This window comes from Aquimarina aquimarini, assembly GCF_900299535.1.
GTDB lineage: Bacteria > Bacteroidota > Bacteroidia > Flavobacteriales > Flavobacteriaceae > Aquimarina > Aquimarina aquimarini.
In genome coordinates this window covers 1-57,671 of sequence record NZ_OMKE01000016.1, presented here as the reverse complement: position 1 = coordinate 57,671, position 57,671 = coordinate 1, and the positions used below count along the sequence as shown (strand labels likewise).

39 protein-coding genes and 1 pseudogene (1 of these 40 running past the window's edge) are annotated in these 57,671 nt (G+C 33.2%); 27 read left to right on the top strand and 13 right to left on the bottom strand.

Translation table 11 applies throughout. The features are described 5' to 3' along the window. The 8 genes from DG508_RS09325 to DG508_RS09290 all read left to right on the top strand — a co-directional run. Nucleotides 1-1,374 carry the end of an alpha-2-macroglobulin family protein gene (locus tag DG508_RS09325; protein WP_108867882.1) on the top strand. 4,155 nt of this gene lie to the left of the window's left edge, so only the last 1,374 of its 5,529 coding nucleotides appear in the window; its start codon lies beyond the left edge, outside the window; the stop codon is at nt 1,372-1,374. 416 nt (nt 1,375-1,790) lie between these two features. Then, nucleotides 1,791-2,303, top strand: coding sequence for a hypothetical protein (locus DG508_RS09320; protein ID WP_108867881.1), 513 nt, complete (start codon nt 1,791-1,793; stop codon nt 2,301-2,303). 27 nt (nt 2,304-2,330) lie between these two features. Next, nucleotides 2,331-3,557 carry a DUF4272 domain-containing protein gene (locus DG508_RS09315; RefSeq protein WP_199912771.1) on the top strand — a complete coding sequence of 409 codons (1,227 nt, stop codon included), beginning with the start codon at nt 2,331-2,333 and terminating at the stop codon, nt 3,555-3,557. A gap of 17 nt (nt 3,558-3,574) precedes the next feature. Then, the gene (locus DG508_RS09310; protein ID WP_108867880.1) at nt 3,575-3,865 is read left to right on the top strand and encodes an antibiotic biosynthesis monooxygenase family protein; all 291 of its coding nucleotides are present in this window, start codon (nt 3,575-3,577) and stop codon (nt 3,863-3,865) included. A gap of 122 nt (nt 3,866-3,987) precedes the next feature. Beyond that, nucleotides 3,988-4,758 (top strand): 5'-nucleotidase C-terminal domain-containing protein, encoded by a 771-nt coding sequence (locus DG508_RS09305; protein ID WP_108867879.1) that lies wholly within the window; start codon nt 3,988-3,990, stop codon nt 4,756-4,758. Then, nucleotides 4,748-5,665, top strand: a complete 918-nt coding sequence (locus tag DG508_RS09300) for a bifunctional metallophosphatase/5'-nucleotidase (protein ID WP_108867878.1) — start codon at nt 4,748-4,750, stop codon at nt 5,663-5,665. Before DG508_RS09305 ends, DG508_RS09300 begins: the two co-directional genes overlap by 11 nt. Before the next feature lie 53 nt (nt 5,666-5,718). Beyond that, on the top strand, nt 5,719-8,070 hold the full coding sequence (gene pbpC / locus DG508_RS09295; protein ID WP_199912770.1) for a penicillin-binding protein 1C: 2,352 nt from the start codon (nt 5,719-5,721) through the stop codon (nt 8,068-8,070). Nucleotides 8,071-8,224: 154 nt separating this feature from the next. Beyond that, nucleotides 8,225-10,531: a GEVED domain-containing protein gene (locus DG508_RS09290; RefSeq protein WP_108867877.1), complete on the top strand. Its 2,307-nt coding sequence runs from the start codon at nt 8,225-8,227 to the stop codon at nt 10,529-10,531. 102 nt (nt 10,532-10,633) lie between these two features. Here DG508_RS09290 and DG508_RS09285 read toward each other — a convergent pair whose 3' ends face one another. Continuing rightward, on the bottom strand, nt 10,634-12,355 hold the full coding sequence (locus tag DG508_RS09285; protein WP_108867876.1) for a CHASE domain-containing sensor histidine kinase: 1,722 nt from the start codon (nt 12,353-12,355) through the stop codon (nt 10,634-10,636). A gap of 342 nt (nt 12,356-12,697) precedes the next feature. On the opposite strand from DG508_RS09285, the gene DG508_RS09280 reads away from it, so the two are divergent. Both DG508_RS09280 and DG508_RS09275 read left to right on the top strand, forming a co-directional pair. Beyond that, nucleotides 12,698-14,143 (top strand): PAS domain-containing sensor histidine kinase, encoded by a 1,446-nt coding sequence (locus tag DG508_RS09280; RefSeq protein WP_108867875.1) that lies wholly within the window; start codon nt 12,698-12,700, stop codon nt 14,141-14,143. Further along, complete coding sequence (locus tag DG508_RS09275; RefSeq protein WP_108867874.1) at nt 14,140-14,541, top strand: response regulator; 402 nt, start codon at nt 14,140-14,142, stop codon at nt 14,539-14,541. Before DG508_RS09280 ends, DG508_RS09275 begins: the two co-directional genes overlap by 4 nt. Nucleotides 14,542-14,611: 70 nt before the next feature. Here the strand turns inward: DG508_RS09275 and DG508_RS09270 are convergent, their stop codons facing one another. Both DG508_RS09270 and DG508_RS09265 read right to left on the bottom strand, forming a co-directional pair. Continuing rightward, the gene (locus DG508_RS09270) at nt 14,612-15,517 is read right to left on the bottom strand and encodes a hypothetical protein (RefSeq protein WP_108867873.1); all 906 of its coding nucleotides are present in this window, start codon (nt 15,515-15,517) and stop codon (nt 14,612-14,614) included. A 140-nt stretch (nt 15,518-15,657) separates the two neighbouring features. Next, nucleotides 15,658-16,125: a CYTH domain-containing protein gene (locus DG508_RS09265; RefSeq protein WP_108867872.1), complete on the bottom strand. Its 468-nt coding sequence runs from the start codon at nt 16,123-16,125 to the stop codon at nt 15,658-15,660. A 118-nt stretch (nt 16,126-16,243) separates the two neighbouring features. Here DG508_RS09265 and dinB point away from each other — a divergent pair, with 118 nt between their 5' ends. Then, on the top strand, nt 16,244-17,350 hold the full coding sequence (gene dinB / locus DG508_RS09260; protein ID WP_108867871.1) for a DNA polymerase IV: 1,107 nt from the start codon (nt 16,244-16,246) through the stop codon (nt 17,348-17,350). Between the two features lie 32 nt (nt 17,351-17,382). Here dinB and DG508_RS09255 read toward each other — a convergent pair whose 3' ends face one another. Then, nucleotides 17,383-18,528 carry a methionine aminotransferase gene (locus tag DG508_RS09255; protein WP_108867870.1) on the bottom strand — a complete coding sequence of 382 codons (1,146 nt, stop codon included), beginning with the start codon at nt 18,526-18,528 and terminating at the stop codon, nt 17,383-17,385. 208 nt (nt 18,529-18,736) lie between these two features. Between DG508_RS09255 and DG508_RS09250 the strand changes: the two genes are divergently transcribed. The 3 genes from DG508_RS09250 (at nt 18,737) to DG508_RS09240 (ending at nt 22,254) form a co-directional block, all read left to right on the top strand. Further along, entirely contained in the window at nt 18,737-19,396 is a 660-nt protein-coding gene (locus DG508_RS09250) for a succinate dehydrogenase cytochrome b subunit (protein ID WP_108867869.1), read from the top strand. A gap of 13 nt (nt 19,397-19,409) precedes the next feature. After that, nucleotides 19,410-21,425 carry a fumarate reductase/succinate dehydrogenase flavoprotein subunit gene (locus DG508_RS09245; protein ID WP_108867868.1) on the top strand — a complete coding sequence of 672 codons (2,016 nt, stop codon included), beginning with the start codon at nt 19,410-19,412 and terminating at the stop codon, nt 21,423-21,425. 82 nt (nt 21,426-21,507) lie between these two features. Beyond that, nucleotides 21,508-22,254 (top strand): succinate dehydrogenase/fumarate reductase iron-sulfur subunit, encoded by a 747-nt coding sequence (locus DG508_RS09240; RefSeq protein ID WP_103865922.1) that lies wholly within the window; start codon nt 21,508-21,510, stop codon nt 22,252-22,254. Between the two features lie 250 nt (nt 22,255-22,504). Here the strand turns inward: DG508_RS09240 and DG508_RS09235 are convergent, their stop codons facing one another. Next, on the bottom strand, nt 22,505-24,961 hold the full coding sequence (locus tag DG508_RS09235) for an immunoglobulin-like domain-containing protein (protein ID WP_108867867.1): 2,457 nt from the start codon (nt 24,959-24,961) through the stop codon (nt 22,505-22,507). A gap of 314 nt (nt 24,962-25,275) precedes the next feature. Further along, nucleotides 25,276-27,639 (bottom strand): M28 family peptidase, encoded by a 2,364-nt coding sequence (locus DG508_RS09230; protein ID WP_108867866.1) that lies wholly within the window; start codon nt 27,637-27,639, stop codon nt 25,276-25,278. A gap of 232 nt (nt 27,640-27,871) precedes the next feature. Here DG508_RS09230 and DG508_RS09225 point away from each other — a divergent pair, with 232 nt between their 5' ends. After that, entirely contained in the window at nt 27,872-28,342 is a 471-nt protein-coding gene (locus DG508_RS09225) for a CBS domain-containing protein (RefSeq protein WP_103866524.1), read from the top strand. Between the two features lie 112 nt (nt 28,343-28,454). Here DG508_RS09225 and DG508_RS09220 read toward each other — a convergent pair whose 3' ends face one another. From DG508_RS09220 to DG508_RS09195, 6 genes are all read right to left on the bottom strand, one after another. Next, nucleotides 28,455-28,802: a hypothetical protein gene (locus DG508_RS09220; RefSeq protein WP_103866525.1), complete on the bottom strand. Its 348-nt coding sequence runs from the start codon at nt 28,800-28,802 to the stop codon at nt 28,455-28,457. Nucleotides 28,803-29,021: 219 nt separating this feature from the next. Further along, nucleotides 29,022-29,924 carry a histone deacetylase family protein gene (locus tag DG508_RS09215; protein WP_103866526.1) on the bottom strand — a complete coding sequence of 301 codons (903 nt, stop codon included), beginning with the start codon at nt 29,922-29,924 and terminating at the stop codon, nt 29,022-29,024. A gap of 5 nt (nt 29,925-29,929) precedes the next feature. Beyond that, the gene (locus tag DG508_RS09210) at nt 29,930-31,417 is read right to left on the bottom strand and encodes a hypothetical protein (protein WP_108867865.1); all 1,488 of its coding nucleotides are present in this window, start codon (nt 31,415-31,417) and stop codon (nt 29,930-29,932) included. A gap of 74 nt (nt 31,418-31,491) precedes the next feature. Then, entirely contained in the window at nt 31,492-33,558 is a 2,067-nt protein-coding gene (metG, locus tag DG508_RS09205; RefSeq protein ID WP_108867864.1) for a methionine--tRNA ligase, read from the bottom strand. Between the two features lie 102 nt (nt 33,559-33,660). After that, nucleotides 33,661-35,277 carry a DUF1501 domain-containing protein gene (locus DG508_RS09200; RefSeq protein ID WP_108867863.1) on the bottom strand — a complete coding sequence of 539 codons (1,617 nt, stop codon included), beginning with the start codon at nt 35,275-35,277 and terminating at the stop codon, nt 33,661-33,663. 6 nt (nt 35,278-35,283) lie between these two features. After that, the gene (locus DG508_RS09195) at nt 35,284-36,774 is read right to left on the bottom strand and encodes a DUF1800 domain-containing protein (RefSeq protein WP_108867862.1); all 1,491 of its coding nucleotides are present in this window, start codon (nt 36,772-36,774) and stop codon (nt 35,284-35,286) included. Nucleotides 36,775-36,983: 209 nt separating this feature from the next. Between DG508_RS09195 and DG508_RS09190 the strand changes: the two genes are divergently transcribed. The 3 genes from DG508_RS09190 to tssD all read left to right on the top strand — a co-directional run bounded on the left by DG508_RS09190 (nt 36,984) and on the right by tssD (nt 38,902). Next, the gene (locus tag DG508_RS09190) at nt 36,984-37,880 is read left to right on the top strand and encodes a S66 peptidase family protein (protein ID WP_108867861.1); all 897 of its coding nucleotides are present in this window, start codon (nt 36,984-36,986) and stop codon (nt 37,878-37,880) included. A gap of 2 nt (nt 37,881-37,882) precedes the next feature. Beyond that, the gene (locus tag DG508_RS09185; protein ID WP_103866532.1) at nt 37,883-38,242 is read left to right on the top strand and encodes a YraN family protein; all 360 of its coding nucleotides are present in this window, start codon (nt 37,883-37,885) and stop codon (nt 38,240-38,242) included. A gap of 252 nt (nt 38,243-38,494) precedes the next feature. Further along, entirely contained in the window at nt 38,495-38,902 is a 408-nt protein-coding gene (tssD, locus tag DG508_RS09180; protein WP_103866533.1) for a type VI secretion system tube protein TssD, read from the top strand. A 97-nt stretch (nt 38,903-38,999) separates the two neighbouring features. On the opposite strand, the gene mfd is transcribed toward tssD, so the two are convergent. After that, nucleotides 39,000-42,356: a transcription-repair coupling factor gene (gene mfd, locus DG508_RS09175; protein WP_108867860.1), complete on the bottom strand. Its 3,357-nt coding sequence runs from the start codon at nt 42,354-42,356 to the stop codon at nt 39,000-39,002. 523 nt (nt 42,357-42,879) lie between these two features. Here mfd and DG508_RS09170 point away from each other — a divergent pair. The 9 genes and pseudogenes from DG508_RS09170 to DG508_RS09130 all read left to right on the top strand — a co-directional run bounded on the left by DG508_RS09170 (nt 42,880) and on the right by DG508_RS09130 (nt 57,451). Continuing rightward, nucleotides 42,880-43,956, top strand: coding sequence for a LamG domain-containing protein (locus tag DG508_RS09170; protein ID WP_159090780.1), 1,077 nt, complete (start codon nt 42,880-42,882; stop codon nt 43,954-43,956). A 94-nt stretch (nt 43,957-44,050) separates the two neighbouring features. Then, nucleotides 44,051-44,587, top strand: coding sequence for an OmpH/Skp family outer membrane protein (locus DG508_RS09165; protein ID WP_108867858.1), 537 nt, complete (start codon nt 44,051-44,053; stop codon nt 44,585-44,587). A gap of 87 nt (nt 44,588-44,674) precedes the next feature. Next, nucleotides 44,675-45,283, top strand: a complete 609-nt coding sequence (locus DG508_RS09160) for a hypothetical protein (protein WP_234418205.1) — start codon at nt 44,675-44,677, stop codon at nt 45,281-45,283. A 127-nt stretch (nt 45,284-45,410) separates the two neighbouring features. Beyond that, nucleotides 45,411-51,128: a hypothetical protein gene (locus DG508_RS09155; protein WP_159090779.1), complete on the top strand. Its 5,718-nt coding sequence runs from the start codon at nt 45,411-45,413 to the stop codon at nt 51,126-51,128. A gap of 33 nt (nt 51,129-51,161) precedes the next feature. Next, the gene (locus DG508_RS09150) at nt 51,162-55,676 is read left to right on the top strand and encodes an RHS repeat-associated core domain-containing protein (protein WP_159090778.1); all 4,515 of its coding nucleotides are present in this window, start codon (nt 51,162-51,164) and stop codon (nt 55,674-55,676) included. A 3-nt stretch (nt 55,677-55,679) separates the two neighbouring features. Next, entirely contained in the window at nt 55,680-56,294 is a 615-nt protein-coding gene (locus tag DG508_RS09145) for a hypothetical protein (RefSeq protein WP_108867855.1), read from the top strand. A 209-nt stretch (nt 56,295-56,503) separates the two neighbouring features. Then, nucleotides 56,504-56,715 (top strand): annotated as a pseudogene (locus DG508_RS21310) (transposase); the annotation flags it as partial. A gap of 188 nt (nt 56,716-56,903) precedes the next feature. Next, a complete protein-coding gene (locus DG508_RS09135; RefSeq protein WP_108867854.1) occupies nt 56,904-57,140 on the top strand; it encodes a hypothetical protein in 237 nt (78 codons plus the stop codon). Then, nucleotides 57,128-57,451 (top strand): type II toxin-antitoxin system RelE/ParE family toxin, encoded by a 324-nt coding sequence (locus DG508_RS09130; RefSeq protein WP_108867853.1) that lies wholly within the window; start codon nt 57,128-57,130, stop codon nt 57,449-57,451. Before DG508_RS09135 ends, DG508_RS09130 begins: the two co-directional genes overlap by 13 nt. Nucleotides 57,452-57,671: the final 220 nt, after the last annotated feature.

The window sequence follows — 57,671 nt, the reverse complement described above, 5'->3', positions numbered from 1 at the left end:
ATGAATTTTGAAAGTAGATTAAGCTATTTGATTCGATACCCACATGGGTGTGTAGAGCAGACAACCTCTGCAGCGTTCCCACAGTTATATCTAGGAGAGGTTTTTAATCTTTCATCAGAAAAAAAACAACATATTCAGAAAAATATAGAAGCGGCGATCTCTAGGCTTAAACGCTTTGTTCAGTCCAATGGAGGGATGTCGTATTGGCCTGGATATAGTAATTCTGATGATTGGGGAACCACCTATGCAGGTCATTTCTTGCTTGAGGCAAATAAATTAGGATATATATTACCAATTGGTTTCAAAAGTAGTTGGATTAACTATCAACAGCAACAAGCTAAAAGGTGGAGAAAAGGAGGTAATGATCTAGCACAGGCATATCGATTATACACATTAGCTCTTGCAGGTAGTCCTGATTTATCATCTATGAATAGATTGCGCGAGACAACAGGATTGTCTAATGATGCCAAGTTAAGATTGGCTGCAGGGTATGCATTGGTTGGTCAATCAACAGCAGCAAATCAATTAATGAGTACTGCTAATATTGATTTTGAATCTAAAAAGAACGATCATCACACGTATGGATCTACCAACCGTAATCGAGCAATGGCACTAGAAACATTGGTTGCGTTGGATCAAAAATCCAAAGCACAAGGGGTCGCCGTAGAATTAGCAAAAGAACTATCATCCAAAAATTGGATGAGCACGCAAACAACTTCGTATGCATTATTAGCGATGGCTAAATATGCAAGTTATGTAGGAGGTAAAGGAATACATGTAAACTATGTTTTGAACGGGAAATCAAATGCTACAAATACATCAAAAACATTAGCAATTACTGGAGATATAGCCGTTTTAAAAGAAAATAAATTAGTGCTTCAGAATAACAAAGACAACACCATATTTGTACAAATAGCTACCAGTGGTATTTTGCCTGTAGGTAAGGAGAAAGTGATTCAGAATAAGTTTAAAGTAATTGTAGATTATAAAAATAGAGAAGGTAAAATTATCAATCCAGTACAGTTAGCACAAGGCACAGATTTTGTAGCAGAAGTTACCATTACCAATACTACAGGGTCTAAGGTCAAAAATATTGCTTTAACCGAGATTTTTCCATCAGGGTGGGAGATAGTGAATACCCGATTTACTGATTTTGGATCATTTAGAGCTAATAATGTAACGCATACAGATATACGAGATGACCGAGTGAATTTTTATTATAACCTGAAACCTCACCAAAGTAAAACAATGACAGTATTATTGAATGCTTCATATTTAGGTAAATATTATTTACCAGGGATCCAGTGCGAAGCCATGTATGATAATAGCTATTTGGTAAGGAGTAGTGGAAAATGGGTTGAGGTAGTTAAATAAGAATATCTAAACGATGTATTTGTTATAGATTTAGGTATTCACCTAAATTTATGATGAATATATCGATGATTTCAAAAACAATAATTAGAGAATTATTGTTTTATGATTTACCTGTCTCGTTTTTATCAAAAAAAGAGAAATAGAATAGGTCATAATAACGATTGAGGTTTCTGAAAAAAAACTGAAATTCTGATAATAAATGTTTAGGAAAATGTGTTGTATAAAGAGTGAGCCTTAATAGGAGTGTATAAGTTGTGATCACATCAAGAAATAATTGACTGCTTTGTATATATGATAACATAAATGCTTATGGACTTACATTAGATTATTCTACATTTATAATGCCTAAGAATTATTCAACTTAAAATTAAGCTAAAAAGTAATCTGGCTTATTAAAACAAGAAATAGTAATTGTTATGAAAAAAATACTGTTTAAAGTTTCGAGTTTATTAGTACTGATATTATATTCTTTTCAATCTATTGCATGTGATTGTCAGTGTAATGGAGATTGCTCGTTTAGTACTGTTTCAGGAGGAGGGTTTGTGGCCTTGGTAAAAGTTATAGAGTACTCACAATTTTTAGAATATGAAGAAGGTGGAGAAATAGTAAAAATGCCACTAGCTATAAAAGTGGAAGTTATCAAGAAATATAAAGGCAAAGATACACGTAAAATCATTCAAATTTGGGGAGATGATGGGATGTTATGTCGACCGTATATTGCTTATTTTAAAATAGGGAAACACTATTTGATCGCTCCAAATAGAATTTCGTATGACTCAGATAATGGAAAAGTAAATGATTATGACTTTTTTGCTTGCGAAACAGGTTTTTTGGATGTTGATATGCAAAAAAGGATAGTTTATGGAGAGTATTCTAAAAAAATAAATAAGATAACACTAGATGAAGTAGAGGCTGCTCTAAGCAAATAAAATTCTACTATCTGTAAGAGTAAATAAATGGAAAATTACTGTACTATATACTCACATGAAGTATATTTTGATGCAATAACCTCAGAAATACAAAAAATATTTCCCAAAGGAAAAATAACTGTATCAGATAAAGAAGAGCGTAAAATACTACATATATCTATCAAAGAGGGGCTTTTTAAACCTAAAAAAGAATTTCAAATCTCTTATAGAGAAAGAATGAAGCCTTCTTATCAAATCTTAGAGATAGATTCTCCATTGACTCAAAACTTATCAGGGATGTTAGGGTATGTGAGTTCTTTTCCAGAAGCTAATACCAAAATAAAAGAATTATTACTTCAAAAAATACAAACATTAAATAGTGAGTTGGCTATAATATCATTGGGGAATTTAAATGATGAACTAACGATATTGACTCAAAATATCTGTCAATCATATGAGGGATTGATATTCTCTCAACCAAAAACTAATATTAGTAAATCAGAGGTACAGCATTTTTTAGATAAAGACCTAAATCTCATATTGGATATAAACGGAAATTCTGAAATTGATCATTTGGAGGTGAAAATCAATTCGATATATTTTGATAGAGATCAAACTAAAATTACAGAAGACCAGAAAAAAAGGAAGGTAGATAATGAAGCTATTTTAGAAGTTAGTAATATTAAAATAAATAAAAATCTACCAGTTGTTGAATCTGAGGAAGATACCTCAATTCGTTCCCCCAAAGAGATAGCCGAGAGAGTTACATTACTGGCGGTAACCAATATGGTGGCTTTTGGTAATATAAGTGGAGAAGAGGCTTTAGAGTATCTTGATAGGTATACGCTATTAGAAAAAGCAACACCCAAAGAATTAGATTTTTTAAAGAATCCTACTGATGATGCAAAGAGTTATGAAACATGGAAATGTGAATGTATTTGGGTATTGATGTGGGCATTAGCAATTATAGAAAATCTTGGGTTTCCAGATCATTTGGCAGATTTAAACAAAATTCCATCAGAAAAATATCCAATAGGTGAAGGTAAGGACCCTAATTTGTTTATAAACGCTATAAATACATCAAGGTCAAAGCAAGAAATATTAGACGCCAATGATTTGTACTATAGATTGGATTGGGCATGTGTAGATGCTAGAATAAAAGGAGAAGAAATAAAAGAGGTGAACCCTGGAATAGTTTACGAAAGACATTATGCTTTAAACTGGCTTATTAATTATATGAATCAGGATTGGGATAATGTTTCTTGTGATACTTAAATAAAGAAAATAAAGAAATGATCCTAGAACAAGCAGTATTGTATATCAAAGAAGGAGAGTCAGAAGCATTTGAACAAGCTTTTGCAAAAGCTCAAGAAATCATTTGCGCTGCAAAAGGGTATATTAAACACGATATGTTGAAGTGTCAAGAAGAAGAAAATAAATACCTGCTTTTGGTAACATGGGAAACGATAGAGGATCATGAAATTGGTTTTAGAACGTCTGAAGCATATCAGCAATGGAAAAAATTATTACATCATTTTTATAATCCTTTTCCAATAGTGGAACATTATATATCAGTTCTGTAATTAATAAATAATTTGAACTGAATAAACGATTTAAAAGAATTCCTGTTCTAGTAGGTTTTTTAACCTAATCATAAACCGATATATTGTTTTTTTTAGTACCATTGTTCAAACGTTAAAAAGTAATGAATAGTAAATTTTTTATATCTGTATTAAGTGTTTTACTTATAGGAAGTAGTTATTCCTGTAAGCAGGAATCAATTTCTGTAAGTAAGATTTCAACAATTCAAAAAAAAATAGATTCTACAATAGTAGAAGACAAAGCTATAGATTCATTCATAAAGCCTTTTAGAACTCACCTTAATAAAACATTAGATGCCACACTTTGTGTAGCTATTGCTGATTTTACCAAAAATGATAACCCATTAGAAAGCACATTGGGTAATCTGATGGCAGATATTTCTTTGAAACAAACAAAACCTGTTTTTGAAAAAAAGTATACTAAAGAAATAGATTTTGTTTTGTTAAATTACGGTGGTATGCGAGCACCTATACTCAAAGGACCAGTAACAGCCAGAACTGCTTATCAAGTGATGCCTTTTGAAAATGAGTTAGTAGTTGCAGAGTTGTCCTATGAAAAAGTAAAAGAATTGACAGCATATTTGGCATATGCACAAAGAGCTCACCCCATTGCAAACTTGAAACTAAGTATTGTAAAAGCTTCAAAAGAAGCAATAGAAGTAAAAATTAATGATCAACCCTTGCAAGAAGATAAAACATACCTTGTGCTTACCACAGATTATTTACAACAAGGAGGAGACAGGATGGATTTTTTTAAAAACCCTATTCAATTATATAAAACAAACTATAAGCTTAGAAATGCACTGATTGATTACTTCAAATCAGTAGACACATTACAAGTAGAACTGGATAAAAGAATGAAGTATGCAGAATAGAAGAGTATTTATACAGCAAATAGCATCAGCAACCGCTTTTGCTGGATTGGGTGGATTGAGTGTAACATCATGCATGACACCAAAACCCAAGAAAATCACGGTGCTACATACCAATGATGTGCATAGTCAAATAGATCCGTTGCCCAATAATCATTACAAATACCCAGGACTAGGAGGTTTTGCACGAAGAGCTTCTATTATAGAGCAAGTGCGACAAGAAAATCCAAATACTATATTACTAGATGCAGGAGATATTTTTCAAGGAACGCCTTATTTCAATTACTTTGGTGGAGAAATAGAATTTAAGCTTATGTCAAAACTTAATTATGACTTAGCAACAATAGGGAATCATGACTTTGATAATGGGATCGATGGATTATTGAGTCAGTTACCCAATGCTACTTTTGATTTTGTGTCTGCTAATTATGATTTTAAAAATACAGTATTAGAAGGTTTGGTAAAACCCTATAAAATTTTAATTAAAGAAGGTGTAAAAATTGGGGTTTTTGGATTAGGAATTAAATTAGATGGGTTAGTGAGTAAGAATTTGTATAAAGAAACTCAATACTCAGACCCTATAGAGATGGCTCAAGAAATGAGTAAAGTGTTGAAAGAGGAGGAACAATGTGATCTTGTTATTTGTCTATCTCATATCGGATATGATTACAAAAATTCCCCTAATAATGTTTCAGACCTTAATTTGGCAAAAAGCACAAAAAATATTGATTTAATAATAGGAGGGCATACTCATACCTTGCTTCCTAAACCTGTTATTGTAGATAATTTAGTAGGAGAAAAAGTAGTAATCAATCAGTGTGGAAAAAGTGGAGTATATATGGGACAGATTGATTTTTATTTCGATGCTTCAGGTAATAAAATAATAGAAGGTAAATCTATTGCAGTTTAGTCTAAATTGCTTGTGGATCAAAAATTAAAATGTCTTATAAATCATAGTCACTATTGTTTCAAAATGTCAAACACTATATTCAAGCTCATCCAAAACGTTTTGTAGTTTTTGGCATACTATTAATTTGGTATTATTTTTCTTTGCCAACCCCATTATTTGAAACTCCTACTGCTACCGTCATAGAAACGAGACAAGGAGAGTTGTTGGGAGCTAAAATAGCAATCGATGGGCAGTGGCGTTTTCCTGAGACAGACAGTGTTCCTGAAAAATTTAAGCAATGTATTATCGCTTTTGAAGATCAACAGTTTTTTCGTCATTTTGGCTTTAATCCAGTTGCAATGAGTCAGGCTGTTATCCAAAATATTAAAGCAGGAAAAGTAGTAAGAGGAGGAAGTACTATAACCCAACAGGTCATTCGTTTGGCGCGAAAAGGAAAAAAAAGAACTTATATAGAAAAGTTTAAAGAATTAATTCTTGCCACACGCTTAGAATTTGGTACTTCTAAAACAGATATTCTAAAATTGTATGCTTCTCATGCTCCGTTTGGAGGAAATGTAGTAGGAATCGATATGGCTGCATGGCGGTACTTTGGATTACCTACACATCAATTATCTTGGGCAGAAAGTGCAACACTGGCAGTGTTACCCAATGCCCCATCGCTTATCTATCCAGGAAAGAATCAACTTAGATTACGTCAAAAAAGAAATAGGTTATTACAGACACTCTTACAAGAAAAAGTAATTGATTCTCTTACTTATGAATTGTCAATAAGCGAGACTCTACCCGAAAAGCCATTTCCTTTACCACAAGTAGCTCCTCATATGCTGGATCGATTAGCAAAAGATCATGGTAGTAAGAGGATACAAACAACCATCAACCCAATACTACAAAAACAAGTAAATAGAGTAGTCAAAAAGCATCATGAACTTTTGAGACAAAATGAAGTGCATAACATGGCGGTTTTGGTGTTGGATATTGATAGCCGAGAAGTAATAAGCTATGTAGGGAATACTCCAACAGATAACACTCACCAAAAAGATGTGGATATAATACAGGCAGCACGAAGTACAGGAAGTACATTAAAGCCATTGTTATATGCAGCTATGATGGATAAAGGAGAACTATTGCCAGAACAACTGGTTTCAGATATTCCTACAGTCATTTCTGGATATAGTCCTAAAAATTTTGATGAAGGATATAGTGGTGCAGTACCAGCAAATAGAGCATTGGCCCGATCCTTAAACATTCCAGCTGTTCGGTTATTACAGCAGTATGGATTACATCGTTTTAGGGATGAAATGAATGCGTTTCAAATCAAAGATTTAAAATATGGAGCTGATCATTATGGATTATCATTAATTGTGGGTGGAGCAGAAGGTAGTCTTTGGGATTTGTGTAAAACATATGCAGGTTTTGCAGGAACATTAAATCACTATCAGAGTACTTCTAGTGAGTACTATACCCAAGAATTTGTAAGCCCTATCATGGTTGCTGGACAGAAAGTGAGTTTTGGTAAAAAGGTAAAGCAAAAACCTGTATTTGGAGCAGGAAGTATATGGTTAACTTTTGAGGCAATGAAAAAAGTAAATAGGCCAGAAGGTGACGAAGCTTGGGAGTTTTATGATTCTTCTAGAGAAATTGCATGGAAAACTGGGACCAGTTATGGAAACAGAGATGCTTGGGCTATAGGAGCAAGCCAGAAATATGTAGTAGGTGTTTGGATAGGAAATGCAGATGGAGAAGGGCGCTCAGAACTCACAGGGCTTAATTCGGCAGCACCAGTGCTATTTGATGTATTTAACTTATTGCCAAATTCAAAATGGTTTCCTGTTCCTTATGATGATCTTGTAGAAGTCAACATTTGCGCTCAAAGTGGTTTTTTGGCAGGAAATAATTGCCCAATAAAACAGATGTATGTACCTGTTTCTGCTGTAAAAACAAACCCTTGTCCGTATCATCAATTAATTCATCTCGATGCTACAAGACAATATCGTGTTAATTCTTCTTGTGAACCTGTAGCCAATATTATTCACGAATCGTGGTTTGTATTACCACCATTGCAGGAGTATTTTTTTAAGACAAATAATACCAATTACAGATCGTTGCCACCCTATCGATTAGATTGTAATAAGGAATCTCAGGAATCGATGGATTTTATCTTTCCAAAAGCAAATAGCAGTGTTTATTTACCCAAAGGATTTGATGGTAAAACCAATGAGATCATCCTTAAAATAGCACATACAAATCCTGAAACTCGTGTGTTTTGGTATATCGATGACCAATTTGTAGGAACTACAAAACAATTTCATGAAATGCCAGTATCTCCAAAACCTGGAATACATGTGATCACGATATTGGATGAAAAAGGGAACGAAAAGAAAAGAAGAATAGAAATTAAAATTTGAATAAGCTTTTCGTATAAATGAAAAGTTAAAGTATAGCAATCTTGTGTTAAAAAGCAGATATTGTTTATATCCTCTGTGAATGTCTTATTATCTTAGAAATAATATTTACAAACTAACTTCTTTATTTTAAACTTAACTCTTTAAACCAAAAACAATGAAGAATATAACTTTATTGCTTGTCATAGTAATATGCTCAAGTATTAGTGGCTATTCACAAATAGGCCAGGGCGGTGAGCCTTCATTCTCAAGTCAAACTGTTTCAAAATCCGATCAATTTCCTGTTGTTACGTTACCTAAATTAGATATGGCCAAAATACGTAAAGAAGATGAACAGGAATCAGGAAAAGATGTGCCTATGCGTTTTGCATATCCACATAAAACAAACCTGAATACAAAAAATTCTGGTAGATGGTATACAAGCCCAAATGGAGATAAATATTGGTTGATAGCAATCGAATCTAAAGGCGCACTATCACTCAATCTTACATTTTCTGATTTTGAGATTCCTCAAGGTGCTAAACTATTTGTATATAATAGTGATAAATCAGATGTTAGAGGAGCGTTTACAGCAGCTAATAACAAAAGCTCAAAACGATTAGGATTAGCTCCTGTAAGAGGAGATAAAATAATTTTAGAATATTTTCAGCCAGCGAGTGTTAAAAAAACACCTAGTTTGACTATTTCAACCGTTGCTCATGATTATAAAGGAGTCATGCGTATGGCAAAAGATTTTGGTAGCTCGGGATCTTGTAATAATAATGTTGTATGCGCAGAAGGAGATCCTTGGAGAGATCAAATAAGATCTGTTGCATTAATAATTTTAGGTAATGGGACTAGATGGTGCTCAGGATCATTGATTAATAACGCATCAAATGATGGCACTCCTTACTTTCTTACAGCAAACCATTGTACTTCTGGTCAAAATGTAACAAATTGGGTATTTGTTTTTAATTATGAATCCCCTGGTTGTACTACCAGTTCAGATGGATCTACAAGTCAATCAGTGTCAGGCTCTCAAATGATGAATAGTGGCCCAAATTCTGACTATGCATTATTAAAATTGTCTTCTACACCACCATCAACTTATAATGTATATTATTCAGGATGGGATGCCACAGGAGATATTCCAACCAAAACAACAGGAATTCATCATCCAGCAGGAGATGTGAAAAAAATATCATTTGATAATAACCCTTCTTCTGCTACTGCATATTTAGGAGGAGCAGGAACTACGCATTGGGAAGTTACAGATTGGGATGATGGTACTACAGAAGGAGGATCTTCTGGTTCTGCACTTTTTGATCAAAATAAAAGAATTGTAGGTCAGCTACATGGTGGTTATGCCGCATGTGGAAATAATTCAGGAGATTGGTACGGTAGATTATCAGTAAGTTATCCTAATATCTGCCAATGGCTTGCTCCTGGATGTGCTACAAAAATAGTAGATGGATATAATCCTGGGAACGGTGGTGGAGATACACAGGCTCCTTCTGCTCCTTCTGGGTTAAGCGCATCCAATATAACCAGTACTTCTGTGTCATTATCTTGGAATGCATCTACAGATAATACAGGAGTAACAGGGTATGATATATATCAAGGCAATACCGTAGTGACTACTGTTACAGGAACATCTGCTGCTATAGGAGGGTTAACAGCTAATACCTCATATCAATTTAAAGTAAAAGCAAAGGATGCGGCAGGAAATAACTCTGGATTTAGTAATACAGTTAATGTGACTACCACAGATGGAGGAGTAACAAATTATTGCGCAGCCAATGGTAATAATACATCAGATGAATATATAGGTAGAGTTCAGTTAGGTACTTTGGATAAAACTTCAGCAGCAGGAAGTGGCGGGTATAGTGATTTTACTGCCGAAGCTACAGCCTTATCCAAAGGAAGTGCGCATACCATTACTGTAACACCTACTTGGACAGGAAGAAAATATAGAGAAGCCTATGGAGTATGGATAGATTACAATCAAAATGGTGATTTTACTGATGCAGGAGAGAAAGTCTGGACACAATCAGCAACACAAAGTGCTACAGTAAGCGGTAGTTTTACAGTACCTGCTACTGCAGTAGATGGCAGTACAAGAATGAGGGTTATTTTGAGATATAGAAATGCACCTTCTGCTTGTGGATCCTTTAATTATGGAGAGGTAGAAGATTATACAGTTATCATTGGTGGGGCTGCAAGAAACAATGCAACATTCGCTACAAAGAAGAATAATGTGACGATATACCCTAATCCAGTTACTGGCAATGTATTAAATATATCATTCAATACACAATCAGAAGAAGTATCTTATTCTGTGTTAGATGTATTAGGAAAAACTATTATGAGGGTTAGTGGTAAGATGAAATCCACAATCGACGTTAGTACTCTGAAAAAAGGAGTTTACTTCTTGAAGTTTACTGATGGAAATATTCAAAATACAAAACGCTTTATAAAACAATAATTTTTACAGAAGTTAGTGTGTAAATATTCAAAATATAATCAGACTTCTTGTGTGATCAAGAAGTCTGATTTTTTATTCAAACTTTTCAGAAATAAATAGATACTAGATACGAATTTTGAATTTTGTTCCTTTGCCAGGAGTACTTTCTACTTGAACCTTGGCATTATTCATATCTAAAAACTCTTTAGTAATCATTAAACCTATTCCTGTACTACTTTCTCCTACAGTACCTTCTTTTTTATGTGTCTTACTATATTCAAAGAGTTTTTTTAATTCAATAGAGTCCATTCCAACCCCAGTATCTTCAATTTCTATAATATGTTTCTTTTTTGATTGATCTAATTTTATTCGGATTTCCCCTCCTTTTCGAGTATATTTTATCGCATTAGAGACAATATTCCTCAAACTAGCCAAGATCATATTTTTATCAGCATGAATATACGTATCCTTAGTGTTATACTTTACAGAGAAATTTAAATTTTTTAGAGTTATAATAGGTTGAAAATACTCAGTAATATTATCAAACAATTCAGTAATACTAAACAATGATTTCTCAGGCTTTAATGCTAGTAAATCATTTTTAGACCAGCTGATGAGGTTTTCCAACGTGAGATGGATAGAATTTGTGTTTTGTTCCAGAGATTTAATGATTTCTTTTAATTCTGTTTTACTATACCCCTCATAATCCTCTAATATTAGTTTTAAAAGAACATCAATACTTCCAATTCCTCCTCTTACATCATGAGATATTAAAGACAAGAATTTTGATTTCATGGCATTAAGTTGTGTAAGTTGTGTATTTCTTTTGAAAAAAGAATAAAAGAGTAACACAAATAAAGATGTAAAGATTATTCCTGTAATCAAAATAATTAAAGGATGAGATGTCCTTTCCTTTTGTATATACATGTTTGTAGAATGGGCCTTCAATATCCATTTTTTACCCCATAAAGCGGGTAAATTAAATTGATGAGTGTAGCCATTATGAGTATTTGTTTTTGTTGATTGATAGGTAAACAAAGTATCATTAGGAGTTTCACTATTTTGATTAATTAATTGTATTAGAATTTCTTGAGAAATATTGGTGTTGTTAGCAGCTTCAAATATTTTCGAAAATTTAAAAACACCAATAACGAATCCTTTAAGATTTTTTGGGCTAAAGGTGGTATTGTGTTCGTTTTCGTGAAAAATAGGAAGGAAAGCTAAACATCCTTCAGGGTTTATTTTTTCTTGAACTAACTTTATATTCCCACTGATAAGGGGTTTACCTTGTAATTGAGAAGATTTTAATGTGCGATATCGTTCTTTTTCTGAAGCTAAATCAAAACCAAAAGCATCTTTGTTCTCTATAAAAGGGTCAATATAATATACAGGAAAATATTCATCCCTTATGGCTGCATTTACCAAGTCATTAGAATTGTTTTTTTCTGTAAATTTAAAATTTGGAAATCGCTGTTGGTGCTTTTTTTCATAATCAAATCTCATTTCTGGTTTTACCCAAGGAACCCATTCTAAAGCTAGAAAGCTACTATTTCTTTTACGTATAGATTGTGACTCTGTGATGAATTTTTGATAAGAAGGCTCTTCGTTTAATTTAAATAGAGAAGATAATGTGTATAAAGACTCTAGGTTTAATTCAAATTCTCTATGTAGGGAGGCAGCAAATTGATCTACCTCATTCTTGAACTTGATTTCAATTTTTTTGGATTCAAGAATATAATATGACCTTGCAATAATGATTGATAAGATTAGCCCTATTATCCATATAATTGGAATAAAATATTTTGAATGAATCAAGGATTTTAAAAAATGCTGTTTTCTTTTCATAAACTTAGGGGCTGAATAAGTTAATGAATGTAAGATAAACAAAAGATTTTTTCATGAGATAGAAAACTTGTATAATTCAGGATCATAAATAGGAATAATTTAAAGGTAGTGATAATTATATGTATTTTGAATAAGAAGAGGTTTGTTTTTTCTTCATTTATTATTGATTTCTAGTTGTTTATGTTGTGTTATTATGGTAACTTTAATACAAGGATTGTATTGTTTATGATTCTTAGTATTTTGAATGTACTACCCAGATAAACCTATTTTTAATGTTTGTGGATTAAAAAAAATAGCTATTTAAAAAAGTTATTAGATCGTTTCACTACTAATTTTAATCTCATGAAAACAAGTTCTGTATACATAAAAAAGAGTGTACTAAACAATGATCTTATTACAATTATAAATGATAAGGGATATTTTGTTGAATCAAATCCTCAATGGTCTGTTTTATTGGGGTATGACAAAAAAGAACTTCTTACGATCCCTTATTTAACGTTGGTATATTATGAAGATAGAAGTAAAACAAAACATGCAATAGAAAGTCGACTGCAAATGGCAAACCCTAGGCCGTTTAAAAGTAGAATGGTTAGTAAATTAGGAGATGTTATTTGGTTTGAGTGGATCATAACCAAAATAGGAAGTACAAATGAGTTTTTACTCATTGCCAAGGATATTACTAAACAAAAATCAAAAAAATCTTCTATAGAAGAGGATTTAATAGCCTTAAAACTTAAAAACAGACAATTAGAGGATTTGTTTAATCTAAGCCAGGATTTAATTACAATTTCTAACCCTGAGGGGTATTTTACAAAGCTGAATCCGCAATGGAGTAAAACTATGGGGTATACAGAAAAAGAATTGATGGAGAAACCATATCTATTTTTTGTACACCCTGATGATCAGCAAAACACAGTGGCAGAGGCAGCCAAACAATTTGATGGGACCACAATATTTAATTTTAGAAATCGGTATATAACCAAAAAAGGAGAAACGATCTGGTTGGATTGGAATGCTACGGCATTAGATCATACAGGAGAAGTGTTTGGGATTGCTAGAAATATTACCAGTGCAATAAAACAAGAGCAAAAGATAGAAGCAACATTACAAGAATTAATAGCAAAAAATAAGCAGTTAGAGGATTATGCATACATAACCTCTCATAATCTTAGATCACCAGTAGCTAATATCTTTATGCTGACCAAGTTTTTAGAAGAAAGTAGACTTACCGAAGAACAAATAGGATACACTAACATGATCAAGAATTCTGCCGAATTGTTAAATAAAACTATGAAAGATTTGATCAATGTAGTGCAAATTAATCAAGCTACAGATATGACTATTCAGGACATATCTCTATTGGAAACATGTGAAGAAACAAAAAGACAATTAAGTGCAAAGATTATGGAAACCCAAGCAAAGATCCATACTGATTTTAAAATTGATACAATCTCTTATTCCTATGCTTATCTCAGAAGCATTTTTCTTAACCTGATTTCAAATTCTTTAAAATATTGTGCCCCACAAAGAAAACCAGTAATTTATATTTCTTCAAAAAAGATAGATAAAGGAGTTCAATTAATTTTTGAGGATAATGGATTAGGAATTGATTTAAAAAAATATAAACAAAAAGTTTTTGGATTCAGAAAAACCTTTCATACCAATACTAGTGCCAAAGGGCTTGGGCTTTTTATAATCAAATCCCAGATAGAAGCATTAAAAGGAACCATAGATATTGATAGTGAGCCAAATAAAGGAACCAGATTTACCATAAATATTATATTATGATTAAAGGTAAGCATATTTTATGCCTAATAGATGATGATAATATTCATCAATTTATTATAAAAAAAATTGTAAATAAACTCAGTCCTAATCAAGAATTATTAGTGTTCTCTAATGGAGAAGAAGGAATTAATTTTATGAAATCTAGAATTGGGAAAATTGAGAAATTACCTGACTTGATCTTATTAGACATTAATATGCCTGTTATGGATGGATGGGAGTTTCTAGAAGAGTTTGTTACGATCACTCCAGATATAAAAAAGGAAATTATTATTTACATTTTATCTTCTTCAGATAATCCTACAGACAAAGAAAAGGCTAAGAAGTTTGATTTAATTTCAGGATATATTATTAAGCCAATCAATGAGAATCAATTAGAATCACTATTAGAAAGTGTTTGAAATTACCCCCATCATTTTGATATGCTTGATGGGGAAGAAAATCTTTATTATTGAAAATGTTTAAAACACTTCATTGATTAGTATACACTAATCCAAATGAAAAAGAAGAATGTTTATTATAGTTTCTGCCATCTAGAGTAGCTCCATAACTAGCAGAAATACCAATATTATTTTTGTAGATAGGGATATAGAAAACGAAAGACAAATCTGTGAAATCTACTTCTGTTTCAGGTAAAATCGCAGCTCCACCTGCATTTCCAAATTCAGGAGTGCCAATATCATATCCAGAAAAAGAGTTTTGTATATCGAGCTGGGCATGTAAATAAAAGAACTTATTGTAATATCCAATTTTGGTATTGTATACAACGGCATTTGGGATATCAAAATCAGTACTGCTTCGTAGACTATACCCTAATTGAAACTCACTAAATATATGAAACGGAGTTTTGTATTGAAATATAGCAGACCCTGTAATAGCTGTAGCCTCATTACCAATAGAGAGAACTCCTGCACCATCATAATTTCCGGTAGGAAAAGTAACCCCTGAGGCCAGACCTAGATTAATCCTTGAAGAATTATCAAATTCCTTTTCCAAAACTTTAGCTTTTATAAAAATCCCTAAATCCTGAACTCCATCAGTTTGTGCAGTTTGTAAAACGGGGTCAAGTACACCTTCTTTACTTTCGATACTGATATAGGGTAAAGTAAGGGTGGTTGATAACCAGTTTGTAATAGCATATTGTCCATATATAGAAATGATAGAAGAGGTGATTTCTCCTAATCCAGCAGGATTTCCTTCAGATAAAGTAGTACCTCTATAAAATTGATCATAACTCTTGTAGCTGTAGCTGGAAGCAAGTGTAAAAGAGTCTTTTTGAGGATAAAATCCATCCACTGGAATCTGAGAGAAGGAAGTTAAAAAAGAGCAAACAAAGAGTAATATCCCTAGAAGGGATTTTTTTGAGTTGTGTGACATTGTGTAAAACTTTTGGTTAACAATAGATGCTTAGACGTATTGATAATGAAAACCTTACGAGTAATTTTTTTCTTTTTCTTAAAAGGGGGGTATTAGAAGATTTTTGCGACAGTTATACAGAAGAGGTTGGTACTAAGGATTTACCATGTAGTATAAGGAGTGTTGCTTAATTGAGAATTATAATATTTAGTGTCACCTGTAACCTCTGCTCCTAGCCAATCAGGTTTCAAGAAGATTTCATCTTCATCCTGTAGTTCGATTTCGGCAATGATAAGACCTTGGTTTTCTCCATGAAATTCATCAACTTCATATATGTGTTTTTCAGAAACTATTTCATATCGAGTTTTTTCTATGACCCCTTTTTTACATAAAAGTAAAAGTTCTTCAGCCTCTGCTATATCAATTTCTTTTTCCCATTCATATCTAGAAGTTCCAGAAACATTACTAATTCCTTTTATGGTGATAAAAGCATTTTGCCCTTTTATTCGAATACGAACAGTTCGTTGAGGGTCTGTATTGAGAAATCCCTGTGTGATACGAGTGTTTTTTTGAGCAACGTTTTTAAAATCTTTAGAGTTTACAAGGAATTTACGCTCTATTTCAATCATGAACTAGGTAGTTTTTGTAATATAAATTTGTAATACAAAAATCAAAGATAATAGGAATTTATACTATTATGAATAGAGACTGAATAAAATAACATTCTAAATCCTTTATTTTTGTAAAGTGGAAGAGTTGGATGTACATAGAAAAATTATTCATGTAGATATGGATGCTTTTTATGCCTCTGTAGAGCAAATGGATAATCCTGAACTTAAAGGAAAACCATTGGCTGTAGGAGGAGGAGGGAAACGTGGTGTTGTAAGTGCTGCAAGTTATGAAGCTAGAGTTTTTGGTGTGCGATCCGCTATGCCAGGAGTAAAAGCAAGAAGACTTTGCGCTGATCTTATTTTTGTTAAGCCGCGATACGATAGATATAAAGAGATATCAATTCAAATTAGAAAGATATTCTTTGATTATACAGATTTGGTAGAACCATTATCTCTTGATGAAGCTTATTTGGATGTTACAGAAAACAAAAAGGGAAATCCCAGCGCGACACTTATTGCAGAAGAAATTAGGAAACGTATTTTTGATGAAGTAGGATTAACCGCTTCTGCAGGGATATCGATCAATAAATTTATAGCCAAAGTTGCCAGTGATTATAATAAACCTAATGGACAAAAAACAGTAGATCCTGAAGAGGTTATTGGCTTTTTGGAAGATCTGGATGTGAAAAAGTTCTATGGGGTAGGTAAAGTTACTCAAGCCAAGATGTATGAAATGGGAATCTATACAGGAAAAGATTTAAAAACAAAATCAGAAGAATTCTTGACTCAATATTTTGGTAAATCAGGAGGGCATTATTATCGTATTGTAAGAGGGGTACACTTGAGCCAAGTAAAACCAAATAGAGAAAGGAAATCATTAGCAGCAGAACGTACTTTTAGTGAAAACATTGCCTCAGAAATTTATATGCTAGAACGATTAGAAGGTATTGCAGAAGAACTTCAAAAACGTTTGAAAATAAGTAAAGTATCAGGCAGAACAGTAACATTGAAAATTAGATACAGTGATTTCACCTTACAAACCAGGAGTAAAACATTACCTTATTTTGTAAACGATGCTACTATTTTGTTGGAGACCGCAAAAGAATTACTCTATCAAGAAAAAATGAAAAACTCGGTACGTTTATTAGGGATTTCACTTTCTAATCTCAATACAGCACGAGAAAAACAAAAACAAAAACAGAAACAAGAGATAGAGATCATCCAATTGAGATTTGATTTCTAAAACAAAAGAATTGTTTTGTCCTTGTAAACTTGCTATATGTTACAAAGAATCTCTGCCGCTCTTTTTAGTGTATCTTCTGTTTTTGCAAAACAAAAGCGAAGCACTTTATCATCTCTATTATTGTGATTAAAAACAGATACAGGGATAGCAGCAACTTTGTGTTCTTTTGTCAATCTTTCGGCAAAATCAATATCGTTTTCTTTTGTAATAGATGAATAATTTAGTAATTGAAAATAGGTTCCAGATGCTGGAGTAAAACTAAAACGGGAATTTGCTATTAATGATAGAAAGAAATCTCGCTTTTTCTGATAAAAATTAGATAAATAAAGATAGTTGTCAGGAGTCTTTAGATAGGTGGCTAGTGCATGTTGAATGGGATTGTTACCAGAAAACACATTAAATTGATGTACTTTTCTGAATTCTGTCATCAATTCTTTTGGAGCAAGGCAATACCCCGTTTTCCAACCAGTAGTATGAAAAGTTTTTCCAAAAGAAGCAGTGATAAAAGCGCGTTCAGCCAATCCATTATATAATGCAGCACTTTGGTGTGATTGGCCTTCAAAAATAATATGTTCATATACCTCATCACTTAATAAAATGATATCTGTATCTTTTAATAATTTTTCTAAGCGTAACATATCTTCTTTTGATAGGACACTACCACTAGGATTATGAGGAGTGTTGATGATAATCATTTTGGTTTTAGAAGAAATCTTAGAAGCAACCTCTTCCCAATTTACGCTATAAGTAGATGAAGATAATTGTATAGGAATTACCGTTCCTCCAAACAATGAGATAGAAGGTTCATAAGAATCATAAGCAGGTTTAAAAATAATCACCTCATCTCCTGAAGAGATAAATGTAGCGATTATTGTAAAGATAGCTTGTGTAGCACCAGAGGTGATTGTAACTTCTGTTTCTGGGTGATAACTACGATTATATAATGTATTGTTTTTTTCTGCAATAATTTCTCTTAGCGGTAAAAATCCAGGCATAGGAGCATATTGATTATGCCCTTCTTGCATCGCTTTTGTAACGAGATTGATGAGTTCTGAACTGGCATCAAAATTTGGAAAACCTTGAGAGAGATTAATAGCATTATAATGAGAGGCCATTTGACTCATTACTGTAAAAATAGTGGTAGAAACTTCTGGAAGTTTGGAATTGATATTTTGCATAAGGTAAAATTAATATAAATGTAAAAAAAAGCTTTGTTTTTTGATGAAACTTAATTGTCGATTTCAAACGTTTTAGTAAAGAATTAAGAACAAAACCCTTTTCTTTTTTATATTCATTATAAATAGCAGAACAAACCCAAGTTAAAGCTTGGCTAAAACAGTGGTGAGTCCTATTTTTGTTTTCCAATTAACTAAACATTTTTATATAATGGGTGGATTGATAAAATCTTCAATAGCGAGAAAAGTAGCCATGGCACTTTCAGGCCTTTTCTTGGTTTTCTTCTTATTACAACACTTTACCATTAACTTTACTGCGGTTTTTAGCCCAGATATATTTAATGAACTTTCTCATTTTATGGGAACAAATCCGTTAGTTCAATTTGCACTGCAACCAGTATTGATTTTTGGAGTGGTTTTTCATTTTGTGATGGGTTTTGTATTAGAAATTAAAAACAGAAATGCCAGAGCAATCAAGTATGCAAAATATAATGGAGGAGCAAATTCTTCTTGGATGTCTAGAAATATGATTTATTCTGGATTGGTAGTTCTAGCTTTCTTAGGATTGCATTTTTATGATTTTTGGGTTCCAGAGATAGTACATAAATATATAGAATTCGCACCAGAAGATCCTACTCGATATTATACAGAATTACTACATAAATTTGAAAGCCCTGTACGTACAGGATTATATGTGCTTTCATTTGTATTTTTGGCGTTGCATTTGTGGCATGGATTTGCATCTTCATTTCAATCCGTAGGATTTAATAATAAATACTCGTCTGCGGCAACCAAATTTGCTAAGGTTTTTGCAATAGGAGTACCGCTAGGATTTGTTATTGTTGCTGTAGTACTTCATTTTACTCATTAAAAACACCACTAATATGTCAATTTTAGATTCTAAAATACCTGAAGGTCCACTGGCAGATAAGTGGACAAAACATAAAAACACAATTAATCTGGTTAATCCAGCCAACAAAAGAAATATAGATGTTATTGTTGTTGGTACAGGATTAGCAGGAGGAAGTGCAGCTGCTACTTTGGCTGAACTTGGATATAATGTAAAAACATTTTGTTACTCTGATTCTCCACGACGTGCGCATTCGATTGCAGCGCAAGGGGGAATAAACGCAGCAAAAAATTATCAAGGAGATGGAGATTCTAACTACCGATTATTTTATGATACGGTAAAAGGAGGAGATTACAGATCTCGTGAAGCAAATGTACATAGATTAGCAGAAGTCTCAGGAAATATAATTGATCAATGTGTTGCACAAGGTGTTCCTTTTGCAAGAGAATATGGTGGATTATTAGATAACCGTTCTTTTGGTGGGGTGTTGGTATCTCGTACATTTTATGCAAAAGGACAAACAGGTCAGCAATTATTATTAGGGGCATATTCTGCTATGAATCGACAGATTAATAGAGGAAAAATACAACCTTTTAATCGTCATGAAATGCTAGACTTGGTAAAAGTTGATGGCAAAGCAAGAGGAATTATTGCTCGTGACCTAGTTACAGGAAAAATAGAACGTCATTCTGCACATGCAGTAGTGCTTGCTTCAGGAGGATATGGTAATGTGTTCTTTTTGAGTACTAATGCAATGGGAAGTAATGTGATGGCAGCATGGAGAGCGCACCGAAGAGGAGCCTTTTTTGCAAACCCATGTTACACTCAAATTCACCCTACTTGTATCCCTGTTTCGGGAGATCATCAGTCAAAATTAACATTGATGTCAGAGTCATTGCGTAATGATGGTCGTATATGGGTGCCTAAAAGAATAGAAGATGCAGAAGCAATACGAGCAGGAAAATTAAAGCCTACTCAATTATCAGAAGAAGAAAGAGATTATTATCTAGAACGTCGTTATCCTGCATTTGGTAATTTAGTACCTCGAGATGTTGCTTCTAGAGCGGCAAAAGAACGTTGTGATGCTGGTTTTGGAGTGAATAAAACGGGAGAAGCTGTATATTTAGATTTCGCATCAGCAATCCAACGATACGGAAAAGAAAAAGCATTGACTTCTGGTATTCATGATCCTTCACCAGATAAAATTACCGCATTAGGAGAAGAGGTTATCGAAAGTAAATATGGAAACCTATTTCAGATGTATGAAAAAATTGTGGATGAAAATCCATATGTTACTCCAATGATGATATATCCTGCAGTACATTATACAATGGGAGGTCTTTGGGTTGATTATAATTTACAAACAACTGTTCCTGGGTGTTATGCTGCTGGAGAAGCCAATTTCTCTGATCATGGAGCCAATAGACTTGGAGCCTCGGCATTGATGCAAGGATTAGCAGATGGGTATTTTGTGTTACCGTATACTATAGGAGATTATTTATCTCATGATATCCGTACTGGTAAAATTCCTACTGATACTCCAGAGTTTGATCAGGCCGAAAAAGAGGTAAAAGATCGTATAGATAAATTAATGAATGGGTCAGGTCAACATTCTGTAGATTATTACCATAAGAAATTAGGTAAGATTATGTGGAATAAGTGTGGAATGTCTCGTAATGAAAAAGATCTGAAAGAAGCTATTGAAGAAATAGCTGTGTTGAGAGAAGATTTCTGGAAAAATGTAAAGGTTCCTGGATCAAAAGAAGGTATGAATCCTGAGTTAGAAAAAGCAGGAAGAGTAGCAGATTTTCTTGAATTAGGAGAGTTGTTTGCCAAAGATGCATTACATCGTAATGAATCGTGTGGAGGACATTTTAGAGAAGAATCAGTAGAACAGTCAGGAGAACAAAAAGGAGAGGCTCTTAGAGATGATAAAAACTTTAAGTATGTAGCTGCGTGGGAATACAAAGGTGAGCCTAAAGATGCCGAATTACATAAAGAAGATTTAATCTTCGATAATATTGAATTAAAAACACGTAGTTATAAATAGTTGATGGTTGATAGTTGTTAGTTTATATAAACTGAATTGTTTTAAACTAACAGCAAACAACTGATAACCAAAAGCTAAAAATATGAATCTTACATTAAAAATATGGCGTCAGAGTGATGCTAATTCTAAGGGAAAACTAGTAGATTATAATATTTCTGGAGTGGAAGGTGATATGTCTTTTTTAGAAATGTTAGACGTGTTAAACGAAGATTTGGTCAATAAAGGAGAAGAACCTGTAGTATTTGATCATGACTGTAGAGAAGGAATATGTGGGGCATGTTCATTACAAATTAATGGAGAGCCTCATGGGCCAGATCGTTTGGTTACTACATGTCAGTTACATATGCGTAAGTTTAATGATGGAGATACAATATATATAGAGCCATTTAGAGCAAAAGCATTTCCTGTAATCAAAGATTTGATGGTAGACCGTGCATCTTTTGATCGCATACAGCAATCAGGAGGGTATATTTCTGTAAATACTTCTGGAAATACACAAGATGCCAACGCTATTCCTATTCGTAAAGAGGATGCAGATGATGCTATGGATGCTGCAACATGTATTGGTTGTGGAGCTTGTGTAGCAGCTTGTAAAAATGCTTCGGCTATGTTGTTTACTTCAGCCAAGGTTTCTCAATTTGCATTATTACCTCAAGGACAGGTAGAAGCTACAGAACGTGTAATGGCAATGGTAAACCAAATGGACGAAGAAGGTTTTGGTAACTGTACCAATACAGGAGCTTGTGAGATTGAATGTCCTAAAGGAATATCATTAGAAAACATAGCACGAATGAATCGTGAATATATGAAAGCAAGTATGAAAGGATAAGGTATTCTTTTATAAAATAAGCATATAAAAAAGTCATTCTGGATTTTATCAGAATGACTTTTTTTTATACCCTGTTTTCTAAGGATTGTAACTTCATTTAAAAACAAAAAGAGACCTGAATATGAATCACTGATCTCTCTTTTTATTCAGAAGCCTGATTTCTTATTTCGAACAAAACCAGTTATACTTTTAATTTACTGTAAAAGAGAGTTTTATTGCGGTAAATTCAAGGTGTAAATGGTATAAATACTTAAAATTTCATGAGTTTAGTTTTGAAAGTGCCATTACTGTCAGGATTACTGATTTTTACTACATAAACACCATCAGAAAGACCTTCAAGATTTACTTGGTATTCTCTTGTGTTAGGAGATAGTTCTTTTATTTTTTTACCAGTAAGGTCGTATATTTTTAAATCTTGAATATCCTCCTTAGATACAATGTCCATTATATTGGTTTCAGGGTCATAAGTAATAAGGTAAAATGGAGTAGTGTCTGGCGGGATAGTAGTAGATTGGCTAACTACGGTAACAGTTCTTGTTACTTCTAATGCAATATTACCATAATTATCTGTAGCATTATATGTAATAGTATAGGTTCCTATAGCGTCTGTAAAATTAGAGCTATCTATTGTTACCTGGCTACCATCATCAGCTGTAGCTCCAAGCTCTGTGTATCCAGACCCTTGTTGAATGATTTGAGGATTATCTCCTATTAGTGTAATTATAGGGGCGGTAGTTGCTGGATCTACAACATTAATAGTTCTTGTTACCTCTAATGCTACATTGCCCGAGTTATCTGTAGCATTATATGTAATAGTATAGGTTCCTATAGCGTCTGTAAAATTAGAGCTATCTATAAGTACTTGGCTACCATCATCAGTTGTAGCTCCAAGCTCTGTGTACCCAGATCCTTGTTGAATAATTTGAGGATTGTTACCTAATAATGTAATTATAGGAGGAGTAGTATCATCAGGAGACGCTGTTCTAGGCCCATAATGAGGAAGAGGTCTCCCGTATTCATGTGCTCCAATATCAGGAGAACCATCTGTTACAAAACGATCGTTAAGGTTTGGGATATTTTCTCCTCGATTTATTAATGGGCTGGATGCAGAAAGCGTAAAATCATAACTACCTAATGCTATCCCGTCTGTATAGGCAGATGGAAAACTAATATTGGTAATAGCGGTAGTATGATCAAACTGTAACCCATTCATTTCTTGCCCAGAACCTGTTTGTAGATCAGTAATTTGATTATACTTAACATTGTTCCATTTAAACCAAGGTTGTCCAGATGTCCCATTTCTTAGAGAAGAATAAGCGTTGTAATCCCAATCATCTATTAATGAGTTTGAAGGAATAGTGTATTCTTCAAAAATATAATGGCTTGAGATTAATATGTTATTTCTTAAAATAGTATTGTGCCATCCTGATGGAGAAGATGTCCCTCTTCCTGTTTTGATTGCAGAATTATGTACTATGATGAGGCCAGCAGATTTTCTGTTCATCTTATAAGTAGAAGTTTCCATATTGTTAAATTCATTTCTATAAACATAACAAGGGCCACCAAAAACAGGAGCAATACTTACCCCCATTCGACCATTAGATCCTTTGTTGCTCCATATACGCGTATTAGCAATAGTTCCATCTACTTCTATAATGTCATCTCCTATGTAAGAAATATCATTGTTATGAATATCTAATGCATAAGATTTTTTATAAGGAGGGCCATCTGTAGATACCCCATCTCCAAAATTTTGTATCAAATTGTATCGTACTACATTTCTATTTCCTCGAATGTCAATACATCTTTCTGAAGGAATAGATCCATTTGGAACGGGCCAAGCTGTTCTCCCATAGAAATAGTTGTCAGAGATTGTTTGATCGTGCTCAAGGCCGTTTTCACGACGATTTAGATAACCATAATCAACATCCTGAAAAGTACAATGCCTTACCGTTACATATTGTGTGTTTTGAGCATCAACTCCCCATTTTCCATTCTGAATTTTTATATTCTCAATAATTATATGTTGTATAGCTCCGTTATAAGTTCCTAAAGTGATGATCCCTGAAGTTGTATTAGCTCCGTCAATAACGACATTATCTGCTAGATTTGCTGTAAAAACTATAGGCAAGGCTTCTGTTCCAGAGGTAGCCAGAGAAAAACTACTATACGTTCCTGAACCAAGAAGAAAGACAGATCCAGGAGAAGCATTGTTTGCAGCTTCTTGTAATCCTTTATAAGGATTTGCAGATGTACCAGTACCGCCACCAGTACCAGGGGTTACATAATAAATAGTTCCTGTATAAGTATCTGTAACCTCTGCTTTTGTGGTAACTGTTATATTTTCGGTTTTTCCGCCACCATCTGGGTCTGTAATAGAGAGTCTAATATCATAACTAGTATTAGGGGTAAGTCCCACAATAGATCCAGCATGATGATTAAGACCAAGTAAGCTACCGTCTATGTTACTATTAGGGTTTGCTCTCATAGTACGATAGGTTGGCAGGTAAGTAGATGAACTAGAGGCTTTATACTCAATTGTCAGTTTACTATCCATGTCATTGTCGCCAGTTATTGACCATACGATCCCTATGTTTTCATAGGTGCTTTCTGCACTTATCGTTTGAGGAGTTACATTGTTTTGAGCATATGCGCTGGATAACATAAAGCCATTTAATAAAATTGATAAAAAAAATAATTTATTCATGATTGGAGGTTATTTTTTTAATGAAGTTATAATACAAAAATGATAGGGGATATCGTTGTTTTTGTATTATGTTGGTTTTTAGGTTTATACCAGTTTTGCTTACACTTTATACTTACTATGGCATAAATAAGTTTCAATAGTATGCATAAAATGCATTTTTAATTATAGTTGGGTAATAAGGTTTCTTGAATATTAATAACTCTGATTTGAGCATGTTATTTTATTTGTAAAAAGAAAATTCTTCTTTTTTACAAGTTTTAAAAACATATAATTTTTTAATCTATTTTTTGTCAGTTATTTAGGGTTGTGATGAGTTATTTATCAAGAGTTTTTGTAGTGTCTATTTTCTTTTCTTGATATTCCTCTATCTCAATGGTTTTTTTGATAATGACTGCATCATTTACTATAAAAGGTTTGGGAATCATATTTTTTTCTCTTGAGGGTATAGAGAAATGTTCATTGGTTAATAAGTCATATGAGGATTCGTATAACATGAATTTTGGTAACGAATCTTTATGAAATTTCATATGTAATTCCAATGGTTGATTTTTGTTAGGAAAATAAGTGAGTAAGTTTTGATCCCATCTTTTTGTAAATGCATTGTATGTATTACCATCATAATATTCAAAATTTTGTGCCTCTTCATTATTTGCTTTTAGAGAATTGAAATTAAATAATGTATTGGTATATAGGTCTAATCTTTGAATGTCCCTTTGGGGAGAGATGCATAATTCTAGGTATCTTTGATTACCAATAATAGTGTCTTTATTTAAATCAATTTTTGGAGATTCTATGTTTTTGATTGGTGCCTGGTTTGCATATATAAAGGGTTTTTGATATTTACTCTTTAAAGTATTCGCATTATAGGCTTCTGCAATATTTTCTTTTGGGATGATGTAGTTTTTGCTCCAAGAATCAAGAGTAGTGTCATAGGTTGCCCATACTGCTTTGTTTTGATCTTTGTCTAATATGTATACAAGACTGTTGGGTTTTGGTCGTTTTGTAGTGAAATCAGATTTTATATGAGCAGCAATAATAAAAACGATACTCAATAAAAGACAGATGTTTCCTAATAATTTTTTTCTATTGTAAAACCCAAATACAGGAATAAGCATTCCGAATAATAAAACAGATAATACTGAAGAAACAAAAAGAATTTTTAAGCCTAATGCTACTGGAAAAGAAGCAATAAAGGGAGATAAGATGTAAATTGCTGGAAATGATAAAAGAACCATTAAAATGGCATTAGGTTTTTTCTGCCGTATAAGAACAAATAAAGATATCAATCCAAATAACACTATAATTATAAAATAGCTAGCGCCTTTTAGATAGATAGCAGCCATGGTGCAAATAATTAGCCAGATAAATAATGGTGCAATAAGTAGATTCGCTTGGTTTTTACTTTTGCCAAATTTACCATACACTTTAAAACAAATGGCAATCGACATTAAAACAAAAACAAGAATGTATTGATATCCGTTATATGTAAATCCATGCTGTATTTCTTGATAGTGTGGATAAATAATGTTGAGTAATTGCCATCCTCCAAAGGTTAACGCACCAGCTAGTAATAAACATAATAGAAAAGCAGTGAATCCCATTAAAATTTCTTTAAAATCAATTCGGTATAAAAATTTACCATAGAGAATCAAGGCTATAAATAAAAAGATTCCAATAAAAAGTAAAGTGTATATCCAACCAAAAGGATATTTGACAAGATCAAAAGCAGGAGTATTGAAATAAATAAAATCTTGATTAGACTTAAGATTGCTAATGTCTTTTTCAGAGAAGTAAGAAAGTAATGGCATCAGATAACTCCCTTGATGTTGTAATGTGTTTAGATCTAGATTTTGCCACGTATCGTTAGCGGTATGATAGTCAAAATGATCATCTATAAAAGCAAAATTAAAACCGTCCTTATCGCCTTTTTCTCTAAAAACGGTAAGATCAGTATCGTTGGGTAACATTTTGTAAATACTATAAGCAAGAGAGTTGGTGACAGGGTATTTTACATTAGCCTTAGAGAATTCATCAATCATTTTCCCGTTTTTACCATTGGTCTCGATAAGCATATAAGAATTCCCACCACTTCCTCTTGCTTCAAAATTAAGAACAAGCCCAGTGTTTTCGGCCCAAGAATGTTTATTTACAAAAAGCTCGGCTCCATTTAGACCCAATTCTTCTCCATCAGTAATGCAAATGATAATATCGTTTTTTGGTATTTTATTGGTTGCTAGATATGCTCTTATTCCTTCAAGAATTGTTGCTACTCCACTACCAGCATCACTAGCTCCATATGATGAATGGGGTGAACTATCATAGTGAGACATTAATACCAAAGATTTTGTGTTATTGCTTCCTTTGATTCTGGCGATAATATTTTGAGGATGGCTTATGGTTCCATTTTTAGAAATAGAAACACCTGTTTGAATTTCTGGATGTAAACCTAATTGTTGTAATTCATTTTTAATATAAGTTTTTACTTCTTCATGTGCAGAACTGCCAAGGTAATGAGATTCTTTAGAAATATTTTTTACATGCTCTAGAGCACGAAGCGTAGAGAATTCTTGTTTTGATGTTTTAAGGTCAGTTATTAATTGAGGTTTGCTGCTGTAAAAAGTATAAGCCAGTGAACAAATAATAAGAACAAATGAAAGTAGTGAGGGAAACTTTTGCATGTGTATATTGATTTATGATAAAGGTAAGAAATAAGCTACAGTTATTTCTTTATCCACAAAGTATATTGATGTAATCGATTTGATCTAGACATTCGATTGGCCAGATAAATTTGCTGAAAAGTGGGTGTTTTTTATAAAAAAAGTGCAGTACTATGAGTGCTCAAAGTAAAAGAGTTTTTGAATAAGTTGTTGAAAATCACTATATTTAATATTCACTAAATTGCTATTTATTATGGGAATAATCAGTTTTCAAGGAGCTCGCTCCAAGACAAAGAAGTCAGATGAGACATTGATAAAAGTTTCGGATTATATGACAAGAGACCTCATCACATTTAGTCCTGATCAATCGGTTATGGAAGTTGTTGAGTCATTAATAAAACATAAAATATCGGGAGGACCAGTGGTCGATGAGAATAATCAACTTTTAGGAATTATTTCTGAGGGAGATTGTCTCAAGCAATTAAATGAAAGCAGATATTATAATATGCCAATTGATGATGCTAAGGTCGAAAAATTTATGGTTAAAGATGTAGAGACTATAGATGGGAATTTGAATATTTTTGATGCTGCAAATAAATTTTTAGAAACCAAAAGAAGACGTTTTCCTATCTTGGAAGACGGGAAACTTGTTGGGCAAATCAGTCAGAAGGATGTAATGAAAGCAGCATTGCAGTTAAATAGCCAAAATTGGAGAGATCGGTAATCTTAATTTTGATATAGAAAAAGAATAGATATATGGTTATAATAGTTACTCATTATTTTCCTATAGATTTTTACGCATTCAACCTAGTTTTGTCACCTGCGAGAACATTTATTTAGTTTCGTGTTACCAAGGCATAGAGGTCATTTTCTAAGGGTAAATACCCTTGGTCATATACAAAATAATAGGTGTTTTCTGTTTTGGTTACATAAATACTGGTAAAATACTGAAAATTGAACCCTCTTTCTAATAGCTTTTTTTTAGAGATTTTAGTTTTGCCTTTTGGGTTTAATTCTTCGAGGATGCGATAATTTTTACGTAATAAATTATTAATATTTCTTACTAGATTTTTACTATCCTTGTTAAGCTGGTTATTGTGTGTATTACGGCAATAATCACTACAGAATTTTTTATCTGCTCGCCCAATAATTTTATCTCCACATACAGGACAATCTTTTTGCATATATTATGGTATAATTTAGAGACCGAATATACAATAAATATGTATTTACAAATGATTAAATCAGAATGTAAAAGAGAATTTTATTATAAAATGACCCTAGTTATATGTTTGATTATAAGAGGTTACTGGTCTTGTTTTTTAATATGTGATATAATTTGCTGTCGAAAACAATGTCAACTTACGTAGGTTTTGTTACATGAAACTCGGGCTAATAATGTTTTAGAAATAAATTTCTTGAGCAATTCTATAGGTGTTTGCGTGTGCTTCGATAATAGTTTTAATATTAGGAGAATAGCCGCCGCCCATAGAACACATTATGGGAATGTCGAGATTTTTACAGGTTTGAATAACAAATCTATCTCGTTCTGCACAACCTGATACGGTACATGCAAGTTTGCCTAATTTGTCGGTAGATAGTATGTCTACACCACTTAGATAGTAAATAAAATCAGGTTTTTGTTCTTCAATAAGTAGGGGTAAGGTTTTTTTTAGGATAGCAAGATACTCCTTGTCATTGGTTTGATCAGGAAGCTCGATGTCTAAATCAGATGTTTCTTTTTTAAAAGGATAGTTGTTTGCGCCATGCATAGAGAACGTAAATACACTTTGGTCATTCCTGAAAATTTCTGCAGTACCATTTCCTTGGTGTACATCAAGGTCAACGATTAGTACTTTTTTCACCATATTTTGATGTTGAAGATATCGTGCGCCAATAGCTTGGTCATTAAGTAGGCAAAAAGCTTCTCCTCGATTGGTATATGCATGGTGAGTGCCGCCAGCAATATTCATAGCAATACCATAACGTAATGCATATTTAGATGCTTTTATAGTGCCATCAGCAATAATTACTTCGCGATCAATAAGTTGTTTTGAGATGGGTAGCCCTATTTTTCTAGAAGCTTTTGAGTCTAGAGATAATGTGCAAAGGTTTTCAAAATAAGTTGCAGAATGAATTGCCAGAATAGCTTTGGGATCTGGAATGGTAGGCTTAAAAAAATTCTCTTCTTTGCATGTTCCCTCATGAAGTAGTTGTTTGGGCAATAATTCGTATTTAATCATCGGAAATCGATGCCCTTCAGGAACAGGATATGTATAGATTGGATGATACGCTATTTTAAGCATGATTTTTAATCTTCAAAACGATACAGTTTATACATTTTATCTGTTTTATCAAAAAAACCATAATGAATCTTATGGTTATGTAAGAAAATATTGATTGCAGAAGGTTTTTTCAAGGTGTCTTCAAACTCATTTACTTTATCATAAATATTTTTAGGAATATCTCCTTGCAGATGTTCAAAATCATGATCAAAAAGACAGTTAATGTAGGTCGATTTGTTTGACCTATACCCATTATATCCATAAAATGTTGGGTTAAAATTTATAGAGATAGCATTAAGATTGCCTACAGTGCCAATAGCTCCAAAACCACTTCCAAAGCCTGGGGCAAAATTTCCGCCGCCAGAATAAATTTCTTTTGTTCCTCCTAAGATAATATTGTATTGGTCATTTACTTTATAAGTTGAGATTCCTAAATTAGAATTTGATATTTTTCGCAGGTATTTTCCTGTTTTTTCCATTTCTCTAACTCGATCGTTATTAGAAAAACTAAAAAATGAAGTGCCTCCCTCTTGTATTATAGGTGAGTTTTTGAACGTAATGGAGTCTTCTTTTTTGATTGCATATTCCTTTATTGTGTTGTTTGAAATTATATCAGAAATAGTGAATTTCATTTTTTGACTTGAGCTAGCGATCTGAAAAATTTTATTGTCATAGATATAAGAATTACTTCCTGTGAAACCTTTTTCTGTTTTTGATGGTTTGTCAAAAACTTTGTAAGTGAAAAGAAAAGTGTCTAAATCTATAATGCATAATTTGGTTTCTTTTTTGTCATAGTCAAAACTGAATATCAATTGGTTTTCTAGTAGGTATAATTTAGTCAACTTAGACGTTGTCTCGATTACATTTGGGTTTCTGGATTCTATTTTTTCAACACTGATCGTAAACCCATCAGAATCTGATGTTAATAAATAATGCGCATTGATCGTATGGTACTGATCACTTGGGTTTTGATATTCTACTTGCTTTAATGAGATTACTTTTTTTTGAGGTTGATACTTATTATCGAATGTATAAATGTTGAGTTCTGAAGAATTTTTTGAGATTGTGATTAGGTGTATTTTGTTTTTGTAATTAACACTTTCTACATATTTCTCTCCTTTTATTTTAAAATCTAAAAAAACATTGGTAGAAGATTTTGTGTCAAAATTAAATGTTTGTATACCAAATTTTGTATTTCTAGAATTAGCAAAAAAGATAGCGTATGTATTATTATTTACAGAATACCCTAGAATAGATCTATATTTAGAAGGAAGTGTTTTGGTGGTTATCGTTGATTTTTGAAGATATTTAGAATTCAATAAATAGGAGTAAAACTTTTTGTTCTCTTCTAATAAAAGCATGAGGTCTCCATTTTCCTGATTAGGGATGGAATAAGACTCTTTGTCGGATTGGCATTTATTTGCGAAAACTTTGGGTAGTTCTAATACTTTTTCTTGACAAAAGGGTTTAAAAATCGTAAAGAGGAGGAGGTAAAAAACAGTCTTTTTTTTCATGATTCAAATTTGTGGAATTCAAAAAATAAACCCCAAATGCTTATAGAAACGTTTGGGGTTGTTGCTTTGTCTTTTTAACTAATGACGGCTCCTGGATTTACATTGCCCTCATCGGGATTAAGGAAAACTAATTTGCCGTGAGGAGTTTCGGTCATTAAAATCATCCCTTCACTCTCTACACCTCTTAATTTTCTAGGAGCTAGATTAACAAGTACTGTTACTTTCTTACCTATAATTTCTTCTGGAGAAAAATGCTCTGCAATACCAGAAACAATGGTTCTAGTATCAAGACCTGTATCTACTTTAAGAACTAAGAGCTTTTTGGCTTTAGGCATTTTTTCTGCTTCAATGATTGTACCAACTCGTATGTCCATTTTGGTAAAATCCTCAAATGTTGCACTGTCTTTTTGAGGAGTTACAGTTTTGTTTTCTGCTTCATTTGCTTTTTTTGTAGCTTCTAGTTTATCCAATTGTTTTTGTATTTCTGTATCTTCTATTTTTGAGAATAAAAGTTCTGCTTTTCCTATTTTATGATTTGCAGGAAGTAATATGTCTCTGCTATTAATTTCGTTCCATGTAGTTTCCAAGTCAAGTGTAGAATGACAAAGAATAGATTTGAGCTTAGTACTAGTAAATGGTAAAAAGGGTTCAGATAAAGTTGCTAGTGCAGAAGCAATTTGTAATGCAACATACATAATAGTTTTGGTGCGTTCTTCATCTGTTTTGATCAATTTCCATGGTTCTTCATCTGCGAGGTATTTATTTCCTAGACGGGCAACATTAAGTAATTCTTGACTTGCTTCTCTGAATCTGTAACGATCTATCGAGCTAGAGATAACAGCTGGGTATGCTTTTAGTTCAGCCAAAGTTTGTTTGTCAACATCAGAGAAAGTACTTGGTTTTGGTACTACACCATCATAGTATTTATTGGTCAAAACAACAACCCTGTTTATAAAATTACCAAATATTGCAACCAACTCATTATTATTACGTGCCTGAAAATCTTTCCAAGTAAAATCATTATCCTTGGTTTCTGGGGCATTAGCTGTCAATGCATAGCGCAATACATCTTGCTGATTAGGAAAATCTTCTAAATACTCATGTAGCCAAACAGCCCAGTTTTTTGAGGTAGATAGTTTATTACCCTCTAGGTTTAAAAACTCATTTGCAGGAACATTTTCAGGAAGTATGTAGCTTCCTTCTGCTTTTAGCATGCTTGGAAAAATAATACAGTGAAATACAATATTATCTTTACCAATAAAATGAACAAGTTTGGTGTTCTTATCTTTCCAATATGGTTCCCAATCTTTTCCTTCTCTTTCAGCCCATTCTTTTGTAGAAGAAATATATCCAATAGGAGCATCAAACCATACATATAACACTTTTCCTTCTGCACCATCAACAGGTACAGGAATCCCCCAGTCTAAGTCACGAGTTACAGCACGAGGGCGTAAACCGTCGTCAATCCAGGATTTTATTTGGCCATATACATTTGTTTTCCAATCTTTTTTATGCCCTTCTAGAACCCATTCTTTTAAAAAATCTTCATATTGATCAAGAGGTAAAAACCAATGTTTGGTTTGTTTTAATATAGGTTCTGCGCCCGAAATTGTAGATTTTGGGTTGATAAGGTCTGTGGCATTAAGCGAGCTACCGCATTTTTCACATTGATCACCATATGCTTCCTCATGGTTACATTTTGGGCATGTACCTATAACAAATCGATCTGCCAAAAACTGATCAGCCTCAGGGTCGTATAATTGTTCTGATGTTTCTTCTATAAACTTACCATCATCATATAATTTTTTGAAAAAAACAGATGCTGTTTCATGATGAATAGGAGCAGAGGTTCTTGAGTAGTTGTCAAATGAAATTCCAAAATCACCAAAAGATTTTTTGATAATTGTGTGGTATTTATCAATGATGACTTGAGGAGAAACACCTTCTTTCTTTGCACGCATTGGGATCGCAGCACCATGCTCATCACTACCGCAAATAAAAGCTACATCATTTCCAGTAATTCTAAGGTAGCGTGAATAAATATCGGCGGGAACGTAAACCCCCGCGAGATGACCTATATGTATAGGCCCATTTGTGTATGGTAAAGCTGCTGTAATTGTATATCTTCCCTCTGTGCTCATAATGCTTAAAAATAAGGCACAAAGGTAATAAAAACACTTACAAAATATAACCACTGAATCCTTCAATTATTTGAGATGGTTTGAGTGGTTATATTTAATAATTTATGAGATTAAAATAGATTTGCTGTAATTCCCGTTATTAGTTTGAATTTGATAGACATATGGCCCTGTGCTTAATCGGGTATTGGCAGATTGTTTTACATCAATGATATGTTCACCTTCCATCAATAATTCATTTCTAAGCGTCGCAACCTTTTGTCCAATTACATTATACAGAGCAATATCCACATGGGTAGTCTCAGGATTTGCAATATTGATATAGGTTTGGCTGTCTCTATAAGTAACTATATGAGAGATTCCTGAGCCATCATTTGGGATGTTAGAATTAGTTCCAGAGCAATTAAAACCTAAATCCAGAGATTCAAAAGAACTTCCTAAAAGAACTCTGCCTACAGTGTTTTCATCGATGCATAACCAGTCCTTCATAACTGTTGCATATACTTGTCTGAAATCGGTAGTGTTAAATACATTCCCGCCTCGAGTCAGATTGGATAAATCTGGGTGCTCTCCTGCAAAACCATTTCCATTAAGGCCAGATCCAAAAAACATTGTTGGAGCGGCAGTACCATGATCTGTACCCAAAGATCCATTTTCTTTAAATCGTCTTCCAAATTCAGACATGGTCATGGTTAATACCTTGTCATCCCATCCAGCACTAGTAAGGTCTTTGTAAAAGGTGCTTATTGCTTCTGAGAATGAATTAAGAAGCTCTTGATGTCTTTGTATTTGATTACTATGGGTGTCAAACCCTCCTAGAGTTACCAAATATACTTTGGTTCCTAATCCTCCTTTGATTAATCTAGAGATAATGCTTAATTGTCTGCCTAAGCTATCATCAAGATAACCACTAAAATCTGTAGGGCCAGATCTTTCATAAGCAGCACTTATAGCATCAGCATATGTAAAAGTTGTGTTGGTAACTTCTCGTAAATGTTTTACTTTGTCATCATAAGTACATTCGCCTAATCCATCTAGGTTGTATGAGGTACCATTTTCTGCAATTTGTAATAATCTGTTTGGGTGAGAAACAGCAAAAGAGAAATCATTTTCTGGACCTTTAAAAATTAGGTTTCCAATACTTCCAATTTGGATCGATGGGGGGCTTGCTGGTGGGTTAAAAATATAATCGGGATAAATCTCCTGAAAATACCTTCCCATAAATCCAGTTCTATCTTCTTCAACCAAATTAGTATTTGCATAAATGTCAGATCCTTTAAAATGAGATAAAGAAGAATTCTCATATCCTACCCCATGTACAACTCTCATTTGGCCATCACCCCAAACGCTTTCTAGCTTATTCATAGGTTTAGGCATAGCGTAATCATCACTAAGGTTTATGAATTCACTTGGGGGGATTTTAATAAGAGGTCTCGCATTGGCATATATATCATAATCATATACAGGGATAATTGTATTGAATCCATCATTACCCCCTTGTAGCCTAACAAGAATTAAAATATTATCATTTTCTGATTGACTCAATGCGATTGATAGTGGCGAGGGTTTTGATACAGATAAAGGGGTGTTTGCTAGCATCATAGAGCCTCCTCCTACAAGGCCTAATGCATGTAGAAAAGATCTTCTGTTCCATTTGATATGATCTTCTGTATTACAAGATCCTTCTTTTTTTATATTTTTAGAGTGATTTTTCTCGCTCATAATTTCTTATTTAAGTTGGAATTCAGGGATTTCTGCGATGTAATTGAGTAACGCGGCAAATTGTTGTGGTACTTCTGGGTACGCTAATGTCCAAGTGCCATCTTCAAAATAATTTTCAGGAATTCCATCAATTTTAAATGCGCCTAGTGCCTCACCAAAAGTTACAGCATCGTCGATTCCTCTTGGGAAAAAGTAATTAAGGATTGTTCTTACTACGAAATTCACATCATCATCGGTAGTCACTAAGTTTCCATCGCCAGGCTCTCCAATTGGCATCCCAATTAAAAGGTCTTTAAACTGATTCTGGTTGTGAGTCCAAGCTTGTTGTAGGATATATCTAATACTTTCCCAACGACCAATCAACAGATCAGGACTGATCCAATCTTCATCTCCTTGCCAGCCTTCTACATCAATAGGGTTTAATACATCTTGTCCAAGAGTTCTTGTAGCACTTAAATAGAAATCAATATGATCAATTGGGGGTAAATCGAATCCAATTTCATTATAAAAACTTAAGTTTAAATCACAAGGACTTTTGATAATGGTTCCTATAGCTTCTGTATCAAAAAAATGTTCGCTCTTGAATAACTCACGAAGTACAGTTGCGATATTGTATCCGTTGTTTATAAAAGTTTGTGCCATTTGGGCAACGATTGCATCGTTGCAAGTAGGGCTTACAAAATAAGTGTATAGTTTTGCGCAAATAAATGTAGCAACTTGGATTTCTCTTCGTTGGAACAGAATATTGATCACATCATCATAAGTCCAGTTTCCTGTTTGTCCAAAAATAGTTTTGGATTCATTACTGAATTGGCCAGCATCAAAAAGAATATCACCCCAAGGAATATCGTTTGTGTCTACATACCCCGTTAATGCTTTTGCTGTTTCTTGAATATCATCTTCTGTATATCCGTTATCAACACCAAGAGTAAAGAGCTCGTATAATTCTCTTGCATAATTTTCGTTGGGTCTATCTTTTACATTTTCATCACCATTAAGGTAAACCAACATAGCATTACAGATACCAACATCATATACAAAATCTCTAAAATTACCCAAGGCATGCATTTGCAAAAGGTTATAATATTGAGATTGATAGGCAGGACTTCTGTAGGTGTCATCCTCTGTAACAAAATGATTACTCCAGAACAAAGTAAGTCGTTCTCGTACTTTATTTTGGATTAGGTCATTGATCATTTGTCTTTTTCCTTCTTGAGTATATTCAAATACATCTAGAGGAGCATTATCAAATTGATCTGCATTCCAAAACCCCCATACGGGTGGCGGAGTAGTATTTAATGCAATTGCTTCATCAATAAGTTGATCGACCAATGCACCAGGATTGTTCTGTGCCAAAGCAGCCAGTACTTCTGTTTTTGAAGCACCAAAAGCTATTCTGCGATATAAGTGCTTTATTTTAGTTACATTCCAAGGGTTTCCTGGAGAAGGCACATATTCTGCTAGAGAAGCAAGATTACATGAGGTATCCGACATCATAGGTATATTAGTATTAAAAGTAGGATAAAATGGACAAAATTGTTCACAATATAAAGGTTAATAACGAAAGTCTTTGTTAATTAGTGCTATAAAATTCAAAAAAATTAAGAATAAATGTTAACGAAATGATTCTAATTTGTTAAAAAAGAGATGTTTTTGTTACGGTAATCCCATAGAAATTTTATCATAAAAAATTATAGTATTATAGAATGTTACAACCAAGTTTTATTAAAGAAGGAGATAAAGTAGCTATTGTTTCTACAGCTAGAAAGGTAAGTGTGAAAGAGATACAAGAAGCTATTTTGATGCTAGAGAAATGGAAGTTAGTACCTGTGTTAGGGAGTACAATAGGAAAAGAGCTACATCAATTTGCAGGAACCGATCAAGAGCGTGTTTTAGATTTTCAAAAAATGTTAGATGATAAGGAGATTAAGGCAATTTGGTGTGCAAGAGGAGGATATGGAACGGTGCGAATTATTGACCATATTGATTTTTCTAATCTACTCAAGAATCCTAAATGGATTGTAGGGTATTCTGATATTACAGTACTGCATTCAGAAATTCACAACCTAGGAGTATGTTCTCTACATGCTCCCCTAGCTATTGATATCCATAAAGGCACAAAGGCCTCAATGACTTCTTTAAGAGATATTCTTTTTGGGAAAGAAGTGGAGTATTCTATTTCTTCTTCAAAGAAAAATATTCTTGGGGAATGCCAAGGAAAACTTATAGGAGGGAATCTATCGATACTATATTCTTTGTGTGGGTCTAAATCTTCATTAGATACTTCGGGTAAGATTTTATGTATTGAAGATTTAGATGAATATCTTTATCATATTGATCGTATGTTACAAAATTTGAAACGAAATGGTTTTTTTGATAATTTATCAGGATTGATTGTTGGTGGAATGACTAAAATGCATGATAATAATATTCCTTTTGGTAAAAAGCCCAAAAAAATCATTTTAGAAATAGTTAAAGAATATGGATTTCCAGTGGTATTTAATTTTCCTATGGGACATATTGAAGATAATCGTGCTTTGATAATGGGGTCAGAAGCTTCTTTACGGGTAGATGCAGATCAGGTAACATTAAAATACATATAGCTATGGCAGAGCATAATGCCCTTGGTAAAAAAGGAGAACAACTGGCAATTGACTTTTTGAGTAAAAAAGGGTATGTTATTTTAGAAAAGAATTATCGATATCTTAAATTTGAAGTTGATATTATTGCTCAAAAAGGAGATACTTTGATTGCTGTAGAGGTAAAAACCAGAAGTACTCCAGAGTTTGGGGATCCTCAAGATTTTGTGAAACCTAAACAAATACAATCTATGGTTAAGGTGGTGGATTACTACGTAACAGAGCAAGATCTTGATGTAGAAGTGAGGTTTGATATTGTAGCCATTATTAAAAATACCTTAGGCACTCAAATTGAACATTTAGAAAATGCATTTTATCATTTTTGATTTTGTGATAAAAATTTAATATTTTTACTTGTGTTACAATGAAGTGGTTTAAACTTTTTGGATTCTGGCGAAAAATAGTTATTTTTTGATCAGTTGAAGTGTTTTTTACACTTCATAGCAGGGATACGAAGTAAGAAAAAGACAAAAATTGAGTAAAAAAGAGCATTTTTATAGCGAATTGAAAAAGTTTAAACCACTTCAATAACCAATTCTAGTAACAAGATAATTTTATATAAGAAAAACAACACACTTATGATACAGGGGACATTAGATCTTGACGGAGAATCAATCAAAGTAGTAAACTATCATTATTTGATCACACAAGGAACAGATCATAACGGTATGGTGCATTCTAGCCCAGTAGCGGGTAAAATTACAGTATCGCTCGAGGTCACTAAAGCACAGGATACAATGCTTAATGATTGGGCTTTATCTCGAACAGCTACAAAAAAAGGCGAATTGCATATTATGGATAGTAAAGGAATGCAAGTACGTAAAAAGATAGGTTTTGATTTTGGATATTGTGTTCGTTATGAAGATAGTATGGAGACAGAAGGAACATCACAAAACATAGTTCGAATTGTTATTAGTTGTGGACAGGTTGGTTTTGGAGATGCAGCAAAACATGAAAACAATTGGCCACAGGTACGACAGAACTAAATAATAAAACTATTTTTCTTCTTATAGATCTATAAGTTCTAATCAATACTAATCATTTAGTATAGACAATACAATAAGAGCATATTTTTTTATGCTCTTATATTTTTTGTAGGTATGCCTGAAGAGGTTGTAACGCTTTTAGTACACTATGAATAGAATTGACATCATCAAAAGTTAATAATAAACGCAACCCATTTCTGGTTTGTTTCTCTTTCATTTTACAAACGTTTGGATGTTGTTGTACAAATTGCAACACACGAGTAAATATGGGGCTCTGGTAAAAAGGAGATTGTTGATCACTTATAAAATAACCAATAAGCCTATCTTGTTTCATAATAATTTTTTCAAGACCTATAGTAGTTGCAATCCATTTTATCCTAACAGAATTTAGTAAATCTATAGCAGGGGCTGGTAATTCCCCAAAACGATCTATTAATCGTTTCTCATATGCTTGTAATGTCGATTCATCTTTAATTGTAGTAAGCTCTGTGTAAAGACTCAGTCGTTCGGTTATGTTATTGATATAATCATCAGGAAACAATAATTCAAAATCCGTATCAATCTGTGTATCTTTTAAAAATACGATTTCCTTAGTTTCGTCTTCATATAGTTCCTTGAATTCATTTTCTTTTAGTTCTTCTATTGCTTCATTTAGGATTTTTTGATAGGTGTCAAAACCAATTTCATTGATGAATCCACTTTGTTCTCCCCCAAGAAGATCACCAGCACCTCTAATCTCAAGATCTTTCATTGCAATATTAAAACCACTACCCAGTTCAGAGAATTGCTCTAAAGCAGTGATACGTTTTCTGGCATCTTCTGTCATAGCAGAATAAGGAGGGGTAATAAAATAGCAGAATGCTTTTTTGTTACTTCGCCCAACACGTCCTCTCATCTGGTGTAAATCTGAAAGGCCAAAATTATTGGCATTATTAATAAAGATAGTATTCGCATTAGGAACATCTAACCCACTTTCTACAATAGTGGTAGCGATCAATACATCAAACTCTCCGTTCATAAAAGAAAGCATAAGAGTCTCTAGTTTTTTACCTTCCATTTGTCCGTGGCCAATACCTACTTTGGCATCAGGAACCAATCGTTGTATCATTCCAGCGACTTCCTTTATATTTTCAATTCTATTGTTTATAAAATACACTTGACCCCCACGTTGTATTTCATAACTTACAGCATCTCTTATAGTCTCTTCGTTAAACCGTATTACATTGGTCTCAATAGGATATCTATTAGGAGGAGGAGTGGTAATCGTGGATAAATCTCTTGCGGCCATAAGGCTAAACTGTAGTGTTCTTGGGATAGGGGTAGCAGTAAGTGTTAATGTGTCAACGTTTTCTTTTATCGTTTTAAGTTTGTCTTTTACAGAGACTCCAAACTTTTGTTCTTCATCAATTACCAATAGCCCAAGGTCCTTGAATTTTACAGACTTATTAACTAGTTGGTGTGTGCCAATAATAATATCGACCTTGCCAGTAGCTAGCTCCTCTAATGTTTGTTTTCTTTGCTTTGCTGTACGAAAACGATTAATATAATCAACTGTAACAGGAAAGTCCTTGAGCCGTTCTCTAAAGGTTTTTGCATGTTGAAATGCAAGAATTGTAGTTGGCACTAGAATAGCAACTTGTTTACCATTATCAACGGCTTTGAATGCTGCACGAATAGCTACCTCAGTTTTACCAAAACCAACATCTCCACATATAAGTCGATCCATGGGGCGTTCACTTTCCATATCTGTCTTTACAGCCTCAGTAGCGGTACTCTGGTCAGGAGTGTCTTCATATATAAAAGAAGCTTCCAATTCGTGTTGTAGATAACTATCTGGATTGTATTGAAATCCTTTTTGTAATTTCCGTTTAGCATATAACTGGATTAGGTTAAAAGCAATATGTTTTACCCGTGCTTTGGTTTTTTGTTTTAAAGTTTTCCAAGCTTTAGAACCTAATTTATAGATTTGAGGAGGTTTACTATCTTTTCCATTGTATTTTGAAATTTTATGAAGAGAGTGAATACTTAAATATAATACGTCTCTTTCTCCATATATTAATTTGATAGCTTCTTGTTTTTTGCCTTCTACATCTATTTTTTGTAACCCTCCAAATTTACCTATCCCATGATCAATGTGTGTTACATAATCACCAACTTCGAGATTGGTAAGTTCTTTTAGAGTAATTGCTTGTTTTTTTGCATATCCATTTTTAAGATTAAATTTATGATAGCGCTCAAATATTTGATGATCTGTATAACAAGCGATCTTATTATGGTGATCTATGAATCCCTGATATGCAGAAAAAACGATTGTTTCATATTGTTTAACATCAAGATCGGCATCATCAAAAATATCATGAAAACGTTTTGCCTGTTGTTCACTCACACAAAAGATATAATTCTTGTATTCTTTTTGGCTATTTTCATTTAGATTTTTAATGAGTAAATCAAATTGTTTGTTGAACGAGGGTTGAGGTTTGGTGTCAAATTTTATACTGTATTCTGCCTTGGTTAGTGGGTGATTACCAATCTCGACCAACGTGAAATCCATCAGCTGCTTTTTTATAAGTTCTGATGTTGCAAAGAGTTCTTGGGGAGTACTGTGTTTAATGTCTTTAGAGAGTGTTTTGAAAGCATCTTCTGCTTTTTCAAAATTCTTGTCTATCCTAGCGGTTAGCAGATCAATATCTTTTGCAAAGACAATAGTTTTTGAGGAAATGTATTTTAAGAAGCTTTCTCGTGTTTCCTGCAATGCTTTGTTCTCTACATTTGGGATAATGGATATTTTTTTTATTTGATTTGTAGATAATTGTGTTTCTACATCAAAGGTTCTAATGCTGTCTACTTGATCGCCAAAAAACTCAATTCGATAGGGTTGATCATTACTGAAAGAAAATACATCTACAATTCCACCACGAACAGAAAATTCACCAGGTTCTGTAACAAAATCTACTCTTTGAAACTGATATTCGAATAATACTTCATTTACAAAGTCTAAAGAAAGAGTATCGTTGGTATTAATTTTTAAGGTGTTTTTTTCTAGCTCTTTTCGGGTAACCACCTTTTCAAACAAAGCATCTGGATATGTAATAATCAGTGCTGGTTTTTTTCTTGAATTTATTCGATTTAATACCTCGGCCCTTAGTAGTACATTGGCATTGTCAGTTTCTTCAATCTGATACGGTCGGCGATAACTCCCTGGGTAGAAAAGCACATTTTTGTCTTCCAGTAATTGCTCTAAATCATTTAAGTAATAAGCAGCTTCTTCTTTGTCATTAAAGATGCACAGAAAAGGTTTTTCTGTAAGTTTAAAACTATTTTCGATAATAAAGGATAGCGATGACCCGATGGCTCCTTGCAAGTGTATTTTTGCTTCAGGTTGGGCAATAGCTTTTTCCAGTTTCTGTAATTGAAGAGACTGTGCAATAATTTGCGAGATTATAGATGTACTCACGTAAAGGGTTTTATCACAAATATAGGTGCAATATCGATTTCAGGCAAAGAGATTGTTGGTTTCTTACTCAAATTCTATGATCAATCGATCAAATTATTAAGTGGTTTTTTATAAAAGTAGCTTTTATCAATGAAGTTATGCTGGTCATATTTAGAGGAGTTTGTGGGAGGGTTATTGTTATTAGAATCGAGGTGTAATCATAAATAAAAATAAAAAAACACAATTTTTTTGCCCAGTTTCAAAAAATGGTACTTCTATGCTTTAATATTGCAGTATGAATGATCAAAAAAGGTCATTTTATTTCGCAAGATAATATGATTGTCAGTGATAATTATGGATAAAATCTTCAATTTTTTTAATCTTGATATGGGTAGGACTAAGTCTAGATTAATTTTTGAATGATGAAGGGTGGGGTTACCTCTTCTTTCCATAGGCAAGCTAATCTTTGTGATTATTTTAAACCTTCCTGTGCTTTGGTATGGGAGGGTTTTTGTTAAAAATATGTTCACTAAAAAATATAATTATGAGAAACTTTCTTAGCATTACTCTAATACTAATTTCAGCTCTTGGTATTGCGCAAACTGCAAATAGCTCTTTAATAGCATATTGGCCATTTGATGGAAATGCAAATGATATAAAAGGAAATAATAACGGAGTTATTTTTGGGAATGTTACACCAGTCAAAGGAATAGACGGCAAGAATAATGGGGCATTTCATTTTGATGGAGTTGATGACTATATTAAAATTAATACTCCTCAAATTCCAGAAATCACTATTGCATTTTGGATAAAACCTGATGTACTTAATAGTGATATGAGATTGATATCAAGTATAGGTGGTAATTCATCAAATGTCTTTTCATTACGATATGCAAATAATACGATACAATCATGGAGCCCATGGAGTCCAATTATTTATGGATATGATGAAACTAATAAAGGTAAATGGTCTTTGGTATGCGTAACAATTGACGCTAACAAAAACATAACAGGATATTTAAATGGTGTTATAGGAGGTACTCAGAAAATTGATTTTCAGTGGGCGACACATTTGGGAATAGGAAGAAAGTTCTTTTTTAATAATGTGGGGTATGGTAATGACTTTAAGGGAAGTGTGGATGAACTGATGGTGTTTAATAAAGTGTTATCAAAACAAGAAATTCGAGAACTTTATGACAGCTCAGGCGGAGTGTCTAGTTTTTGTCAAACCATTTATTGTAACAACGGCAAAGTTGGTATAGGAATCAAAACTCCAGATTCTAAACTTACTGTAAAAGGTAAGATTCATGCAGAAGAAGTAAAGATAGATCTAAGTGTCCCTGCTCCAGACTATGTGTTTAAAAAAGAATATGATTTGCTATCTATAGAAGAAGTGCAAGCGCACATAAAAGAAAAAGGACACTTACCTAATATTCCTTCTGCAATAGAAATGGAGACAAATGGTGTGGAATTGGGGATTATGAATATGAAATTACTAGAAAAGATTGAAGAACTTACTTTATATACAATAGATCAGGAGAAAAAGATAAAACAACAGCAAGAAGTCAACAGTGTATTAGAAGAAAGATTGATGCTATTAGAAAATAAAGTAAATAACTAGGTAACAAATACACGATCTCTGACATTAACAAGTATTCAAAATAAAATCAAAATATTTCGGGTAACCGATTTTTACATTAGATCAAAATAACAAAATGAATAAATTAACATTACCAATTGCCATCATTGCACTTATTACATCAGTAGGATCTTTTTTCTTTTTACAACCTTCGACAGAATTAGTGTACGTAGATGTAAATAAACTTTTAGAAGGTTACAATAGAACAGAAATTGTAAAAAAAGCATTCGATAAAAAAGCACAAACTATGAAAGCGAATGTTGATAGTCTTGTTTCAAACTGGCAAACAGAACTCAAAGCGTATGAGAAAGAACGTAGTAGTATGAGTAAGAAAGAACTGGAACTAAAGCAAGAGTTATTGGCAAATAAGCAACAACAAATTAATAATTACCAACAAGCAGTACAAAAACAGTTGGTAGAAGAAGATAAAAAAGTTACACAAACTGTGATCAATGATATCAATGATTTTGTAAAAGAATACGGTAAAAAGAAGGGGTATAGAGTCATTTTTGGAGCAACAGGAAACGGAACCATAATGTATGGAGAAGAATCGGCTGATTTAACAGAAATTGTACTTAAAGAATTAAACGCAGAATTCGAAGGGAATAAATAGCCTTGTATGATAGGAGTATGGGTTTTTGGAGTTAAAAAGACTGATGAAGAACTCCTGATTTTTGACTTATCATAAAAACGAAACCAAATGCTAAAGAATCAATTTAAAACACTAATTGCGAGTGTTCTTCTCTTTGTCTCTTGTTCTCAAAACACCTTTGATTCTCCAGAAGAATTGTTAGGGTATATCAAAGAACCAGAGAATGAATATTGCTATTCAAAAACGGTTAATGGAGTTGTTTTTTCTCTGCTTTATAAACCAACGGATCTATTGGTGAATCAAGAATTATCAGGAGAAGATACATCAGGAATAGTAGACAGCTTACGAGGAAAATATAAAGAGTATGTGTACTTCACTTTATCAATGTCTAAAAACAATCAGGAATTATTGACCAATGTAGCGAGAGATAAACAAAAATTTGGAGCGATGGTAAATCAATTAGCCTTTGGTATGGAGCAGAAAGTACACTTATATACCCCCAAAAAAGATACCATTGCTATGGCAGATTATATCTACCCTAGAATGTATGGAATGAGTGGGAGTACAACAATGTTATTGGTATATCCTAGAGAAGAGAAAGTAACAAAAGAAGAGTTTGTAACATTCACGATAGAGGATTTAGGATTTTATACAGGAGAGGTAAAATTCAAAATTCCAACAAAAATAATTAACAACGAACCAAAATTGAAGTTGTAGTTCAAAGCTTTGGATTAGAAGAAGTTTTTAATATCAAGCTTGATTCACTCAATTTCAAAAGGAATATATAAATCATACGGAGCTTATCAAATCATATTAGAGAATATTTATGAAAATCAAAACCTCTATGAAAATCACTAAAATTAAAACACTATTTCAAGATAGTTTTCTCGTCTCAAGTTCCCAGCCTCCAATTTCGGATGTTGGACTTAGGAGGGCTAAAACCAAATCCTCACATCGGATAATAGCGATATTTTTTACAATCACTTTTTTACAAACGTTGATTCCCTATAATCAATTGTGGGCAAATAATAATGGGCCTAATGCTCCAGAAGCGGCATCATTTGAACCAGTAGATGCAACCGATATGGTAAACTTACTGACTGGGGATTTCTCATATGTATTGCCTTTGCTTAATGTACCCTCACCAGAAGGAGGGTACCCACTGGCATTATCTTATCATGGAGGAGTAGCTCATAATCAAGAAGCTTCTTGGGTGGGATTAGGCTGGAATTTGAATCCTGGCTCAATAAACCGTAATGTCAATGGATATCCTGATGATTGGGGCAAAACTAAGTATGAAGAGTTTTTCTATGATGTTGGTTGGACAGAAAATGAATATAATTTTAGTATTGGAATAGGAGTAAATGGCTTTAATGCTGGTTTAGGTGCTTCTTGGGGATCACATCGTTCAACAGGAGGATTTGTTTCTATTGGTTATGGCGGAGCTAGCTTAAAAGCTGGGAGTGATGGAGCTACATTAGGTGTCGAATATAAAGGGTTTAATGTCAATGTAGGAACTCATGGCGTCGGAATTGGATATGGAGGTAATTTTAAAGGAAGTGAGTTGGGGTATGGAGTAAATCTGAATTATAATTATAGTTCAGGGTTGTCTGGAGGAGTTTCTGTTACTGGAGCAAATGTAAAACAAACAAGAGTAGAAAATAGAATTGTCTCTAGGGTTAAATCTGGTTCAGTTGGAGTTAGTTTTGATTCTAAAGGCGCTTCTTTAGGTGGTGCAATTAATGGTAAAGGAATAGGGGTCTCCACAATGAACTTTGGGACTTCTAGTAATGATCTAAATATAGATGTGAAAGGTTTTCAAACTTCATTTCCTATTTATATGTTTTATATAGGGTTTGGACATAAAAGAATTAGATATTCATTGTATAAGAAAAATGACCTTACAACATCTGGAGCAGTATATCCTTACCATGCAAATAAAACCAAACCATTTTCAAATGGAACAGCAGGGGTTAGTCATTTAATGAAAGAAAATTACTTTATGGATGTCAATGAGTTTCCAGCATTCTCCCATGAGGATATGAGTCTCGATTATCTAATAGAACAAAATTTTAAAATAGATAAAAATAATATATCCCTGCCAGGATATGATAATTATATAGTAACCTCTCAAGGGCTATCTGGAAGTATAAAACCTGCAAGCTATCATGAATTAAATTTGGTCGATAGAGGGAGTTCAGAAATTAATAATGATAATATTTATACGGCGTATATAGCAGATAATTTTGATAGTTATTTAGATAGGGTTGATGATTTAGGAGGAAATACTCATTTTTATTTTGAAAATACATTAAGCTCTTTTCTTAGAGATGATAGGACAGTCATATATAAGAATCTTGTAGGAAATGCAGAAACAAATGCATCAGACTTCTTAATGTTAAGAGGTTTTGAAACTAGGAAATCAAATATTTATAGTGATGGGGTTTTGCCGAATGGAGAGAAATTAAAATATGGAAATAGAAAACGATCTAGTAATTATATAGAAACTTTTACAAATAAGCAAATTAGAGATAATACTAATACAACTGGATTTATTGAAGCAAAAAATATTGATAGGCTACAAGATCTGGATACATTTTTAGACGAAGGAATTGGAGCTTTTAGGATTACCTCATTAGATGGGAAGGTATATCATTATTCTTTACCTGTCTATAATTTTGAATTGTTTTATAAGAACTTTAAAAATCCAACCAATGAAAATCAAAATTTTTTTGAAATAAAAAAAACTAAACCATATGCGACGCATTGGTTGTTAACAGCTGTTACAGGTCCAGATTATATAGATGTCAATGCAAATGGAAAAGTTGATGAAAATGATTATGGGTATTGGGTTGAATTTGATTACGGAAAATGGACAGATGGATATGTTTGGAGAGGGCCTTTTGATGGGTATGAGGAACATCAAAACAAAGAAGATGCTAATGATAAAACCTATTCTTACTATTGGGGAAGAAAACAAATATATTATTTAGATGCTGTTAAAACTAGGACACATACAGCACTTTTTGTCAAAAGTATTAGAAGAGATAATACATCAAAAGAACTAAATATTTATAAAAAAGAATATATAGAAGGTGTTTTTAATGTTAGTGAATATAGTGAAGTGACGCAATCGGGGGAGGATATTTTTAGGAGGCCAATATTAGGAAATCCTGGCGATAGTGTGTATAAGGATGATGGGGCAATACATATACTGCCAGATAGCCCTAATATACCAATTTATCAAGGTAATCTTGAGGTCTATAGAGGGAATAGAACTTCAGCTAAATATTTTGAAGCTCCAAAAAATAAAGTATTAAAACTTGATAAAATAATATTATTAAATAATGATGTAGGAGAAATAAGTAAAAACAGGCGTAATTTAACAAATGAATTAGAGGGGTACTGTAGTATTAATAATGGGTTTACTAATATCCATCGTTGTGACTATAACCCTGTTAAAAAAGAAACTAAATCATGTGAAGGAACTGCAGTTAATTTTTTGACAAACGCTTATTTAGACCCTGTTAAAATTAAAAAGTTTAATGTTCATCAACACCAAAATGTCATAGATGTTAAGGATGTAGAAGGATTGCAACTAGAAGAAAAAGCTAATCAAGTAATTAATTTTAATCATGATTATTCATTAGCAAAAAAATCTCCAAATTCTATAGCCCCTGGTCAAGGGCGATTAACATTAAAGTCGATTAATTTTAATGGTAAAACAGGGAAATCATTAATTCCTCCGTATAGATTTTCATATCACATGCCATCTGTACAGTACAATAAATTAGATCAGGATGATTGGGGGTATCATAAAAACATACCTCAAGCATGGTCTTTAAGTAAAATTATAACTCCAACAGGTGGGGAAATTGAAATAACCCATGAATCAGATTCATATTATTCGGAGGCAGTGTATACTGAGAATAAACTATTTGATAATATAATTGTAAATAAAAATCAGAGTAGTAATGTTGTAGAAATTACATTTCGTGACGTAAACTTTAAGGTGAATGAATATTTTCATTTAAATGCTTATACATACTTGTTTTTTAAAACAAAGATTGGGGATTTGCCATCTACTAGTTATTATCATAGATCAGAGGTTAAAGCAAAAGTTCAAATAACTAATTTAGATGTTCAAAATAAGAAAGTTACTTTTAAGATATTAGAGTACGATAATAAAGGATCATTTGCACCAAATGTAATTAATCATAATATTGTTAATTTAACAAAAGAAAGTAAGTATTGTTTTGATGAACAACCTTTTGCTTCAAGAAATATATGTCTTTCATTTCCATCAATAAAAAGCACTAAAGCTCCTATATTATATTATACAGATACAGATAATAACGGTAAAAAAGGTGGAGGTATTAGGGTGTCAAGTATAGAAGTAAAAGGAAACGGTTCTAATGTGAAAACTGTATATAACTACACTAATTTATCTAATAATAAGATATCTGGAATTACTTCATATGCTCCTTCTAAAGAACAAAAAGGTATCCCTTATGTAAGCGAGATTCCAGCTCCTTTGGTTACTTATGCAAATGTAACAATGGAGAATTATGCAGGTAATAAATTCCTAGGAAGTACAGCTTATGAATTTGATGTGTTAAAGCCTTATCAAAGAGACTTAGAGTATATCTTTAGTATCGGAGATTTTTTTAAGGTTAAAAAACAGCAGAAGGAAACATTCTTTAATCAAACAGTTCAAGCAGAAAAATATACAATATATAATAAGTTAAATAATCTAGGCAGGATTTTGTCAGTTTCATCATATAATGTAAAAGGGCAATTATTGAGTAAAACCGAAAATAATTATAACCAGAATTTAGATGTTGATGGTCAAATAGGTGTATCTCAACAGTCTTATAAGAGCATAAAAAAGGTTCAGAAAAATGATTTGGTGAATTACCTAATTACATCTTCAAGTAAAGTTGATTATCCAAGTATTGTGGAAAGTACAAAAATATCTCAAGGAGGTTTTGTCAATACCACATATTATGATAAACGTGATTTCTTAACAGGTCAAGTAGTCGATACTAGAACAGTTTCTAGCAATGGTACAGAGTATAAAACAAAAATAATTCCAGCATATACTCAGTATGAAAATATGGGGTCAAAAGTAGATAATCCAACTAATAAAAATATGTTGACTCAAACTACAGCAAATTTAACCCAAATAAAAGTTGGAACTATCTGGAAAACCATTGATGCTGGTATTGCTACTTGGAACGATGACTGGAAATATCGTAATTACGATGGCACTACTGAACCTGTTGCTACTGGACCAAATAAGATTTGGCGTAAATATAAAACGTATACTTGGAAAGGGGATATAGATAATGATGGAACCTATGTAGGATATACTGGAGATTTAGATGGATTTATGTGGGGTAGTACACAAACGAATCCTAAATGGATTAATACTTCTACAATAACTATGTATGACCATTATTCTATGCCATTAGAGTCTATAGATATTAATGAGAATAGTGTGTCTACCAAAATGGGAGATAATCAAAGCAAAGTTATTGCCGTAGCCAATTCTAAGTATACAGAAATGTATTATAGCGGTGCAGAATATTTTATCCAAAAGAATGGCAGTACTTATTTTGATGGAGAAGTAAAAACAGAAGGAACTGTAGTTGCTGTTAATGATGCTCATACAGGTAAAAACGTAGTTAGGATAAACGGAGGAACTGCTTTTGATGTAAAATTGCCCCCAAATCCAAACAGAGTTGGTGAAAAATCAAAATTTAAAATCTCAGTATGGGTTCGCAAAGGGCAAGAAAACAATGTCAATATAAAAGTGCAAAACGGAACGAATTTTCCTATAGTGACAGATTTTAATAGTAATGAAAATGTTATTGCAGGAAATTGGGTGTTGTTGAATGGATATATAGACCTTTCTACAAGTGAAACCAAAGTAAGTGTGTCATCAAATGGTACTGGAGAAGCAACAGATCTAGATGATTTTAGACTTCTTCCAGTGTCATCAGATATGACTAGCTATGTTTATAATAACTGGGATGAATTAACCCATAGTATTGGAGCCAATAATTTAGCAACATACTATGAATATGATGATGCAGGTAGATTGATTAAAATTTTTAAAGAAGTAGTTGATGCAACTGGGGTTACAGGAGGAATTAAACTCGTAAAAGAAATTGGGTATACATATAAAAATGATATAAATGATGGTGGGAATCCTGATGTTGGACCGTTTTTTAGCTTTAGTCTAGGAGTTCAAATCACTGGATTGACGGGTAGGATTACGGCAAATACATACAATGGTAGTGGGAGCTTCTCGTATCGATGGGCTGTTGGAAATCCTGGGGAAACTGGACATAGTCATCTTAATTTTGGATCCTGGAATAATGTGGCGAGTATTTATCTGGTAGATGAACTATGTCAAAAAATCCCTTTCATTGCTGAAGTAAGGGATAATATAACAGGAGAGATTGCATCTAAAAAAACATTTTACTTAGGGTATTGTAATTCAGATGGAGGCTCAGGTAATGGAGGAGGTGATGGCAATATAGGTGTTCAGCATTAATCAATTAATTAAAGCTCTTAAATGAATCATACAATGAAAAAAATTATAATTTTTCTTTTTCTGTTAAATAGCAGTTCGCAATTATTGGCTCAAAATGAAGGGGACCCTTTGCATTGTATGCCACAAGATCAGATCTGGGTGGAACGATTTTATGATATAGATGATGATGATGTTGGTGGAGCTCCACTCAACCAATATATTTGTCCAGGAGATCCGTATCCTGGCGTGGCTAATGGAGGTGATTGTAATGATAGAGATCCTAATATAGTAAGCCCAGTAAGATGGTATAAAGATGGGGATAATGATACCTATGGGTCTCGTACAGTTTTTGTCACTGATTGTACCAGACCAACTGGGTATACAAGAGATAATAGAGATTGTGATGATACAGATGCAGCTATTACTATTGAGAGAAGATGGTATAAAGATAGTGACGGAGATGGTAAAGGAGAACGAGGAGAACCGATTATTGATTGTTCAAAACCTGCAGGGAGTTATGTGCTTGATTCGAATGATTGTGATGATACAGATCCAAATAATTGGTTAAATACTACTTGGTATGTTGATAGTGATGAGGATGGCATAGGAGAAGGAGAACCAATAATAAGCTCAGAGTTTTTTTGTATGCCTCCTAATGATGGTAAAAAGTATGCAAAAGAGAATGGAGATAAATGTCCAGGAGTATATGGGTTAGATAATGGATGTCCTGTACCACCACCACCCAATCATACCGTAGAGGAACCAAAAAATACCATTAGAATTACTGGTTATGATGTAACTGGTAAGATTATAGCCGAAAATAAATCTTATTATGATGATTTGGGAAAGCCTGTACAAGTGCAATATAAGGATGTTAAAACTGGAAAAACATGGGCGTCAGAAACATTGTATGACAGTCAAGGTAGACCTGCATTACAAACACTAGAAGCCCCAACAAATGAAGATATTCCGCTAGATTTTTTTTATAGACCAGGTTTTATCAAAAAAAATAATAACACCGTATTCAGTACTACCGATTTTGAAAATGATCCTGAAAACCCTAGTACAGTAGGTACACAACCAAATACCGTTGGTTGGTATTATAGTACTCAGAATACCAGTGAACCCTATCAAGATGTTACAGGAAGACCCTATTCGCGTACTATTTATAGTGAATTAAACCCAGGATCTGTTCTCAAGACTATTGGAGGGAATAAAATTCAAGGGCAATGGAAAAACGGTTATGTCTTTTCCATGCCAGCAGGACAAGAACTATCAAAACCCGATGCCTTTGGTGAGGCAAAATATGATCAGTATAAGGTTATAAAAACCATCAGTCGAGATGTACATGGTGTAGAAAATGTGGTATTTACAGATACAGACGGTAATACCTTGGCGGCAGCACGCAGTGGTAATGCCAGTTCCAGAAAAACAGTAATTACTATAGGTGAACAAGGGTATGTAGACATTCATGTTCCAAAAGGAACTACGGGAGTACAAATGATAAATGTTGCAGGAAGAGCGTATGATATCTATAATCTGATGACAGAGAATAAAGTGAATACTGCTCCAGGAGGACTTTCTAATGGATTTTATAGAATTGCCATAAGAAATCTTAATATCTATAATGTAGCGAGTCCTGTTAAGGTAGAATGTAAAGAGAATTATTATGACTATAGCCTGAACTATTATGATAAATCAGGTAAGTTAATAAAGAGCGAACAACCTCTCGCCGATAGCGCAGGTAACAAGCTAGAAAGTACCTTTGAATATGATGCGCTAGGACAATTAACACAAACGCATAGTCCTGATGAAGGAGATGCCTGGTTTTTGTACCGTAGAGATGGGCAAATTCGTTTTTCGATCAATAGTAAGCAGTGGGAAAACAAAGAATTTTCTTACACCAATTATGATGATAGAGGCAGACCCGTAGAAAGTGGTGTATATAAAGATGCTTCTTTGACTTATCTCAATGTATTTGTGTCCTCTAATATCACAAGCGCTACAGATCCATTTATGGTATCATTAAAAAATGTTGTTGATGATAAAAACCATGAATTACCCTTTGCCAATCGATCAGAGCAACACCTCACTACTTATGATCATAATGATAATATAGGTTTGGCAGTTGCTTTTGGGAGTGATACTAGAAAGAGTAATTATGCACAGCAATCCTTTTCGGCAGGAAATGTAGCCAAAACAAAGACTGCAAACCCAGAAACCACCACAACTTGGTATAGCTATGACATCTATGGTAGGGTGCAATGGATTGTACAGCAGGTTAATGGACTTACAGGAGCAAAGACTATTGATTATGTCTATGACCCTGTAACCAGTCAGGTAAACAAGGTGTACTATCAAAAAGGAGCATCAGACCAGTTTATACATCAGTATATGTATGATCCTGCAAATTATAGTCTTACAAAAGTAGAAACATCTGTAGACGATATCAATTATACAGAAAATGCATTGTATAAATATTATGAAACTGGAGGGTTAAAACGTACTATTATAGCAGAAGGATTACAGGGGGTAGACTATGTCTACAACTTACAAGGAGCTTTAAAAAGTATAAATCACCCTAGTTTGACAGGCACAAATGATCCAGGAGGAGATACAGGTGATCTTTTCGGAATGATAATCGATTATCATGATCATGATTATAATCGCCCGTTGCGCAATATCAAAAGTGCTAATTATGGTATTAATCAATACAACGGAAATATCAAAGGAATCCGTTGGAATTCTGATTACAACCCAGTACAAGGAAAAGAACATACCTACAACTATACATATAACCGTAATAATTGGTTGCAAGGAGCCGAGTATGGTCATTTTACAGGAGACTATACCAGCCTTCCTACCATCTCTGAAGGAGAAGAAGGTACCGCTGCACAGGATCATGTCACTACCACAGATGTCATAAATTCTGGAAGTAAAGAGTACATCGCTAATAAATCAATTACTCTGCAAGCTGGTTTTCATGCCAAAGCACGAAGTAACGTATCTGCAAAAATATCTGGATCTGGAGTTGTACATGATGTAAACGCAGGAACATTGGCTGCTAATGCTAATGACGATTATAAAGTAGACAATATTACCTATGATACCAATGGAAATATCTTGTCATTAAACCGTAATAAACATACAGAAAACGGTGGAGGCAATGCTATGGACAGATTATCATATAAATATGATACGACGAATAACAAACCCAATCAGTTAAAACAAGTGATTGATACTGCAGGAGATGTAGCTGGAGCAGATGATATTGGAACCCAAACAGACCCTGATAATTATGTGTATAATACTATCGGACAGTTGGTAACTAATCGATCCGAGAATATTACGTATCTTTACAATGCCAGTGGTTTGGTGACTGAAGTACAAAAAAGCAATCAGCCATTGGTCAAGTTCTTTTACAATGATAAGGGGCATAGAGTGCGTAAAGAATCCTATAACCCTACTACTAGAGTTTTAACCTATACAGAGCATTATGTACGTGATGCTGCAGGAACAGCAATGGCGATCTATCGTGATGGACAGGTTATAGAAAACACCATTTATGGAGCCAGTAGATTAGGAGTAAGAAAATCAGATGGTACCCACTTGTATCAATTGACAGATCATTTGGGTAATGTACGTGCGGTAGTAGGTAGAAATGCACAAGGACAAGCCATGGCAATGACCAGTGCTACCGATTATTACCCTTTTGGGATGCCAATGCCAGGGAGAAATCAAGTAGGGGATTATAGATATGCTTACCAAGGGCAAGAGAAAGATCCTGAAACTGGAAAAGAAGCGTTTGAATTACGTCTTTGGGATGCGAGAATTGGTAGGTGGCTTACTACTGATCCGTATGGACAACACTCTAGTCCTTATTTAGGGATGGGAAATGACCCTGTAAATAAGTTTGATCCTGACGGAGGGGTTGATAGGTACAAGCTTGGAAAGGATGGAAGTATAACCTATTATGATGATAAAGGAGGGGATTCAGTAGATTATTTATTTACTGAAGGTGATTTGAGTAATGAAATAAGAGTTACTGATACAAGTATACTTCCTCAACTTGAAATGGATAGAAATTGGGATTTAAGTTATAATGGAATACATGAAGGGAATTATGCAATAACAGATAATTTTTCTGAAGCATTTAAGGTTTTTGAATTCGCATCATTAAATACTAATGATGAATGGGTTTTAAGGAAATTTACTAACGGTACTTTTCTTGGAACAAATAATTATTCAGACGCTGCAAGAGGCGATACTCCTAACTTTAGCGATTTAAATTTAGTTTTAGATATTCATTCTCACCCTGGTAATTCACCAAAAGATGGATATGCTTCTGGTTATAGTTTTGAACAAATTAGGAAAAGAGCTAAAAATGGCTATGGGAGTCATAATTTTGGAGATATGGGAAGAGCAGGTAATATCTATAATAAAATGATAAATGCAGGGAAAATTAGTGTTAAAAATAGATATAAAGGAGCTCCAAAGTTTCAGATATATAGGCCTCACTTATCTACCCCTAAATATTTTAGTTATGATGCTTGGCGTAAAAGATTTTAATCTATGAGATTTATTTTTTGTTTATTTAGTTTATTTTTATTTAGTTGTAAATCAGTTAAAAAGGATTTTGAGTTAAAGGTCTATTTAAATGAGAATAAAGATAGACTTACTTCAATTCAATTTAAAACAGATACAAATATTATTATAAATGATTTTGAAGAAAAAAATGGGATAAACTTATGTAGTCGATCAAATTTCAAAGGTGTATTAACTGATGGTCATAGTAGTACAGATGTAACAGTTTTTTTTAGAAAAAATTGCCCGAACAAAACCTATACTGTGTTTCATGATATTGTTACAATTGATTTGAATGATGAAAATATTTTGATTCAAAATACTTATGAAAATTATTTTATTGAAGATAAAGAAATAGTTGTCAAAAAATTGATTTCGATAATTGAAGAAGATAATAAAAAGAAAAATTCTTTTTTGTTAAATTGGACTTCAACTACAAATATTAATAGCTATTATTTTTTATTACAAACTTTAAATGAAGTGTTTAATGAATTAGATGATAGTAAAGGGGATTACATTCCTAATATAATTTTTTCAAGTTCATTTTCGCCTCCTGCCCCCGCTCTCCCCGCTCCCGCTAAGCTGTGCTTAGTGGCGTTCTGAGTAAGTAAGCTATGAAGTATTATAAAGAATCAAACAAAAGCTATGAATATTTCAGATAAATGAGCAGGAATTATAAATTTCAGAATAAGTCTGGTTTGTATTTTGTGAGTTTTACCCCGCTCCCGCTAAGCTGTGCTTAGTAGCGTTCTGAGTAAGCAGGGTATGAGTATTATAAAAAATCAAACAAAAGCTATGAATATTTCAGATAAATGAGCAGGAATTATAAATTTCATAACAAGTCTGGGTTGTATTTTGTAAGTTTTGCTACTGTAAATTGGTTGGATATATTTACTAGGCAACCTTATTTTGATATTTTATCACAAAGTTATAAGCTTATTGTTTTATGCCAAGTCATATTCATTTAATTTTTAGATCGGCAGATGATAATCCAGCAGGGTTATTAAGAGATTTTAAAAGCTATATTTAATGATTTAGGTTTAATAAAGAATTAATCACTCATTGTCTAAAAGCTTTAAAAAAAACTGAAATAGCTTTTAATGGCTTTAAAATAAATATGCTTGATCACTAAAAATATGTGTGTTAGCAATACAAAACCTAAAAATATTAGTATATTAAACTATCTTTGTTATGAATATAAAAATAAATATTATGGATTTACAGGGAGAAATTAAATGGATAGAAACCGCATTGAGAGAATCAAAAGACCCAACTTTTGTAGAAGCGGTAAAGAAGATGATCCAATCCATGCGAAAAGTGAAAGAATCTTTGTCTTCTGAACAATTACGTGAAGATGCATTAATGGCGGAAGCAGAAGAGGATATAAAGGAAGGAAGAGTTTATAGTATTGAAGAAGCACATAAAATAGTAGATAGTTGGGATTTGTAGTAAAACCAGTCAGTTGGACAACACGAGGCTTAAAAGACCTTAAAAAAGTATCAAAGTTCAACTCAAAAACCAAAGGCAGAGAAAAAGCCATTGAAATCGCACACAATATTATTGATGCACCAAAAATTTTAGAAAACCCAAAATATGATTTTCAGAATATAGGTACTGTTGATGAAACATTTAACCATCTCAAATGGGAATATCGAAAGATATTTTGTGAAGGATGTAAAATTACCTATCGGGAAGGTAAAACTAAAATTTACATCACCCGTGTTTTTGACCAAAGTCAGCATCCAAGAAAAAACAAGTAATACAATCCCCCGCTCCCGCTAAGCTATGCTTAGTGGCGTTCTGAGTAAGTAAGCTATGAAGTATTATAAAGAATCAAACAAAAGCTATGAATATTTCAGATAAATGAGTAGAAATTATAAGTTTCATAACAAGTCTGGGTTGTATTTTGTAAGTTTTGCTACTGTAAATTGGTTGGATATATTTACTAGGCAACCTTATTTTGATATTTTATCACAAAGT

What these genes read in the sequence shown, in the direction of transcription:
- DG508_RS09320 (WP_108867881.1), top strand. Translation starts at nt 1,791, where the DNA reads ATGAAAAAAATACTGTTTAAAGTTTCGAGTTTATTAGTACTGATATTA.
- DG508_RS09315 (WP_199912771.1), top strand. Translation starts at nt 2,331, where the DNA reads ATGGAAAATTACTGTACTATATACTCACATGAAGTATATTTTGATGCA.
- DG508_RS09310 (WP_108867880.1), top strand. Translation starts at nt 3,575, where the DNA reads ATGATCCTAGAACAAGCAGTATTGTATATCAAAGAAGGAGAGTCAGAA.
- DG508_RS09305 (WP_108867879.1), top strand. Translation starts at nt 3,988, where the DNA reads ATGAATAGTAAATTTTTTATATCTGTATTAAGTGTTTTACTTATAGGA.
- DG508_RS09300 (WP_108867878.1), top strand. Translation starts at nt 4,748, where the DNA reads ATGCAGAATAGAAGAGTATTTATACAGCAAATAGCATCAGCAACCGCT.
- DG508_RS09290 (WP_108867877.1), top strand. Translation starts at nt 8,225, where the DNA reads ATGAAGAATATAACTTTATTGCTTGTCATAGTAATATGCTCAAGTATT.
- DG508_RS09285 (WP_108867876.1), bottom strand. Translation starts at nt 12,355, where the DNA reads ATGAAAAGAAAACAGCATTTTTTAAAATCCTTGATTCATTCAAAATAT.
- DG508_RS09280 (WP_108867875.1), top strand. Translation starts at nt 12,698, where the DNA reads ATGAAAACAAGTTCTGTATACATAAAAAAGAGTGTACTAAACAATGAT.
- DG508_RS09275 (WP_108867874.1), top strand. Translation starts at nt 14,140, where the DNA reads ATGATTAAAGGTAAGCATATTTTATGCCTAATAGATGATGATAATATT.
- DG508_RS09270 (WP_108867873.1), bottom strand. Translation starts at nt 15,517, where the DNA reads ATGTCACACAACTCAAAAAAATCCCTTCTAGGGATATTACTCTTTGTT.
- DG508_RS09265 (WP_108867872.1), bottom strand. Translation starts at nt 16,125, where the DNA reads ATGATTGAAATAGAGCGTAAATTCCTTGTAAACTCTAAAGATTTTAAA.
- DG508_RS09255 (WP_108867870.1), bottom strand. Translation starts at nt 18,528, where the DNA reads ATGCAAAATATCAATTCCAAACTTCCAGAAGTTTCTACCACTATTTTT.
- DG508_RS09250 (WP_108867869.1), top strand. Translation starts at nt 18,737, where the DNA reads ATGGGTGGATTGATAAAATCTTCAATAGCGAGAAAAGTAGCCATGGCA.
- DG508_RS09245 (WP_108867868.1), top strand. Translation starts at nt 19,410, where the DNA reads ATGTCAATTTTAGATTCTAAAATACCTGAAGGTCCACTGGCAGATAAG.
- DG508_RS09240 (WP_103865922.1), top strand. Translation starts at nt 21,508, where the DNA reads ATGAATCTTACATTAAAAATATGGCGTCAGAGTGATGCTAATTCTAAG.
- DG508_RS09235 (WP_108867867.1), bottom strand. Translation starts at nt 24,961, where the DNA reads ATGAATAAATTATTTTTTTTATCAATTTTATTAAATGGCTTTATGTTA.
- DG508_RS09230 (WP_108867866.1), bottom strand. Translation starts at nt 27,639, where the DNA reads ATGCAAAAGTTTCCCTCACTACTTTCATTTGTTCTTATTATTTGTTCA.
- DG508_RS09225 (WP_103866524.1), top strand. Translation starts at nt 27,872, where the DNA reads ATGGGAATAATCAGTTTTCAAGGAGCTCGCTCCAAGACAAAGAAGTCA.
- DG508_RS09220 (WP_103866525.1), bottom strand. Translation starts at nt 28,802, where the DNA reads ATGCAAAAAGATTGTCCTGTATGTGGAGATAAAATTATTGGGCGAGCA.
- DG508_RS09215 (WP_103866526.1), bottom strand. Translation starts at nt 29,924, where the DNA reads ATGCTTAAAATAGCGTATCATCCAATCTATACATATCCTGTTCCTGAA.
- DG508_RS09210 (WP_108867865.1), bottom strand. Translation starts at nt 31,417, where the DNA reads ATGAAAAAAAAGACTGTTTTTTACCTCCTCCTCTTTACGATTTTTAAA.
- metG (WP_108867864.1), bottom strand. Translation starts at nt 33,558, where the DNA reads ATGAGCACAGAGGGAAGATATACAATTACAGCAGCTTTACCATACACA.
- DG508_RS09200 (WP_108867863.1), bottom strand. Translation starts at nt 35,277, where the DNA reads ATGAGCGAGAAAAATCACTCTAAAAATATAAAAAAAGAAGGATCTTGT.
- DG508_RS09195 (WP_108867862.1), bottom strand. Translation starts at nt 36,774, where the DNA reads ATGATGTCGGATACCTCATGTAATCTTGCTTCTCTAGCAGAATATGTG.
- DG508_RS09190 (WP_108867861.1), top strand. Translation starts at nt 36,984, where the DNA reads ATGTTACAACCAAGTTTTATTAAAGAAGGAGATAAAGTAGCTATTGTT.
- DG508_RS09185 (WP_103866532.1), top strand. Translation starts at nt 37,883, where the DNA reads ATGGCAGAGCATAATGCCCTTGGTAAAAAAGGAGAACAACTGGCAATT.
- tssD (WP_103866533.1), top strand. Translation starts at nt 38,495, where the DNA reads ATGATACAGGGGACATTAGATCTTGACGGAGAATCAATCAAAGTAGTA.
- DG508_RS09170 (WP_159090780.1), top strand. Translation starts at nt 42,880, where the DNA reads ATGAGAAACTTTCTTAGCATTACTCTAATACTAATTTCAGCTCTTGGT.
- DG508_RS09165 (WP_108867858.1), top strand. Translation starts at nt 44,051, where the DNA reads ATGAATAAATTAACATTACCAATTGCCATCATTGCACTTATTACATCA.
- DG508_RS09160 (WP_234418205.1), top strand. Translation starts at nt 44,675, where the DNA reads ATGCTAAAGAATCAATTTAAAACACTAATTGCGAGTGTTCTTCTCTTT.
- DG508_RS09155 (WP_159090779.1), top strand. Translation starts at nt 45,411, where the DNA reads ATGAAAATCACTAAAATTAAAACACTATTTCAAGATAGTTTTCTCGTC.
- DG508_RS09150 (WP_159090778.1), top strand. Translation starts at nt 51,162, where the DNA reads ATGAAAAAAATTATAATTTTTCTTTTTCTGTTAAATAGCAGTTCGCAA.
- DG508_RS09145 (WP_108867855.1), top strand. Translation starts at nt 55,680, where the DNA reads ATGAGATTTATTTTTTGTTTATTTAGTTTATTTTTATTTAGTTGTAAA.
- DG508_RS09135 (WP_108867854.1), top strand. Translation starts at nt 56,904, where the DNA reads ATGGATTTACAGGGAGAAATTAAATGGATAGAAACCGCATTGAGAGAA.